We start from the raw sequence: 55560 nt of genomic DNA, 5'->3' as shown, positions 1-55560 counted from the left end.
ATGTCGGTCTGCCGCGCCGCCAGCGCGTCGCGTGACAGGGTCGCCGTCACCGCGTCGAGGTCGTAGCGCACCAGCAACGGCCGGCCGGCGCGGGATAGACCATGCAGCCGATCCGCCTCGTAGCGCTCGCCGGTCAGCGAGCATTCGAGATGCGTGACGAAGGTCGGGCGATCGGTGGTGAGATTGGGGTTCATGGCGACGATACTAGCCTTGCCAATGGCATAGCGTCCACTTGATTGAAGTGCAGATCGTAGTTACGATTAGCTATGGACATCACGTTCGATCCGGCGAAGGACGTGATCAATCGCACCAAACATGGCGTGTCGCTGGCCTTCGGTGAGCGCATTTGGGCCGATGATGCGGCGGTGATCGTTCCGACTATCCGCGTCGAAGATGGCGAGCGGCGCTTCAGGGCGATCGGTATGGTGGAAGGACGCTTGTGGACCGCGGTCCATGTTTATCGGGATCAGACGATCCGGATGATCTCGGTCAGGAGAAGCAATGATGGCGAACGCCGTATCTACGATAGCAATTAAGGCCGATCCGAACGATCCCGAGGACGGCGATATCACCGAAGAAGCGCTGCAACAGGCGCTGGCGGAACGGCGTGAGCGCCTGCGCCGACGTGGTGCCCAAGCAACGCCGACCAAGAAGCAGGTGACTTTACGCCTCGATCCCGACGTGATCGACAAGTTCCGCGCCACCGGTCCGGGCTGGCAGGCGCGGATCAACGATGTTTTGAAGGCGGCGCAGGTCTGATCCCGCGCCGCCGCGCACCTCAATCCGGCTTCTTCGCCACGCCGACCAGCGCCGGGCGCAGCAGGCGATCCTTGAGCATATAGCCCGCCTGCATCTCCTGCACGATCGTGCCGGGCTCGGCATCGCTCGGCACTTCCATCATCGCCTGATGCTTGTTGGGATCGAGCATCGCGCCCATCGCCTCGACCTTGGTGATGCCGTTGCGCGTGAACACGCTGTCCAGCTCGCGCCCGGTCGCTTCCAGACCGGTGACCAGCCCCTTCAGCCGCTCGTCGCCGCGCAGGTCGGCGGGGATCGCCGACAGGCCGCGCGCCAGATTGTCGGCGACCGACAGAATGTCGCGCGCGAACGAGGTGGTCGCATAGTTGCGCGCGTCGGCCACTTCCTTCTCGGTACGGCGGCGGACGTTCTGGATCTCCGCCTGCGCATAGAGCGTCTGCTGCTTGGCGTCGGCGAGCTGGTTCTCGAGGTCGGCGATCCGCGCCGCCGCATCGTCATGCTCCGCCACTTCGGGAGCGGCCTCCGCCGTCTCCTGGCGCAGTGCTTCTACGTCGATCTTGGTCTCTTCGGTCATGTAGGTCCCTGTAGTGTCAGCCCATCAAACGGGCGAGCGTTGCCGCCGTGAAATCCACCATGGGCACGACGCGCGCATAGTTCAACCGCGTCGGCCCGATCACCCCGACCACGCCGACCACCCTGCCGCCGGGTCCGCGGAACGGCCGCGCGATCACCGAAGACCCTGACAAGGCGAACAATTTGTTCTCCGCGCCGATGAAGATGCGGGTCGCGTCGCCGGCGCTCGCGCTGTCGAGCAATTGCGCGATTTCCTGTTTGCCCTCGAGATCGTCGAGCAGGTCGCGCACCCGGTCGAGGTCGGCAGCGGCGGCGGCGTCGATCAGCCGCCCCTGGCCGCGCACGATCAGCACCGGCCGCCGTGCGCCATCCTCGCTCCACACCGCAAGGCCGGCTTCGACCAGCGCCCGCGCCGCGCCGTCGAGTGCCGCCTCGCCCTCCGCCATCTGCCGCCCGACGCGGGCCCGCGCCTCGGCGAGCGTCAGGCCAGACAGCGTCGCGGTCATGTAATTGCCCGCCTCGACCAAGGCCGAGGGCGTCATCCCGGCGGGCAATTGGATCACCCGGTTCTCGACCGACCCGTCCTCGCTGACCAGTACCGCCATCGCCTGATCGGGCGACAGCGCGACGAAGCCGATCGAGCGCAGCGCCAGCTCACGCTTGGGCACCATCACCAGCCCCGCACAGGCCGACAGGCCGGACAGCGCCGCGGTCGTCGCCGCCAGCGCCTCTTCGACCGGACCGCGATGCCCGGCGCGCGCCTCGATCGCCGCGCGTTCCTCGGCGGAGGGTTCGAGCGCCTGCATCATCCCGTCGACGAACAGGCGCAGGCCGCGTTCGGTCGGAATGCGGCCGGCGCTGGTATGCGGACTGGCGAGCAGCCCCAGTTCCTCCAGCTCCTGCATCACCCCGCGGATCGACGCCGGCGACAGATTGAGGCCGGAGGCGATCGCGATCGTCTTCGACCCCACCGGCATGCCGTTTTCGACATAGCCGTCGACCACCGCACGAAAGATGTCGCGGGCGCGATCGGTAAGCTCGGTGACCGGTGGTGCCATATGCCTTATCTAGGGCGCGCGCCGTCGCCGATAAAGGCGCCGATCGGCAACACCTGCGGCGCCTCCCGCAACGCGCGGAACATCGCGGCATTCTGCGCCATGTCGCAGCCGAAATAGGCGTCGAGATGCGATGCCGCGGCGCCACCGCCCGTCCACCGCACGTCGACGGACGACTGGTCGGTCGCCGCCGGGGTGCAACCGGGCTCGCCCGCCCGCAAGGATCGCTCGCCGCGGGGACGATATGGCGCCAGCCGTGCCGCGAACAGATGATAGGCCGCCGGCGACGCCTGAAAGCTGCGCGTCCCGGTCACCGCGGTGAATCGCTGCCCCTCGAACGTGCCCTTGCCGTCCGGCGCGATCGTCACCGTGTAAACCGGACAGGTGCCAAAGCACGCGCCGGTTTCGTAATGGATCGTCTCGCTTGCCACCGCCGCCGACGTCGCCCCGTCGCGCGATGCGTCGACCACCACACAGGCTGACAGGCTCATCGCCGCCAATGCCAGACCCGCGAACCGCTTACGCATGCCCTTCTCCCCTTTGCTCACCACTGGCGTGTGCCAGCGGTGCCGTCTAGGGCTGCGCCATCGAACCTTGAGGAGAGTTGAATGCGCCCCAGTGGCCGCGCCCCCGACCAGATGCGGGCGATCACCATCGAACCGAACTTCACCCGCCACGCCGAGGGATCGGTGCTGGTCGGCTTCGGCGACACCAAGGTGCTCGTCACGGCCAGCCTCGAGGAGCGCGTGCCGCCGTTCCTGCGCGGCAAGGGCGAAGGCTGGGTGACCGCCGAATATGGCATGCTGCCCCGCGCCACCCACACCCGCGGCAGCCGCGAGGCCGCCAAGGGCAAACAGTCGGGTCGCACGCAGGAGATCCAGCGGCTGATCGGCCGCTCGCTGCGCTCGGTGGTCGACATGAAGCTGCTCGGCGAGCGCCAGATCACGCTCGACTGCGACGTCCTCCAGGCCGACGGCGGCACCCGCACCGCCGCGATCTCGGGCGCCTGGGTCGCGCTGCGCCTCGCGGTCAACACTTTGCTGACCAGCGGCAAGCTGACCGTCGACCCGATCCGGCAGAAGATCGCCGCGGTGAGCTGCGGCATCTATCAGGGCACGCCGGTGCTCGACCTCGACTATCTCGAGGATTCGGCGGCGGATGCCGACGGCAATTTCGTCCTGCTCGAGAACGGCAATATCGCCGAGGCGCAGGCGACCGCCGAACACGCCACCTATGACGAGGAGGCGCTGCTCCGCCTGCTCCGCCTCGCGCGGATCGGCTGCACCGAGATCTTCGCCGCGCAGGATCGCGCTGTCCGATGAGCGGCGAAGGCGACACGCCGCAGGCGATCCGCAAGCTCGCCCCCGGCCGGCTGGTCATCGCCAGCCACAATGCGGGCAAGGTGCGTGAGATCGCCGAGCTGCTCGGCCCCTATGGCATCGAGCCCGTCTCGGCGGGCGAGCTCGACCTGCCCGAGCCCGAGGAAACCGGCACCACCTTCGTCGCCAACGCCGAGTTGAAGGCCTTGCAGGCGGCGGACCTGTCCGGCCTGCCCGCGCTCGCCGACGACAGCGGCCTGTGCGTCGATGCGCTGGGCGGCGACCCCGGCATCTTCTCCGCGCGCTGGGCCGGCGAAGCCAAGGACTTCGACCTCGCGATGCGGCTGGTCGAGGACCGCCTCAACGAAGAGCCCGACCTGCCGCGCAGCGCGCATTTCGTCTGCGCACTGGCGCTCGCCTGGCCCGACGGTCATGTCGAATGGTTCGAGGGTCGCGTCGACGGCACGCTGGTGTGGCCACCGCGCGGCGGCAACGGCTTCGGCTATGACGCGATGTTCCTGCCCGAGGGCGGGACTGAGACGTTCGGCGAGATGGACGCCGCCGCCAAGCATGCGATCAGCCACCGCGCCGACGCGTTCCGCCAGTTGGTCGCCGCGGTCCTCTGAGGCGATGACGGGCGTCGATCCGGTCCTCGTAGGGGGCTGGCTCGCCGCCCGCTCGCTGTCGCGCGGCCTGCCCGCGCCGGTCGCCGACCATGGCGGCTGGCGCGTCGACACCGGCGGACCGGTCGAACGCCGCCGCCATCTCTTCGCCGAGGCCGGTCCGGGCCTGACCGCCCTACTCGCGACGATCGACACGCCGGGCGTTTTCGTGAAGCTCTGCGCCGGCGCCGACACGTTCCGTGCGCTGCTGCCGCCGCATTGGACGATCACCGACGCCAATTGCATGATGGTGCCGGAGCGGGCTGCCCTGACGCCGCCGGTCGTGCCGCCGGGCTATCGGCTGGCGACGGTCCGCGACGGCGCCGTCACGCACGTGACGATCGCCGCACCCGATCGCGGCCTTGCGGCGAGCGGCCATGCGGCGGAGCTTGACGGCATCTTCGTCTACGACCGCATCGTGGTCGAGGACGCGCACCGCCGCCGCGGATTGGGGAGAGCGCTGATGATGGCGCTCGGCGCACATTGCACGTCGACGTCACGTCAAGTGCTGACCGCCACCGCGATGGGCGCCGCGCTCTATACGATGCTCGGCTGGCGGGTTTATGCGCCGTATACGACGGCGACGATCCCCTGATTCCTTCCCCGCAAGGGCAAGGCAATCGCATATGACCGTTTGGGGTGGTGCGCGGCATTCATATCCCCGTCATGCCGGACTCGATCCGGCATCCCGCTTCTTCGTCTTGCTGGAGGAAGCGGGACCCCGGCGCAGGGCCGGGGTGACGAATCCGATGAGGAAGCCGAATGCACCTCATCACCATAGCCATATGCTATAGCACCGCGCTCAAGGGGGAAGAGCTGGCGTTCCGCCCTCAATACGCCACCGTCCCCCAGACATTGCCCGGCGGCGCATAGCGGCACACCACGAAATCGTCCTTTGCGTTGCTCGCCAGCGCGCAGCCGACCTGCGTCGTCCCGCGCCAGACGATCTGCGTGTAATGGCCGACGTCCTCCCAGCGTCCGGTCTTGCTCGATTGCGGCACCGGCAGGTTCACGAAGTCCTTCTTCTCCGCCACCCAATGGCCGACCATCTCGTCGAACCGATAGGCGCCGCGCGTGCCGGTCCAGAGATTCTCGCCCTCGCGGTCCATCCCCAGCGACTGCGGCGCATGTTCGAACCGCCCGGTGCGCGCCATCACCTGCGCATAGGCGAGGGCCGAGGCGGCGAGCGGCTCGCTCCACGTCAGCGGCGCGACGCCGACATCGGCGCGGGCGCGATTCTGCCCGGTCAGCATCGCCTCGCGCAGCAGCACCGACCCGCGTGGGGCCGGCGCGGCGCTCGCGCGCGGCTCGACGACGCGCTCGGGGCCCTGCGTGCATCCGGTGGCGAAGAGCAGGCCCGCTGCGAGCCATGAGTGGCGTTTCCATGTCATTGCCGCCATATCGGCAGCATCATGGATTCCGACAAGACGCCGCTCGCGCTGTACGTCCACTGGCCGTTTTGCGTCTCGAAATGCCCCTATTGCGACTTCAACAGCCACGTCCGCGACACGGTCGATCAGGAGGCGTGGCGCGACGCGCTGCTCGCCGACCTCGCGCACGAGGCGCGCGCGCTGCCCGGCCGCCGGCTCGGCTCGATCTTCTTCGGCGGCGGCACGCCGTCGCTGATGCCGCCCGCCACCGTCGCCGCGATCCTTGCCGCCGCGCAGACGCACTGGCAGCCGACCGCCGATATCGAGATCACGCTCGAGGCCAATCCCTCCTCGGTCGAGGCGGCGCGCTTCGCCGATATCGCCGCGGCGGGGGTCAACCGCGTCTCGCTGGGGTTGCAATCGCTGGATGATCGCGCCTTGCGTTTCCTCGACCGCGCGCATGGCGTCGACGAGGGGCTGGCGGCGCTCGCCACCGCGCAGCGGCATTTCGCGCGGGTCAGCTTCGACCTGATCTACGCGCTCCCCGATCAGCGCCTGCCCGCCTGGGAAGCCGAGCTGACGCGGGCGCTGTCGTTCGGCACCGAGCATCTCTCGCTCTATCAATTGACGATCGAGCCCGGCACGCGCTTCGCGACCGAGGCCGCCAAGGGCCGCCTAACCATCCCCGACGGCGATGCCGCCGCCGACCTGTTCGAGGCGACGCGTGCGCTGACCGATGCGGCGGGGCTGCCGGCCTACGAGACCTCGAACCACGCGCAGCACGGGGCGGAGAGCCGCCATAACCTCACCTATTGGCGCTACCGCGATTATGCCGGGATCGGCCCGGGCGCACATGGCCGCCGGGGCGGACTGGCGACGCAGCGCCACAAGAAGCCGGAGAATTGGCTATCCGCCGTCGCCCGCAACGGCCACGGCCTCCAGATCGAGGAGCCGCTGGTCGCACACGACCGCGCCAGCGAAGCGCTGGTGATGGGCCTACGCCTGCGCGAGGGCATCGACCTGACGCACGTCGCGACGCTCGCCGGCGGTACCGCGCCGATCGACTGGGCTGCGGTGGAGCGGCTCGAGGCGCAGGGCCTCGTCGCGCGTGATCCCGGGCGGCTGCGGGTGACGGAGGCGGGCACGCTCCTGCTCGACGCGATCCTGCCGCTGGTGGTGAAGGACGCCTGAATCCTCCCCCGTTAGGGGGTTGGACCGGGCGGGAGTGCGATAAGGTAGCTCCGCCCTGTCCTCCCCCTCCGTCACGGCTTCGCCGTGCCACCTCCCCCTTACGGGGGAGGATTTTCCGATTCTATCGGCCGAAACCGCTCGGGGCCGGCGATACGGTCACGGTCGTGCCGTTCTGGATCTCCTGCACTTCCAGCGCCCGCTCGGCGACGCCGTCGCGGCCGAAGCGGAACGCCCCGTCGATCCCCGCGAAGCCGTCCGCGTCGCGCAGCCGTGCCTCGGGGAACGGCCGCCCCACCGGCCAGTCGCGCGAGATGCGTACCGTCAGCAGCACCGCGTCATAGCCGAGGCTCGACAGCCGGTACGGCGCCGCATTGTAGCGCGCGCGATATTTGGTCGCATATTGCCGGTAGAGCGTGTTCCCAACGCTCGCGAACCACGCGCCGTTGAGCGCCGGCCTGGTGGCGAGGCTCGTTTCCGAATTCCACAATTCGGTGCCGAGCAGCCGCGTCGAGGCGCCGCTGCCGCGCTTGACCAATGGCGCGGCGACGCCCGCGCTCGCCGCGCCGTCGGCGATCAGCACCGCGCCGTAGGGCGCCTTGGCGTTGAGCCGCGTCACCGCGCCGGCGATGCCGCCCGCCACCCGGCCATAGGTCTGCAGCGACACGACCGAGCCGCCCGCCCCCTCGACCGAGCGCAGGAAGGCGGTCGAGGCGCGCTCGCCATACAGGCCGTTGGGGATCAGCCCGGCGAAGCTCGTCACGCCGCGGCTGGTGGCATATTGCACGACGCGGTCGATCGACTGCGCCGGCGCATAGCCCATCAGATAGGTGCCGTTGCCCGCCACCGACGCGTCGTTGGAGAAGCTCAGCACCGGCACGCCCGCCGCCTTGGCGATCGGCGCCACCGCGCGCACGTCGTCGGATAGCAGCGGCCCGAGGATCAGTTGCGCGCCCTCGGCGATCGCGCGCTGCGCCGCCGCCGCCGCACCCGTCGCGGTGTCGTAATTGGTGATCCGCACCTTGTCGGTGCCGGTGTCGAGCACCGCCAGCATCGTCGCATTGGCGATCGAGCGGCCGACGCCCGCGTTGCTGCCCGACAGCGGCACCAGCAGCGCGACGCGATTGCGCGCGGTGTCGCGCGGCAGCCCCGCCTCGACCGGCTCGGGCCGGTTCGCGGCAGGGCGCGGCGCCCGCTCGGGTGCGGTCACCGGCGCACGCGGCACCACGGTCGAACAGGCGGCGAGCATCGCCGCGGCGACCAGCGCGATGCCGCGCCGCAGCCACGGCTGTCGCGCTCCCGGCTGTCCAAGTGTAGCTGCCTCTGCCATGACGTCCCCTGTGGCCATATCCGAACCTTTAGAACCCGGGCTCTACATCGTCGCGACGCCGATCGGCAATCTTGCTGACCTGTCGCCGCGCGCCGCCGACATATTGACCCGCGCCGACGTGATAGCGGTGGAGGACAGCCGCGTCACCGCCGGCCTGCTCCGCCATATCGGCGCGAAACGCCCGATGCTCCCCTATCACGATCACAATGCCGAAGGGATGCGCCCCGGCTTGATCGCGCGCATGGCGACCGAGGCGGTCGCGCTCGTCTCCGACGCCGGCACGCCGCTGATCTCCGACCCCGGCTACAAGCTGGTCCGCGACGCGCGCGCCGCCGGCCGGCATGTCGTCACCATCCCCGGCCCCTGCGCCGCGGTCGCCGCGCTGACGCTCGCCGGCCTGCCGACCGACCGCTTCCTGTTCGCCGGCTTCCTGCCGAGCAAGGCGCAGGCGCGGAGCTCGGCGATCGCCGAAATCGCCACGATCCGCGCCACGCTCGTCCTCTACGAATCCGGTCCGCGCCTGTCGGCCTGCCTCGCCGCGCTGGCCGAGGGACTCGGCGACCGCGACGCGGCGGTGACGCGCGAGATCACCAAACGCTATGAGGAAGCGGTCACCGGCACCCTCACCCACCTTGCCGCGCGCTATGCCGATGCGCCGCCGAAGGGCGAGATCGTCATCGTCGTCGCGCCGCCCGGCGAGGCGCCGCCGCCCGATCCGCAGGATGCCGATGCCGCGCTGGTCGAGGCGCTGACCCGCCTGCCCGTCGCCAAGGCCGCCGGCGAGGTGGCGAAGGCGTTCGGGCTCGACCGCAAGACGCTCTACGCCCGGGCGCTGGCGATGAAGGGCGAATAGCGGCGCGCCGACCTGTGCCGTGAAGGCGGTAAATAGCGTCGTACTTCAACGACTTGTCAATGAGTCCACGGCTATGGTCGACGCATGCAGATGTGGAAGACCGGCGTCACCTCGACGCTCCTGATGGCCCTGGCGGGATGCGGCGGCAGCGACGGTAGCGGCGGTTCGGCGGCGGTGCCCGTCGTCTCTGCGCCTGCGCCGACGCCGGCGCCGACCGCCACGCCCAGCCCCACACCCACGCCGGCACCGACGCCGACCCCCACGCCCGCCCCGACGACCTGGGCGGGCGCCGCCGCCGCGCTCTACGACGTCCAGCCCGATGCCGCGACCTGCCGCGCCGGCACGCTGAAGGCGAGCGTCAAGGCCGACTTCCTCGCCAAGCTCAACGCGATCCGCGCCTTGCACCAGCTTCCCGCAGTGACCTATTCGGAGGCGGAGGATGCGGCGGAGGCGGATTCGTCGCTGATGATGGCGGTCAACAAGCAGCTCAGCCACACGCCGCCGACGAGCTGGACCTGCTACACCGCCAGCGGCGCCGCCGCGGCCGGTGCGAGCAACTTGATCGGCGGCTGGGGGACCGGGCTCGGTTTCGACAGCGAGGACAGCTATCTCGGCCTGTGGCTGACCGAGGGCGGCAGCGCGTCGATCGGCCACCGCCGCTGGATCCTCAATCCGTTCCTCGGCAAGACCTCCTATGGCCGCGTCGCGCTCGTCCTCCCCGACGGCAGCCGCGCCAGCGCCGCCTCGATGCGCGTCTTCAACTTCGCCGGCGGCGTCACCGCGCCGACCGGCCTGCCCGCTTATGTCGCTTACCCGCAGGGCGACTATCCGGCGCGCTACTTCACGCTGTCGAGCTACCTGTCCTTCAGCGTGGTCGCGGGGACGACGGGTACGTTCGGCGCCAACGCCAACGTCCGCTACGATCGCGCGACGATCACCGTCACCGGCCCCGGTGGCGCGCTCGCCGTGTCGGACGTGACCAGCGACAACGAAGGCTATGGCCTCGCCAACAACCTGCAATGGCGCGTCGCCGGATTGCAGGCGGGCGTCACTTATACGGTGACGATCGCCGGCATCACCGGTGCGCCGCGTACGGACTACAGCTATTCCTTCCGCGTCGTGAATTAGGCTGGATCGACAATCCGGCAACTCTTCCCCTGCCCCCGCCAGTGCCGTCGCATATGGCTACGGTGATGAGGCTCGATCGGTCTTTTCATTGGATTCGTCACCCCGGACTTGTTCCGGGGTCCACCGGGCCGCGGGAGAACGGTTTCGAATCAAGCCTTTCTCCTCGCCGCAGGGTGGACCCCGGAACACGTCCGGGGTGACGGGGTGAGTTTGGAACACGAGGGACTTACGCTTACGTCCATAGGCGATAGCCCTGGCCGCCGGGGTGTGGACTGTTGTTCAACATCCTGAATGTCGATCGGTCCTTTGCACCGCGGTCATTCTGCCGCCAAGACGGTGCGTTCCGGCGCGTCGGTGCGGACGCCGAGCAGATCCTCGAGGGGACGATCCACCACATGGACGCCGAGCGCATGCAGCACGTCGCCGACCGCTTTGTCCTCGTAGAGCTCACCGGCGAGGCAGCCGGGAAAGCGCAGATACTGCGCCGCGAGCTTCTCGATCGTCGTTTTCGACAGGAAGTACAGCGCCCCTCGCGCCCAGGGTGCGATGAACGGCTTGCCGTAGACGGGCGCGACCGCCGACGCGCATTTCCCCTGATGCCAGGCGCGATCGTGATGCAGCGACGACAGCGCGAGCCCCATATAGTCGACGCCTGCGAAAGCGGATCGCACCGCGTCGATATCCAGCGCCGCATGCGGGACAACGTCCAGATCGTCGTCGATCTTTATGACCCCGTAAGACGCGCCCAATGCGTCCAGAAACACCAAGGTCTCGAAGATCTTGAACGGCAGCGCTTCATAGACGTCGCTGACCGGCAGGCGCAGGATCCGTCCGTCCTGCGCGAAGTCCAACGTATCGCCGCCGGTGACGATGATCGGGGTGATGCCGAAATAGCGGTCGGTCAGCGCGCGCGCCACGTGCCGCGCCTTGTCGAGATATTTATCGCATGAAATGACCACCGGCAGCGGCAGGGCATGGCGGTCGCAGGTCGACAGCCAGTCGATCAACGCCGGCATGTCGCGCGCCGCACGCAGCCGGGTGATTTCGCGATAGGCATTTCGGACCTCCGCGACGTTCGTCGCATAGGGCGACGCCTTGAGGGCGATACGCAACAGGATCTGCGCCACCGGGCCGGGGTCGTCATGCAATCGCTGCTCAAAGAAGACCATCAAGCTGAGCCGGCAAAGCTCGTCGGAGTTCAACCGCCTGCCGACCTGGCGGCCAAGTTCGGCGATGATCTCTCGTTCCAGCTGGTCGGTTGCGAGCATCGCTTCACTCTCGATTGGACGGGCCATACCCGCACCGGCGCTCCGGTACGGTTGCAGTCGTTCATTATAGATCGATCGGACGCGACCGCGGCTTGCACGACGCCGACGGGTACGGCAGCGTGTGCCGATGCGTCCCCCTCGCCGCGCCTCCACCACCGAGCGTCGCACTGCGGAGGCGGCGGGTCGTCGCGGCGAGCGGCTCGCCGGCTGGTGGTTGCGGCTCAAGGGCTGGACGGTGCTCGATCGCCGCGTCCGCACGCCGGCAGGCGAGGTCGACCTCGTCGCGCGCAAGGACAACCTGATCGCCTTCGTCGAGGTCAAGACGCGCCGCACCGTCGCGGAACTCGACTTCGCCATCGACGAACGGCGCCTCGCCCGCGTCGCGGCGGCCGCCGAGCTGCTGATGCCGCGCTACGCCGGTCCCGGCGACGACATCCGCATCGACGTGATCCTGCTCGCGCCCGGGACGCGGCCACGGCATATCGAGAATGCGTGGATCGGCGGATGAAGCCGCGCGGGACCTGCGCAGACGGTGACATTCCGGCCCCGCCACCCTAAGTCCCGCCCGAGATCAACAGCCCGCGAGTGTCCCGATGCCCCTCACCGTCGCCGTCCAGATGGACCCGCTCGACAGCATCGCCATCGCGGGGGATTCGACCTTCGCGCTGATGCTCGCCGGCCAGGCGCGCGGCCACCGCCTGTTCCATTACGACGCCGAAGACCTCAACTATCGCGACGGCCGCGTCTGGGCGAAGGCGCATCCCGTCACCGTGCAGCGGGTCGACGGCGATCATTTCCGGTTCGATCCCCCGGTCAGCCTCGACCTCGGCGAGCAGGCCGATGTCGTGCTGATGCGGCAGGACCCGCCGTTCGACCTCGGCTATATCACCGCGACGCACCTGCTCGAGCGGATCGCCGACCGGACGCTGGTGGTCAACGACCCGGTCAGCGTCCGCAACGCGCCCGAAAAGGTGTTCGTGCTCGATTATGCGCGCTTCATGCCGCCGACGCTGATCACCCGCAGCCTCGACGAGGCGCGCGCCTTCCTCGCCGAACATGGCGAGATCGTCGTCAAGCCGCTCCACGGCAACGGCGGCAAGGCGATCTTCAAGGTCGGCAGCGACGGCGCCAACCTGTCCGCGCTGATCGAGGTGTTCAACCAGACGTGGCGCGAGCCGCATATGATCCAGGCGTTCCTGCCGGCGGTGGCGAAGGGCGACAAGCGTATCGTGCTGGTCGACGGCGTCGTCGCCGGTGCGATCAACCGGCTGCCCGGCGAGGGCGAGATCCGCTCCAACCTCGCGGTCGGCGGTTCGGCGGTGAAGACCGAGCTGACCGACCGCGAGCGCGAGATCTGCGACGCGCTCGGCCCCGAGCTGAAGCGCCGCGGCCTGATCTTCGTCGGCATCGACGTGATCGGCGGCGAATGGCTGACCGAGATCAACGTCACCTCGCCGACGGGGATCGTCGCGATCGAGCGGTTCGACGGCACCGACGTCGCCGGCCTGATCTGGGACGCGATCGAGCGCAGGGTGTCGGAACGCGGCTGACGGCTCCGCCGTTACCCCCCGGCATGACCGAGTTCATCCTCAACGGCATCGCCTGGGGCGGCTATATCGGCATCTTCCTGCTCATGGCGCTGGAGAATATCATCCCGCCGATCCCGTCGGAGGTGATCATGGGCCTAGGCGGGATGGCGGTCGCGCGCGGCGACATGGCGATGGTGCCGCTCGTCCTGTGGGGCACCGCGGGGACGACGGCGGGCAATTACGTCTGGTATCATATCGGCAGTCACGTCGGCTACGTCCGCTTCCGCCCCTTCGTCGAACGGCACGGCCGCTGGCTGACGATGGAATGGGAGGATGTCGAGGCGCTGCACCGCTTCTTCGTCCGGCGCGGCGGCTGGGTGGTGTTCGTGTTCCGCTTCATGCCGACCTTCCGGACGATCATCTCGCTGCCGGCCGGCATCACCTGCATGCCGGTGTGGCGGTTCCTCGTCTGGACCTTTGCGGGCAGCCTAATCTGGAACAGCATCCTCGCCGGCGCCGGCCTGTACCTCGGTGCGCGCTTCGCCGAGCTGGACCATTATGTCGGACCGCTGGCGGTGGCGATCATGGTGCTGATCGTGATCGCGTACATCTGGCGCGTCGCGACATGGAAGCCGCGGGGGCGGTGACGTTCGTGCGAACTCCTCCCCCGCCAGGGGGAGGTGGCAGCGCAGCGCGCTGACGGAGGGGGAGGAAAAGGTGGAAGCCCCGCGATGCTCCCGCCCTTTCCTCCCCCGCCAGGGGGAGGAATTATCCTCAGCCATGCGGGTGGGCGTTGCGGTAGACGTCGAGCAGGTGCGCCGCGTCCACCGCGGTATAGACCTGGGTCGAGCTCAGGCTGGCATGACCCAGCAACTCCTGCAACGCGCGCAGGTCCGCGCCCCGACCGAGCAGATGCGTCGCGAAACTGTGTCGCAGCGCATGGGGGGTCGTCCGCTCGCCGAGCCCGAGCTGGCCCCGCGCCCGCTGCACCGCCTTGCGGACCATGCCGGGCGACAGCGGCCCGCCCTTGGCGCCGCGGAACAGGGGCGCCTGCGGATCGAGCACCCAGGGCTGCTGCGCCACATAAGTCCCGATCGCTTCGCGGACCTGCGGCAGCAACGGGACGATCCGCGTCTTGTCGCGCTTGCCGGTCACCACCAGCGTCTCGCCGAGCGGCAGCACCGCCGCCGGCAGCGCGATCGCCTCGCCGATCCGCAGCCCGGCACCGTAGAGCAGCAGCAGCACCGCCCAGTCGCGCGCGCCGATCCATGGCTCGACCGCCGCATCCGCCACCGCACCGGCGAGCGCCAGCGCCTCGTCGGGCGACACCGGCCGCGGCACCCCGACCTTCACCCGCGGTCCACGCAACCGCGGCACCACGCCGTCCGGCACCGCAAAGGCGAGGAAGCCGCGCACCGCCGACAGCTCGCGCGCGGCGGAGGCATTGCCCAGCCCTTCCGCGCGGCGCGCGGCGAGGAAGGCGCGCAGGTCCGCCGCCGTCACCTGCGCCAGCGCCGCCGCATCGGCACGTGCGCCCCAATGCGCCTGGAGAAAGGCGGTAAGCCGCTCGGCGGTCGCCTGATAGGCGCGGACGGTATGCGCCGACCGCCGCCGGTCGCGGGCGAGATGCGCCGCCCAGCTGACCGACAAGGGAGGCCCGGATGCGCTCATCGCGACCCCGCCACGGCACCCGCAGGGCAGCTCAAGAAGAACATTTTAACCCTTTTGGGACAACATCATAGTGGCCATGAATGATCATCAGTCGTCGTCCCATCCATCCTATGACGAAGCCGGCCGACTCGCCGCGCTGCATGCGCTGGCGCTGCTCGACAGCGAACCCGAGAAGGAGTTCGATGCGCTCGTCGCGCTGGCGGCGGAGCTGCTCGGCTGTCCGATCGCGCTGCTGACGCTGATCGACCAAAAACGGCTGTGGATCAAGGCGAGCACGGTGCCCGGCGAACGGGAACTCGATCGCGACGTCGCCTTCTGCGATCGCACGATCCGCCAGGATCGGCCGCTGATCGTCGACGATCTCACGCAGGATGTGCGGTTCAACAGCTTCCCGCTGGTCACCGATGCCGGCATTCGCTTCTATGCCGGGACCGCGATCCATGTCGCCGACGGCGCCGGCGTCCGTCAGCCGATCGGCACGCTCTGCGTCCTCGACACCAGTCCGCGCTCGCTCAACGCCGCCGGCCATGCCGCCTTGGAGCACCTCGCCAGCCTCGCCGAGGCGCTCATCGCGGCGCGGCGGACCGCGATCGAGGCGATCCGCATCGCCACCACCGGCGAGGAGCTGGTCCGCCGGCTCGAGCGCAAGGAGCGCATCTTCCGGCAGGCCGAGCGGATCGCGATGATCGGGTCGTGGCGCATGTCGGTGGCCGATTCGGCGCTCGAATGGTCGGAGAACGTGTTCCGCATCCACGGCCTGCCGGTCGGCGCGGTGCCGCCGCTCGACGGCGCGCTCGATTTCTATCCGCCGCACGCCCGCATGATGGTCGCTGATACGATCCGCCAGGCGCTGGAGACCGGCGAGCCGTTCGAATTCGACACCGATCTGATCACCGCCGACGGCCGCCGCCGCCGGGTGCGTGCCGCCGCCGAGGTCGAGGCGTCCGACGGCATCGTCCAGGCGCTGGTCGGCGTGTTTCAGGACATCACCGGACAGCATGAGCTGGAAACGCGGCTGCGCCATTCCGCGGATACCGACGCGCTGACCGGTATTCCCAATCGCGCGGCGTTCGACCGCGAGCTGGATCACGCGATGCGGCGGGCGCGGATCGACGGATCGCCGCGGATGCTGGCGCTGATCGACCTCGACGGCTTCAAGGACATCAACGATGCGCTGGGCCACGGCGTCGGCGACGACGTGCTGCGGTTGACCGGCGCGGCGCTGACCGAACCGTGGCTGCGCAATTGCTTCACCGCGCGGATCGGCGGCGACGAATTCGCGGTGGTGATCACCGATCCGGTGATGATCGCCGACCCCGACCGGCTACGTGATCGGCTCGAGGCGGCATTGCACATCCCGGTCGAGAGCGGTGGCATCACGATGACGAGCGCCGGTTCGGTCGGGCTCGCGACGTTCGACGCCGATTGCCATTCGCTGCGCGATTTCGCCCGCCGCGCGGACGTCGTCCTCTATGCCGCGAAACGCGCCCGCGTCGGCCAGACGCAGCGCGCGAACGTCCGCAAGGCCGCTTAACGCTTTCCGACGAGTCGCCGAGCCCCCATATGGGGCGCGTCATGTCCTCGCGTGCCCGCGTCCTCGTCCTCAACTCCGCGCTCGGTCCGCTCGATTATCGCGTGCCGGCGGGCATGGCGGTCGAGCCGGGCTCGGTCGTCATCGCGCCCTTGGGGCCGCGTCAGCTGCTCGGCGTCGTCTGGGAACCCGAGCGGCTGCCCTCGGATGCAGAGGTCGGCGACAACCGGCTGCGGCCGCTGCTCGGTACGGTCGACGTCCCGCCGCTCGCCGCGCCGCTGCGCCGGCTGGTAGAGTGGACCGCAGATTATTATCTCGCGCCGCCCGCCGCGGTGGTGCGGATGACGCTCGCCTCCACCTCCGCGCTGGAGGGATCGCGCACCGCCACCGAATATCGCGCCACCGGCATCGTCCCGCCGCGCCTCACGCCGCAGCGCGAACAGGCGCTGGAGCGGATCGGCGACCGGCAGGGCCTGATCCGCGAACTCGCCACCGCCGCCGACGTCTCCGACGCGGTGATCCGCGGCCTCGTCAAGGCGGGCGCGATCGAGGCGGTCGAAGTGGCGATCGACAGCCCCTATCCGCATCCCGATCCCGCCTTCGGCCCGCCGCAACTCGCCGGCGAACAGCAGGCGGCGGCGGCGACTCTGGTCGAGGGGGTCGCCGCGCACGCATTCCGCCCCACCCTGCTCGACGGCGTCACCGGCTCGGGCAAGACCGAGGTCTATTTCGAAGCGGTCGCCGAGGCGATCCGGCAGGCGCGGCAATGTCTCGTCCTGCTGCCCGAGATCGCGCTGACCGAGCCGTTCCTCAAGCGCTTCCACGACCGTTTCGGCTGCGAGCCGGTGGCGTGGCATTCCGGACTGCGCTCGACCCAGCGCCGCCGGGCGTGGCGGGCGATCGCGACCGGCGAGGCGCTGGTGACGGTCGGCGCGCGCTCGGCGCTGTTCCTGCCCTATCGCAACCTCGGGCTGATCGTCGTCGACGAGGCGCATGAGACGAGCTTCAAGCAGGAAGAGGGCGTCCATTACCACGCCCGCGACGTCGCGGTGATGCGTGGCAAGTTCGAGGGCTGTCCGGTGATCCTCGCCAGCGCCACGCCGGCGATCGAGACGCGGCAGCAGGTCGCGCTCGGCCGCTATGCCGAACTCAAGCTGCCCGGCCGCTACGGCGCCGCGGAGATGCCGACGATCGAAGCGATCGACCTGATCCAGCAGCCGCCCGAACGCGGCCGCTGGCTCGCGCCCAAGCTCGTCACCGCGCTGGAGGAGACGCTGGCCAAGGGCGAACAGTCGCTCCTCTTCCTCAACCGCCGCGGCTATGCACCGCTTACGCTGTGCCGGACCTGCGGGCATCGGTTCCAATGTCCCAATTGCACCGCGTGGATGGTCGAGCATCGGCTGACGCGGCGGCTCGCCTGCCATCATTGCGGCCATGTCCTGCCGACGCCGCGCGCCTGCCCCGAATGCAAGGAGGAGGACAGCCTCGTCGCCTGCGGGCCCGGCGTCGAGCGGATCGCCGACGAGGTCACCGCGCTGTTCCCCGAGGCGAAGACCGCGGTCGTCACCTCCGACACGATCTGGTCGCCGGCCAAGGCGGCGGAATTCGTCGGGCGGATGGAGGCGGGCGACATCGACATCGTCGTCGGCACGCAGTTGGTGACCAAGGGCTATCACTTTCCCAACCTCACGCTGGTCGGGGTTGTCGACGCCGACCTCGGACTGGAGGGCGGCGACCTTCGCGCTGCCGAGCGCACCTTCCAGCAGATCCGCCAGGTGTCGGGACGCGCCGGGCGCGGCGCCAAGCCGGGCCATGTGTTCATCCAGACGCACAGCCCCAAGGCGCAGGTGATGCAGGCGCTGGTCACCGGCGACGCCGACGCCTTTTATGAGGCGGAGACCGAGGCGCGACGCGACGCCGGTGCGCCGCCGTTCGGTCGCTATGCGGCGATCGTCGTCTCGTCGGAGGAACAGGCCTGCGCCAACGAGATCGCGCGGCTGGTGGCGCGCTCGGCGCCGCAGGTCGACGGCATGGCGGTCTATGGCCCTGCCCCCGCGCCGCTGGCGATGCTGCGCGGCCGCCACCGCTATCGGCTGCTCGTCCATGCCCGCCGCGCGCTCGACGTGCAGGACGTGATCCGCGACTGGCTGGGCGCACTCGACTGGCCGGCAAAAGCACGCGTGACGGTGGACGTCGATCCGTATAACTTCCTTTAGCGGACCAATTCAGGTCCAACAGGGGGTGTGGCGAATGACGACACGGCGCGGATTTCTCGGCGGGGCAGCGGCGACTGCGGGCGTGGCATCACTGGCCGGAGCGGCGCAGCCCGGCGGCGGCGCGATGATCGTCTCGACCTGGGATTTCGGTGCGGCGGCCAATGACGCCGCCTTCGCGCGGATCAAGGCGGGCGGCACGCTGATCGACGCGGTCGAGGCAGGCGGCATGGTGCCCGAGGCGGACCCGAATAACCATTCGGTCGGCTATAGCGGCTATCCCGATCGCGACGGCCATGTCACGCTCGACGCGGTCATCATGGACGACCGCGGCGGCGTCGGTGCGGTGGCGGCGCTGGAGGATACGGTCCACGCCATCTCGGTCGCGCGGCGGGTGATGGAGAAGACGCCGCACACGTTCATCGTCGGCGAAGGCGCGACGCGCTTCGCCCGCGACCAGGGCTTCCCCAAGGTCAATCTGCTCACCCCCGAAGCGGAAAAGGCATGGCGCGACTGGCTCAAGACCTCGCAATACAGACCGGAAGCGAACATCGAGAACCGCCGGCCCCGCGGCGGCGCGCTCGACCATGACACGATCGGCCTGCTCGCGCGGACCGCGGACGGGCGGATGGCAGGGGCGTGCACGACCTCCGGCATGGCGTTCAAGATGCGTGGGCGGGTCGGCGATTCGCCGCAGGTCGGCGCGGGCCTTTACGTCGAGGCGGGCGTCGGCGCGGCGACCTCGACCGGGCTCGGCGAGGAAGTGACGCGGGTGTCTGGCAGTGCGCGCGTGGTCGCGTCGATGCGCGCCGGCCTGTCGCCGCAGGCGGCGTGCGAGGAGGTAGTCCGCCATATCGCCAAGCTGCGCGGCGATGCGATCAAGGGGACGCAGGTCGGCTTTCTCGCGCTGTCGCCGAAGGGCGAGGTCGGCGCCTTCTGCCTGCTGCCGGGGTTCACCTATGCGGTGACCGATGCGGCAGGCGTGACGGTGGTGAAGAAGGGGCCGTCGCTGTTCGCGGCATGAGGCCCGGCTCGCGCGAATATGCCGTCGATCCAGGCGGTTGCTGCACGAACATGGACAACATGGACACCTTAATGGAAACGATCGCCTCCCGATCGTTTCCGTTTCTGCACAGATGGGAAAGAGCCGGGTGTACGGCCCTCCCCTAGCAGCGGCGCGCCGTGTAGGACAGCGCGGCCCGTCGGGCCTCAGGCGGCGCGTTCGGCCAGCACGGTCAGGCCCTTGGCGTTGACCTCGGCGAAACCGCCCTGAATCGCGATCGTCTCGGGCTGGCCGCCCTCGGTGCGATAGACCGACAGCGCGCCGTCGCGCACCGTCGACATCAGCGGTGCATGGCCTTCGAGGACGCCGAAGTCACCCTCGGTGCCGGGGACGACGACCATATAGACGTCCTCGGAACGGACGAGCTTCTCAGGCGTGACGAGTTCGAAATGGAGCATGTTATCGCAAGGTCCTGAGCGCGATGCCCGTGATGCAGGCAATGATGTACATGGCGGCGACAAACTGGGCGATCACCCAATTTCCGCGCGCGCGGAATGGATCGATCACAGCTTCAACACTGCGATCAGAATGCCAGCCGTGGCGACGATGACGCCCATCAGCCAAGTCAGCAACTGCGTCTTCGCGCTTTCCAGTCGCGCGCTGAGCCGTTCTTCCATGAGCTGGATATCGGACTTGGTCGCAACCCCGTCCGTTACCGCCCGACCGATGGCAGCAGCGATCGCCTCCGCCTGCGCGGCGGGAAGTTCGGTGGCCTTCAGGTCCCGGGCGATCGAGAGCGTATCGACGTTCACGGACCCAGCCTAACCGAACCTCCTGCCGAAGTCGATTACGCTTCCTGCGCGAGCTTCTCGGCCTTGGCGACGACCTCGTCGATGCCGCCGACCATGTAGAAGGCCGCCTCGGGCAGATGGTCGTATTCGCCGTCGACCACCGCCTTGAACGAGCGGACCGTATCCTCGATCTGCACGAACTTGCCGCTGATGCCGGTGAAGACCTCGGCGACGTGGAAGGGCTGGCTGAGGAACTTCTGGATCTTGCGCGCGCGCGTCACCGTCAGCTTATCCTCTTCGGACAATTCGTCCATGCCGAGGATGGCGATGATGTCCTGCAACGACTTGTAGCGCTGGAGCAGCGACTGGACCGCGCGGGCGGTGTCGTAATGCTCCTGGCCGACGACGCGCGGTTCGAGCACGCGGCTGGTCGAATCGAGCGGATCGACCGCCGGATAGATGCCGAGTTCCGAGATCGCGCGGTTGAGCACGGTCGTCGCGTCCAGATGGGCGAACGAGGTCGCCGGCGCCGGGTCGGTAAGATCGTCCGCGGGGACGTACACGGCCTGCACCGAGGTGATCGAACCCTTGTTGGTCGAGGTGATGCGCTCCTGCAGCGCGCCCATGTCGGTCGACAGCGTCGGTTGATAGCCCACCGCCGACGGGATGCGGCCGAGCAATGCCGACACTTCCGCGCCCGCCTGGGTGAAGCGAAAGATGTTGTCGACGAAGAACAGCACGTCCTGCCCTTCCTGGTCGCGGAAATATTCCGCGATGGTCAGGCCCGACAGCGCGACGCGGGCGCGGGCGCCCGGCGGCTCGTTCATCTGGCCGAACACCAAAGCGACCTTCGAGCCCTCGCTGGTCGGATTGCCCTCGGCATCCTTGGCGATGACGCCCGCGTCGAGGAATTCGTGATAGAGGTCGTTGCCCTCGCGGGTCCGCTCGCCGACGCCGGCGAACACCGAGGTGCCGCCGTGGCCCTTGGCGATGTTGTTGATCAGTTCCTGGATCAGCACGGTCTTGCCGACGCCGGCGCCGCCGAACAGGCCGATCTTGCCACCCTTGGCATAAGGCGCGAGCAGGTCAATGACCTTGATGCCGGTGACGAGGATCGCGTTCTCGGTCGACTGGTCGACGAACAGCGGCGCCTCGGCATGGATCGGCGCGCGCAGGTCGGTCTGCACCGGGCCGCGCTCGTCGATCGGCTCGCCGATGACGTTCATGATGCGGCCGAGCGTCGCCGGGCCGACGGGGACGCTGATCTGCGCGCCGGTGTCGCGGACGGTCTGGCCGCGGGTCAGGCCCTCGGTCGCGTCCATCGCGATCGTGCGGACGGTGTTCTCGCCGAGATGCTGCGCGACTTCGAGCACCAGCTTGTTGCCGTTGTTGTCGGTCTCGAGCGCCGAGAGGATCGCCGGCAGATTGTCCGGGAAGTGGACGTCGACGACGGCGCCGATGACCTGGGCGATCGTGCCGGTGGTGTTGCTGCTGCCCGTCGACTGGGTCGGGCGGATGTCGTCTGCGGCGGTTGCCATGGCGGTTCTTCCTGCTTCGGATTCGTTAGAGCGCTTCGGCGCCGGAGATGATCTCGACCAGCTCGGTCGTGATCGCGGCCTGACGCGTGCGGTTATACTGGATCGACAGGCGATTGATCATGTCGCCCGCGTTGCGGGTGGCATTGTCCATCGCGTTCATGCGGCTGCCCTGCTCGGATGCGGCGTTTTCGAGCATCGCGCGGAACACCTGGATCGCGACGTTGCGCGGCAGCAGGTCGGCGAGGATCTGCTCCTCGTCGGGCTCATATTCCACCACGGCGCCCGCCGAGGTGACCGGCACGTCCGCCTTGGTCTCGTCGACCGCGACCGGGATGATCTGGCGACCGACGGGGAGCTGCACCAGCGCCGAGACGAATTTGGCGTAGAACAGATGCGCGACGTCGAACTCGCCCGCGGCATAGCGTGCGAGCAGGTCGTCGGCGACTTCGCGGGCCTGCTGGAAGCCGAGCGTCTTGTGGCCGCCCAGCTCGTGATCGGCGAGGATCGCGTTCGGGTAGAAGCGCCTGAGCACCCGCCCCTTCTTGCCGGCGAGATAGAAGCGCACGGTCTTGCCCTGCGCCTCCAGCTCCTCCGCCTTGCGGCGCGCGGCGCGGACGATGTTGGTGTTGAACGCACCCGCCAGACCGCGCTCCGAGGTGGCGACGACGATCAGATGCACCTGGTCCTTGCCGGTGCCCGACAGCAGCGGCGACACGGTCGCCCCGCCGGCGAGCTGGCGCGACAGGCTGGAGACGACCGCCTCCAGCCGCTCCGCATAGGGACGGCCGGCCTGCGCTGCCTCCTGCGCGCGGCGCAGCTTGGCGGCGGCGACCATCTTCATCGCCTTGGTGATCTTCTGGGTCGATTTGACCGAGTTGATCCGGATCTTGAGGGCCTTCAACGACGCCATTGTTGTCCTTCATGTGCTCCTGCGCAGGCAGGAGCCCAGGGTTACCAAGCGAGCCGCTCTGGGCTCTGGGCTCCTGCTTGCGCAGGAGCACCGGATGTTACGCGAAGGTCTTCGCGAACTGGTCGAGCGCGGCCTTCAGCCCCGACTTGGCCTCGTCGCCGAGATCCCGCGTCTCGCGGATCTTGGTGAGGACGCCGGCGTGGTTGGCGCGCAGATCCTGCAACATCGCCTGCTCGTAGCGGACGACGTCGGTTACCGCGACCTTGTCGAGATAGCCGTTGGTGCCGGCGAAGATCGACGCGGTCTGCTCCTCGAAGGGCATCGGCGAGAATTGCGCCTGCTTGAGCAATTCGGTGAGGCGCGCGCCGCGGTTGAGCAGGCGCTGCGTCGAGGCGTCGAGGTCCGAACCGAACTGCGCGAACGCCGCCATCTCGCGATACTGGGCGAGCTCGAGCTTGATCGAGCCCGACACCTTCTTCATCGCCTTGGTCTGCGCGGCCGAGCCGACGCGGCTGACCGACAGGCCGACGTTGATCGCCGGGCGGATGCCGGCGAAGAACAAATCGGTTTCGAGGAAGATCTGGCCGTCGGTGATCGAGATCACGTTGGTCGGGATATAGGCCGACACGTCGCCCGCCTGCGTCTCGATGATCGGCAGCGCGGTGAGCGAGCCGCCGCCATTGGCGTCCGACATCTTGGCGGCGCGCTCGAGCAGGCGGCTGTGCAGATAGAAGACGTCGCCCGGATAGGCTTCGCGGCCCGGCGGACGGCGCAGCAGCAACGACATCTGGCGATAGGCGACCGCCTGCTTCGACAGATCGTCGAACACGATCAGCGCGTGCATGCCGTTGTCACGGAAATATTCGCCCATCGCGGTGCCGGTATAGGGCGCGAGGAACTGGAGCGGTGCGGGCTCCGACGCGGTCGCGGCAACGACGATGGAATAGTCCATCGCGCCATTCTCTTCGAGCGTCTTGACGAGCTGCGCGACGGTCGAGCGCTTCTGGCCGACCGCGACATAGACGCAATACAGCTTCTTCGACTCGTCCGACGACTGGTTGATCGTCTTCTGGTTGATGAAGGTGTCGATCGCGACCGCCGACTTGCCGGTCTGGCGATCGCCGATGATCAGCTCGCGCTGGCCGCGGCCGACGGGAACGAGCGCGTCGATCGCCTTGAGGCCCGACTGCATCGGCTCGCTGACCGACTGGCGCGGGATGATGCCCGGTGCCTTGACCTCGACGCGGCTGCGCTTCTCGGCGACGATCGGGCCCTTGCCGTCGATCGGGTTGCCGAGGCCATCGACGACGCGGCCGAGCAGGCCCTTGCCGACGGGCACGTCGACGATCGTGCCGGTGCGCTTGACGATATCGCCCTCGCGGATCTCCGAGTCCGAGCCGAAGATCACGACGCCGACGTTATCGGCCTCGAGGTTGAGCGCCATGCCCTGCACGCCGTTGGCGAATTCGACCATCTCGCCCGCCTGGACGTTGTCGAGACCGTAGATGCGCGCGATGCCGTCGCCGACCGACAACACCTGACCGGTTTCGGTGACCTGCGCTTCGGTGCCGAAGTTGCTGATCTGGTCCTTGATGACCTTGGAGATTTCTGCGGCGCGGATATCCATCGTGAGTTAGCCCTTCATCGCGTGCGCGAGAGTATTGAGACGGGTGCGGATCGACGAATCGATCATCTGTGAACCGATGCGGACGACCAGGCCGCCGAGCAAATCGGGGTCGACCGACAGGTCGACGGAGACGTCGCGGCCGACGCGCTGGCGGAGCTGCTGCTTGAGCTCGACGACCTGCTCGTCGTTCAGCGGATGCGCGCTGGTCACCTCGGCGGCGATCTCGCCGCGGTGACGCGCGGCGAGCTGGCGGAAGGCGCGGATGATCGCGGGAAGCTGGCCGAGGCGGCGGTTCTCGGCGAGGACGCCGAGGAAATTCTTGGTGGTGGCGTCGATGCCGAGCGCATCGGCCGTGGCGAGCACCGCCTTGACCGCGGCGCCGCGGGCGACCAGCGGGCTGACGGTGAGTGCGCGGAAATCGTCGCTTTCGTTCAGCGCGTCGCGCACCGTGGCGAGGCTGGATTCGACGGTGTCGATCGTCCTGGCGTCGCGCGCGAGATCGAACAGGGCGATCGCGTAACGCCCACCCAGGCTCGCCTGAATACCGCCGCCAGAAGTACCGATGGATGTCTCCACGGAGCTGAAGTCCTCGTGCCGAATGTTGGCCCATGGGGAAGAGGGCGCGCGATGCACGCCTGCTATGGGTGGCGGGCGGCTAGCATGAGGGGGCGGTCAGTGCAAGTATCGAGCGCGCAAAGTGGTGTGCCGGCGGGGGTTTGAGCGCGGCAATTCCTCCCCCGCAAGGGGGAGGTGGCGGCGCGCAGCGCTGACGGAGGGGGAGGTTAGGATGGAGGCTCCCGCCCTTACCTCCCCCTCCACCATCCGGCTTGCGCCGGACGGTCCCCCTCCCCCTTGCGGGGGAGGAGTTAGGGCTTTCGTTCAGGATCGGGCGGGTAAGCCCGATCCCGGCAGATGGAGACACGACGATGCAATGGTGGGCGGCGGTGGCGATCGGAGCGATGCTCGCCCTGCCCGCGGCCGCCGAGACGCTGCGCGTCGAGGGCGTCTTCGCAGCGCAGGCACGCGAGGCGAGCCTGTTGCCGACGATCGGCGTCGGGCCGTTCACCGGGCCGGACGGTGCGGAGCTCGCCGATGCGATCGAGCGGCGGCTGGCGAAGCTCGGCGCGGACGGTCTGCCGCACGTCCGGCTGATCCCGCCGGCCTTGCGCCCCGACGGGCTGCTCACCGGCCGCACCGGCGTGCAGGTCGCGAGCAGCGACTATCGCGAGGGGCGCGAGCGCTGCGTCGAGAAGAAGGACGGCAAATGCACGCGCAGGGAGCGCTATAGCGTCGCCTGCGTCCGCCGCACCGTGGCGTTGCGCGCCGATCTGGAGGTGCGGCGGCGCACCGGCGCGCTACCCTATGCGGTCGCCAAGACGCGCGACGACCGCAGCGACTGGTGCGAGGACCGCGGCGTCGCGACCAATGTCGACGGCGTGGTGAGCGGCATGGTCGAATCGGTCGCCGCCGAGGTGCAGCACGATCTCGCCCCGCATGCGGAGGATTATACCGTCCGCGTGATCGAGACGCGCGACGGCCTGCCCGCCGATGCCGCGGCGCGGTTCAAACAGGCGGTGAAGCTAACCAAGCACGATCCCGCCGCCGCCTGCGCGGTCTTCGCCGAGGTCGACCGGATGGCGCCGGACAATGGCGCGACGGCGTTCAATCTGGCTTTGTGCGCGGAATCGGCCGGGCGGTATCGCGAGGCGGCGGATCGCTATGCCCGCGCGCGGCTGTTCGCGCCTTATGCCGGCGGCGAGGTGAGCAAGGGGCTGGCGCGCGTGACCGCGCTGGCGGCGGGGGCGCAGGACGTCGCGCTGATGCGCAGCCGGCCGCCGGTGACGGGCAGCGGCTTTTGAAAGCAAGCCGCGGGATGGGGCGCGGCGCGCGATCGGCTATTGGAGCGGCATGAGCACCATCGATCAGGACGCGGCCTGGGCCGCCTTCGAGCGCCGCGACCGGACGCAGGACGGCGCGTTCGTCGTCGCGGTGCGCACCACGGGCATCTATTGCAAGCCGAGCTGCCCCGCGCGGCATCCGCGGCGCGACAACGTCAGCTTCCTCGCCGACGGCGCGGCGGCGCGCGCGGCGGGCTATCGCGCCTGCCTGCGCTGCAAACCCGACGATGTCGCCCGCGACAGCCGGGCGGTGGCCGAGGCGATCGCGCTGATCGCGGCGGCGGAGGAACCGGTCGGGCTGGCGGCGCTCGCCGCACGGGTCGGCTATGCGCCGCATCATTTCCAGCGCTTGTTCACCCGCGCGACCGGGGTCAGCCCCGCCGCTTATGCGCGCGCGCTGCGCTCCGGACGCGCGGCGGACGCGTTGCAGCAGGCGGACCGCGTCACCGATGCGATCTACGACGCGGGCTATGGCGCGGCGAGCCGCTTCTACGCCGATGGCGCCAGGCGGCTCGGCATGGCGCCGTCGGTCTGGGCGCGCGGCGGTGCGGGCGCGACGATCCGCTGGACGCAGGTCGCGACCTCGCTGGGGCCGTTGCTCATCGCGGCGACCGACAAGGGGCTGTGCCGGGTGGCGTTCGACGAGGATGCGGCGGCGCTGGCGGCACGCTTCCCGCGGGCGGAGATCGCGCCGGGCGATGCGGCGCTGGCCGGCCTTGCCGCGGCGGTGGTGGCGCTGGTCGAGACGCCGGGCCGCGACGCCGCGCTGCCGCTCGACGTGCGCGGCACCGCCTTTCAGGAGGCGGTGTGGCAGGCGCTGAAGACGATCCCGGCGGGCGAGACGCGCAGCTATGCCGAGCTGGCCGCGCTCGCCGGCCAGCCGGGCGCGATGCGCGCGGCGGGGACGGCGTGCGGCAGCAATCCGCTGGCGGTGGTCGTCCCCTGCCACCGCGTCACGCGCAGCGACGGCGGGCTCGGCGGCTATGCCTATGGCGTCGAGCGCAAGCGCGCCCTGCTGGCGCGCGAGGGCGGGTGAGCCGGGCCGCTGCGGATCGCCGAAGACGTATCAGGTTCGCGCAGAGGCGCAGAGGCGCAGAGCGTGTTGCGCTAGTCGCATCTGCGGCTCCGTTGCGATGACAGGGCCGCGTTACCTCTGCGCCTAGGCGCGACACTTTCACCCTTTCGTCACCCCCGGGCCCCCGCTTCTCCCCGATGGCAAGCGTGAAGGACGTAGCGGGACGCCGGATCAAGTCCGGGGTTACGGACCGGTGGTATCGCGGGCGCCGATGAATGTCGGCCGGCCTAATTCTCGATCGTCACCTTGGCGGCGTCCCCGCCGAGCGAGGCGAGCGCCTGCGGGCCGGTCTTGCCGGTCGCGAGCGCGGTGATGAGCCTGGCGGCGGCATTGTCGGGATTGCTGTGCGCCGAATAGGCGAGCGGACGCAGCGCCGTGCGGGCCTCGTCGCGCTTGTCGTCGACCAGCAGCTGCGTCGCATAGGCATAAGCGAGACCCTCGTCCTGCGGTACCAGCTCGTGGGCGCGACGCAGCGCGGCCTTGGCATTGTCGGTGGCCGGCGCCCCCGCCATGCCGAAGCTCGAATAGAAGAGCGTCAGCGCATAGGCGTCGTTGGTGTCGAGCTTGTTCGCGCGGAGCAGCCAACTGCGCGCTTCGCGCCACACCTGCGGATCGGTCACCTTTGCCTCGCGCGCGCGGCGCAGATGCACCTGCGCCTTGTAGACCAGGGCCTGCGACGATTTGGGATCGATCGCCAGCGCACGGTCGGCGGCGGCATCGGCGAGGTCGTTGCGGCCGGCGTCGAGTGCCATCTCGGCGAACCAGCCCTGCACCATCGCATCCTTGGGATAGCGGTCGGCGATCGGCAGCGCGGCGGCGAGGATCGGCTGCGCGGTCTCGCGATCGACGCCGCGGTCCGAGCGCATGCGCAGCGTGATCATCTCGCGCTCGCCCGCCGACAGCGGCCGGACGGTGACGACCGGCGTGGTCAGCCGGGTAAGCGGGATCTTGTAGGCCGACATCGTCGATTTGTGCAGGTAGGACGACAGCACGCGGTTGAGCACGTCGAGATCGCCGAACGCCGCGCGTGCCGCCTCGACCCCCGGCTTGCCGTCGTTGATCGCCGCCAGATAGGCGTCGAGTTGCACGGCCCGCTTCTGGTCGATCAGCAAATAATGGGTGAGCAGCCAGCCGCGCGCGTAGAGCGAGGCGACCTGCCCGTCGCGCATCTTCTTCGACGGGTCGAGCGCGAAGAGCTGTTCCGCGGTGAGCTCGTTGCCGAGCAGCAGGTCGTAGGCGCGATGCTGCGCGGGTGCGCCGAGCCAGACGAAATCCTTTTCGAACCGCGCGGTGGACAGGAATTCGGGATAGCCTTCCGCATACCAGGCGGGCAACGCGATCGTGAGATTGCCGAGCATGAGGTGATGGGCATATTCGTGGAACAGCACGATCTGCGGCTGAAGCGCGTTGACGTCATCGCGATCGCCACCCTGCGCCGGAGTGAAAGCGACCGATCCGCTGGCGCGCCCCTGATAGAAGCCGGCGACGTTCTTGCCGCCCTGGCCAAACAGCCTGCGGACCGCCGCGTCGTTGGCGACGACGTAGACGGTCAGCTTGTTCGAACCGTCGCCCTCGTCCGCGGGGATCGACCTATAGTAACGGACCAGGCTGTCGAACTGTTCGAGCCGCTCGGCGCGTTTCTGCACCGAATCGGCAGTCCCATTGGCGTAGACGATGAAATGCTTCGAGGTCGCCTCGAACCATTCCGCCGCCGCGGGCTGCGCGCAGCACATCGCGACCAGCCACGCCGCCAACTTCAACCGATTCATGTCCTGCCCCCCAACATGCCCGGACCCAACCTAGACCGGGCTCGATACGTTTGTCAGCCCGTACGACAACTATAGACCAGCTTCTCGTTGGGCAGCGGCGGCAGCGTCGTGCGGATCGCCGATTGCTGCTGGGCGAGGCGCTCGATCGCGGCGGGGTCGACGGTGCAGCGGGATGCCGTGCCCTGCCCCTGCTGCAACTTGCGCGCCTGCGCCATCGCCTGCGCGCCGAGCATGTAGCGGATGTCGGTATAGCGGCGGGTGAGCGGGTCGAAGGCGACGACCGACACCGTCTGTTCGCCGTCGGGCACCACCACGCGCTCCCAGCGGTCGCCGGTCGGCAGATATTGCACGCCGCCGCCGCACCCGCTGCGCCCCCAGTGCAGCGCGACGTCGCTGGTCGGCGAGACGGTGACGCGGCTGCGTTCGGGCTGGAAGACGCAGGTGAGCTTGCCGAGCGGCGCATTGGGTACGACCTGACTGATCGCCGCGGGTGGCGGCGGGACGGCGGGCTCGCCCTTCGGTCGCAGCACGAAGACGAGCATCGCGACGACCATAACGAGGCCGCCAAGGCTCGCCGCCCAGATCGTCCGCCGCCGCTGCCCCTGCCCCTGCCCCTGCACTGCGAACAGCCCGGCCGCGCCGATCCCCATCGCGCCCAGCACCAGCAGCAGGCCGGCGAACCCCATGACGTTCTCGCGCCGGGTCTGCGCGGTCTCGCGGGCGCGGGCGAGCGCCTCTTCGCGGCCCATCGCCGCGCGGGTGGCGGCGTCGCGCTGGCTGGTCAGGGCATCGCTGCGCGCGCGCACATCCGCCGCGCTGTCGTCGCGCAGCCGTTCCTCGATCGAGGTGCAGGCGGTGCCGACGCTGGCATAAGGCTGTTTCGCCTCGCGCAGGAAGGCGGACAGCTCGGTATCGGCGATCGCGAAGCCGAACGAGCCATCGCCCTCCTCGCCGCGAGTGATCGCCGAATTGATGCCGATCACCCGGCCGCAGCGGTCGAGCAACGGCCCGCCCGAATTGCCGCGCGCGATGCTGGCGGTGTGGAGCAGCACCTCGATCCCGGTCAGGCTGCGCCGGCCGGAGAAGACGCCTTCCGAACGGACCGGCGAGGTTGGGCGGATGTAATCCGCGGCCGATTGCGCGGTCGCGAGATCGACGTTGCCGGGATAGCCGAGCGCGACCACCGGATCGCCCTCGCTCACCGGCCCGGTATAGAGCGCGGCCGCGGGAAGCCGAGCGCCGGCGAATTCGATCAGCGCGAGGTCGCGCTTCGCGTCATAGGCGACGACGCGGCCCTGGTAGCTCTTGTCGCCTTCCGACGGCACCACGCCGATCACGACATTGTCGGGATAGCGTTCCGCCAGTTCCATGACGTGCGCGTTGGTGACGATGCGATTGGGTGCGATCGCGACGCCGCTGCCGTGGCCGAAGCCGACCACCTGCCCGTCGACGACGGCGATGGTGACGACGCGGACGACGCCGCGCGCGGTCGCACCGATGTCGTCGGCGGCGGCGGGCGTCGCCCAGAACGGGGCGCCGAGCAGGGCGAGAAGCAGGAGCAGGAGGCGGCGCATGTCGCGCCTTCCGAACGGCCTCGGCGCGCCGCTGTCAAGCACGGCGATCGGCCCCTGCCGCACCGTTTTGGTTTGGTTAGGAAAATCTCAAACTCTGATGCCTACCGCCGTCACTGAAGGTCGAGGATTGGTGTATGAGCGCGTTCGGGCGTCGCAACGGAATGGGTAACGGACAGCCGGCACGGCCGGCGTTCGGCGTGGCGCGCCCGATGCAGGGCAGCCCGGCGCCGCGCGCCGACGAAGCCGCACCCGGCAGCCAGTTCCCGCCGATCGAGACGATGCCGCTGCCCGGCGGGCTGCCCGCCGACGACCCGCTCGCCGGCAGCCTGCCCGCGGGCACGCTCGACGCGATGCAGCGGCTCACCGACCGGCAGAATGCCAGCGGCGATGCCGGCAGCAGCCGCGGCGAGGGCTTCGAGGCGTCGATCCACAAGATCAAGGAACAGGTGCTGCCGCGCCTGCTCGAACGCGTCGATCCCGAGGCCGCCGCGACGCTCGGCAAGGACGAGCTCGCCGAGGAATTCCGCCCAATCATCGGCGAGGTGCTCGCCGAGCTCAAGCTGACGCTCAACCGCCGCGAACAGTTCGCGCTGGAAAAGGTGCTGGTCGACGAGCTGCTCGGCCTGGGGCCGCTCGAGGAATTGCTCGCCGATCCGGCGATCACCGACATCATGGTCAACGGCCCCGACCAGACCTATGTCGAGCGCAAGGGCAAGCTGGAGCTGGCGCAGATCCAGTTCCGCGACGAGGAGCATCTGTTCCAGATCGCGCAGCGGATCGTCAATTCGGTCGGCCGCCGCGTCGACCAGACCACGCCGCTCGCCGATGCGCGCCTCAAGGACGGCAGCCGCGTCAACGTCATCGTGCCGCCGCTGTCGCTGCGCGGCACCGCGATCTCGATCCGCAAATTCTCCGCCAAGCCGATCACGCTCGACATGATGGCGGGATTCGGCAGCATGAGCCCCAAGATGGCGACCGCGCTCAAGATCGCGGGCGCGAGCCGGTTCAACGTCGTCATCTCGGGCGGCACCGGTTCGGGCAAGACGACGATGCTCAATGCCTTGTCGAAGATGATCGACCCCGGCGAGCGCGTGCTGACGATCGAGGACGCCGCCGAGCTTCGCCTGCAACAGCCGCACTGGCTGCCGCTCGAGACGCGGCCGGCCAATCTGGAGGGGCAAGGCGAGATCAGCATCCGCGACCTCGTCAAGAACGCGCTGCGTATGCGCCCCGATCGCATCATCCTGGGCGAGATCCGCGGCAGCGAGTGTTTCGACATGCTCGCCGCGATGAACACCGGTCACGACGGCTCGATGTGCACGCTCCACGCCAATTCCCCGCGCGAGGCGCTCGCCCGTATGGAGAATATGGTGATGATGTCGGACATCAAGGTGCCCAAGGAGGCGATCAGCCGCCAGATCGCCGATTCGGTCGAGCTCATCATCCAGGTGAAGCGCCTGCGCGACGGCTCGCGCCGCGTCACCAACGTCACCGAGGTGATCGGCATGGAAGGGCCGGTGATCGTGACGCAGGAATTGTTCAAGTTTGAATATCTCGACGAAAGCGCCGACGGCAAGATCATCGGCGAGTACCGCTCGATGGGGCTGCGCCCCTATACGCTCGACAAGGCGAAGCAGTTCGGCTTCGATCAGGCGTTTCTGGAGGCGTGCCTGTAGGATCGGCGTTATCGACCGCACGAACGCCCCCGGACCGTCAGCCCTGAGCCTGTCGAAGGGCGGTGAGTCCCATGGTGCTTCGACAAGCTCAGCACCAACGGGGCGCATAGAGGCCCGGTGCGCCGCGCCCCAACCCCTTGTGGCAGCGCCGGCGTTCCGCCGTTAGGGTCGGCGGATGCATCTGCTCCTGCCCCTCGTCCTGCTCGCCGCCTCGCCCCAACCCGCGGGACGTGAAGGGGTCGTCACGCTCGCCGCCGACAGCGAGGCGCGCTGGGTGTCGTTCGACCTGACGCCGGGCAACCAGATCCGCTTCACGCTGACGCTCGACGAACGGCCGGTGACCGCGATCCTCGATACCGGGGTGAGCTATTCGGTGCTCGCCGCCAAATCCGCCGCCGCCGATCCGACGCGGGTCACCGCCAACGGCCAGGCGACCGCGATCGGCGGCGGCGGCAATGGCGCGGTGGCGGTGGGCTGGCTCGCGACGCGGCGGCTGGCGATCGGCGGGCTCACCCGCACCGGCGGCGGCGTCACCGTCGCCGACCTGCCCGCGCTCGCTACCGGCAGCGCGCAGGCGGTCGACATGCTGATCGGGCGCGACGTCACCGGCGGGCAGGCGCTCGACATCGATTACGCCAACCACCGCTTCCGCCTGCTGCCGTCGGGCCGGCTGCCGTTCGTCGGGGCGATCGCGCCGCTGGCCATCTCGCCCGGCCGCCGCGTCTACGAAAGCAGCGCGACGATCGCGACCAGGCGGCTGGCGCCGATGATCGTCGACACCGGCGACGGCTCGGCGCTGACCTTGTCCGCCGCATCCGCCAGAACGGCGGGGATCGCGCGGCTGCCGACCACGACGACGATCTCCTTCGGCCTCGCCGGCGAGACGGTGAGCACGCTCGCCATCCTGCCCGCGGTGTCGCTGGGGCAGCAGGTGGTGCGCAACGTCGAGGCGCGGGTCGAGCCGGCGGGCGGCTTCTCGGAGACGATCGGCGTGGCAGGGCGGATCGGGTCGGGGCTGCTCCAGAATTACCGCGTGCTGCTCGACCCCGGCGCCGGGCGGATGGTGCTCAAGCCGGGGCCGGAGGCGAACGCCCCGCCGCTGCGCTCGACCAGCGGATTGCTGGTCGGGCTGGAGCGCGACCGGCTCAAGGTGCTGCACGTCATGCGCGGCGGGCCGGCTGCCGCGGCGGGGTGGCAGCCAGGCGAGACGATCTGCCGGATCAACGACCAGCCGGTCACCACGGACTATCCGACGAGCGCACTGGCGAAATGGGCGATCGGCGCGCCGGGTACGGCGGTGCGACTCGGCCTGTGCGACGGGACGGTGCGGAGGCTGACCTTGCGGCAATTCTACTGAGGCGGGGACGTCAGCGGAAGAAGCTTGGCTCACGCGAAGACGCGAAGGCGCGAAGAGAAGAAGGTTTTTTGCGCGCAGAGGCGCGGAGACGCAGAGATGGTCCGGCCGCGCCAGCGGCCTTCAGTCTTCCTCATCGTGGATGCATGGCGCTTCGCGCCGGGCGCACCATCTCTGCGCCTCCGCGCCTCTGCGCGAACCCTTCTCTTCGCGTCTTCGCGTCTTCGCGCGAACAATCCTGCCTTCCCGCCCGCAAAGCGGCGCCAACTCGCGGAGGGCATACGCCCTATTGCGTGTGCAGGCCGATGCTCACCAGCAGGATCGTCGCGAGCAGGGCCGCCATCTGGACGGTGCGCCAGTCGACGAAGCCGACACGGTCGGGATCGACCCGCAGCCGGCGGCGGCGGTCGGCGAATGCCGCTGCAAGCGCGAGCAGCACCGACGCACCCGCCGCCCAGAACATCGCCGGCATCGTCCGCGCTCAGCCGAGCTTCTCGACCTTGTCCTGCAACCGCGTCAGCTCCGCCTTCAGTGCGGCGATCTGGTCGTCCTTGCTCGCCGTGGGCGACGGTGGCGGGGTCACCGGGGCGACGCCCGGCGTCTGGAACGCCTGCGCGGCGACCTCGAGCATCTGCAGGTTGCGCTTGGCGATCTCCGCGAAGGGGGAGTGCGCGAAGGCGCCCTCGACCGCCGACTTGAACTGTTCCTGGTTGCGGCGGAAACTGTCCATCGACGCTTCCAGATAGCCCGGCACCATCGCCTGCATCGAATCGCCGTACATGGAGATGAGCTGGCGCAGGAAACTGACCGGCAGCATCGTCTGGCCGCGGCTTTCCTCTTCCATGATGATCTGGGTCAGCACGTTGTGGGTGATATCATCGTCGGTCTTGGCGTCGACGACCTTGAAGTCGCGCCCCTCGCGGGTCATCGTCGCCAGATGCTCGAGCGTGATGTAGGACGAGGTCTCGGTATTATAGAGGCGCCGATTGGCGTATTTCTTGATGATGACGATTCCGTCGGCCCTGGCCTGTTTCTTCATATCGCTCCCCTGTCGCGCGACGGTCCTTTGCCGTGACTGATGCCGATGGTACGCCGCAATTTTTCGCACCGCAACACAGCCCGCGACCGTTGCCGCTGTTCCTCGACATGCTGCGCAGCGAAACCGCAGCAGATCCGGCGCGCACCGCGGCGGCGCTCGCCGGGCTCGCCGCCTATCAGCAGGCGCCACGCCCCGCCCCGCCGCCGCCGATGCCAGCACTCGCCACCGCCGGGCGCGCGTGCCTGCGTTATTATGGCGGGCGCGGCCGGATGGTCGTGTTCGTGCCGTCGCTGATCAATCCACCGGCGATCCTCGATCTCGGCGAGACGTCGCTGGTGCGCTGGATGGCGGCACAGGGCTGCCGCGTCGCGCTGGTCGACTGGGGCGAGCCGGGCGCGGCCGATCGCGACATGGACATGACCGGCCATATCGAATCGCTGCTGCTGCCGCTGATCGAGCAGCTCGACGAGCCGCCGGTGCTGGTCGGCTATTGCCTCGGCGGGACGATGGCGCTGGCGGCGGCGGGCGCCACCCCGGTCGCCGGCCTCGCGACGATCGCCGCGCCGTGGCGTTTCGCCGGCTATGGCGAGTCCGCGCCCGGCATGCTCGACCTGTGGCAGGCGGCGAAGCCGACCGCCGAGGCGCTCGGCGTGCTGCCGATGGAGGTGTTGCAGGCAGGCTTCTGGCGGCTCGATCCGGCGCGGACGATCGCCAAATACGAATCGTTCGTGCGGCTCGACCCCGAGGGTGCGGCGGCGCGCGCCTTCGTCCGGCTGGAGGATTGGGCCAATGCCGGAGCGCCGCTGCCGCTCGCCGCGGCGCGCGACCTGTTCGAGCGGTTCGTCGCCGCCGACCGGCCGGGCACCGGCGGATGGATCGTCCGCGGCGCCCCCGCTTCCCCGTCTCGGCTCGCCTGCCCGGCGGTCGAGTTCGTCTCGCTCACCGACCGGATCGTCCCGGCGGCCACCGCCGCGGGGCTCGCCGACCGGCGCGACCTCGGCCTCGGCCATGTCGGGATGATCGTCGGCGGGCGTGGGCGGACGATGCTGTGGGAGCCGCTCGCGCACTGGATCGCGGCGCTGCCGCCGGGTAGACACGCACCAAAGTAGGAGCAGGACCATCATGACCGAGATCGTCATCACCGCCGCCAAGCGTACCCCCGTCGGCAGCTTCCTCGGCGCCTTCGCCGCCACCCCCGCGCACGAATTGGGCCGCGTCGCGATCGAGGCGGCGCTCGCGCAGGCCGGCGTCGACGGTGCCGACGTGTCGGAGGTGATCCTCGGCCAGGTGCTCACCGCGGCGCAGGGCCAGAATCCGGCGCGGCAGGCGTCGATGGCGGCGGGCATCCCCAAGGAGGTGCCGGCCTGGGGCGTCAACCAGGTGTGCGGCTCGGGCCTGCGCGCGGTCGCGCTCGCCTGTCAGGCGATCCAGACCGGCGACGCGACGATCGTCGTCGCCGGCGGGCAGGAAAGCATGTCGATGAGCGCGCATGCGCAGACGATGCGCGGCGGCACCAAGATGGGTGCGGTCAGCCTCGTCGACACGATGGTGATCGATGGCCTCACCGACGTGTTCAACGGCTATCACATGGGGATCACCGCGGAGAATCTCGCCGAGCAATATCAGGTGACGCGCGCCGACCAGGACGCCTTCTCGGTCGCCAGCCAGAACAAGGCGGAGGCCGCGCGCGGCAGCGGCCGGTTCAAGGACGAGATCGCGCCGGTGACGATCAAGGGCCGCAAGGGCGACACCGTCGTGGCGGACGACGAATATATCCGCGCCGGCGCGACGCTCGACAGCGTCGGCGGCGTACGGCCGGCGTTCAAGAAGGACGGCACCGTCACCGCCGCCAATGCCAGCGGCCTCAACGACGGCGCCGCGGCGCTGGTGCTGATGAGCCGCGCCGAGGCCGAGGCGCGCGGCGCGCCGGTGCTCGCGACGATCCGGAGCTGGGCGAGCGCGGGCGTCGATCCGTCGGTGATGGGCATCGGCCCGGTGCCGGCATCGAGGAAGGCGCTGGAGAAGGCCGGCTGGACGCTCGCCGACCTCGACCTGATCGAGGCGAACGAGGCGTTCGCGGCGCAGGCGCTGTCGGTCGGCAAGGAGCTCGGCTGGGATGCGGGCAAGGTCAACGTCAACGGCGGCGCGATCGCGATCGGCCACCCGATCGGCGCCAGCGGCGCGCGCGTGCTGACCACGCTGCTCTACGAGATGGAAAAGCGCGACGCGAAGAAGGGGCTGGCGACCTTGTGCATCGGCGGGGGCATGGGGATCGCGATGTGCGTCGAGCGGTGACGCACTCGCTGACGAATGCGCAACATGCGGACATAAAAGCTGTAATTTTTGTGTCATTTTAGCGACACTTTTGACTAAACCGCTCGATTACGACTGTTTCTGTCGCAAACCGGCTTGTCCGCTTCCATCCGGTTGCGCCAACATGGTCTCCTGACAAAGGCGAACAACGCCTGACACAGGGGACTTTTATGAAGAACTGGTTGCTCTCCGCGAGTGCGCTCGCGGGCGGGATGTTGCTCGCCACCAACGCCTTTGCGCAGACGGCGCCCGAAGCCCAGACGACGCCGGACGCGACCGCCCCGGCACGCACGGACATTCCGACCGCCTCGACCGAGCCGGAAGACGACGCGCGTTCGGGCCAGGAAATCGTCGTTACCGGCTCGCGCATCCGCACGCCGAACGAGGTTTCGGCGGTTCCCATCACCACGATCTCGGTCCAGCAGCTGACGCAGACCGCCCGTACGTCGATCGGTGACGCACTGAACGATCTGCCGCAGCTGCAGAGCACGTACAGCCAGTCCAACTCGACGCGCTTCCTCGGCACCGGTGCGCTGAACCTGCTCGATCTGCGTGGTCTCGGCACGTCGCGTACGCTGGTGCTGGTCAACGGCCGCCGCCATGTCGGCGCCGACATCCTCAACAACGCCGTCTCGGTCGATGTCAACACGATCCCAACCGACCTCGTCGAGCGCGTCGACATCGTGACCGGTGGCAACTCGGCCGTCTACGGCTCGGACGCGATCGCCGGTGTCGTGAACTTCGTCATGAAGGACAAGTTCGAGGGTCTGCAGCTGCGCGCGCAGGGCGGCGTCAGCGACAAGGGCGACGCGGGCAGCTATTTCATCAGCGGCACCGCCGGCAAGAACTTCGCCGATGGCCGTGGCAACATCGCCGTCAACGCCGAATATACCCATTCGGAGGATCTGTTCGGCTCTGACCGCAAGTCCTATCGCCGCCGCGACGGCTTCGTCACCACCAACGTCGACGCCGCTGGTGCGGGCGTCAACGGCAACCTGAACTTCGACGGCCGTCCGGACGCGACGTTCTTCAATGACCTTCGGTTGGGCACCATCTCGGACGGCGGCCTCGTCGCTTTCCCGGGCGCCGCGCCGGGGGCCAATACCACCGCGCGTTGCGGTCGTGACGGCCTGGGCCGCGCATTCACCTGCAACTATCTGTTCCAGCCCGGTGGTACCATCGCGGCGCAGACCGGCACCGCGATCGGCGTCGCTCAGGGTACGGCAACTGCACCTACGGCAAGCCCGGCTGGCATCAGCTACGTCGGTGGCAACGGCAACACCGGCCGTGAAGGCGTGCTGCTCCAGCTGCTGCCGCGGCTCGACCGCTACGCCGCCAACATCCTCGGCCATTTCGAGGTTTCGCCGGCCTTCGTGCCCTTCATCGAAGCAAAGTACGTGCGGACGCGTTCGGTTTCGCTCGGCGGCTCGGGCCCGGCCTTCTACACCGGCAGCACGATCGACGGCACCTACGAGCGCCCGCGCCTGGACAATCCGTTCCTGAGCCCGACGGCGAGTGCGACGCTCGCGGCGCAGGCGCAGGCGGCAGTCAACAACGGTATCAGCCCGACCAACGGTGCGGCACTGACCGCGGCGCAGCAGGCGACGTTGACGTCGCAGATCGCAGCCGGTTCGTATCGCTTCATCCTGCGTAAGAACCTGACCGACCTCGGCTCGCGCACCGAAGACGCGACTCGCGAGACCTATCGCATCGTCGGCGGCGTTCGCGGCGACTTCGCCCAGAACTTCAACTATGAGGTTTCGGCCAACTACGGCGAATTCCGTGAGAAGACCCGGGTGCTCGGCAACGTCGACACCCAGCGTCTGGCGCTGGCGCTCGATGCGGTGCGCGATCCGGCCAGCGGTCAGATCGTCTGCGGGGCCAAACTCGATCGCAATCGTGCCAATGCCGGTGCGCTGATCGGGCTGCCCGGGCAGGACCTGACCGGCAATGCGGCCAACCTGACCAACGACATCGCAGCCTGCCAGCCGCTCAATCCGTTCGGCGTCGGCGGCATCTCGCAGGCGGCGCGCGACTTCGTACTCCGCAACACGACCTCCAACGGCAAGATCACGCAGTTCGACGTGCTCGGCACCGTGTCGGGCGACACGTCGGCGTTCTTCAGCCTGCCCGGCGGTGGCATCGGTGTATCGGTCGGCGGTGAATATCGCCGTGAGACCAACTATTTCCGCGCCGATCCCTATGTCGAGCAGGGCTACACCTTCTACAACGCGCTGGCACCGTTCACGCCGCCCGCGTTCGAAGTGAAGGAAGCGTTCGGCGAATTGCGCGTCCCGCTGCTGAAGGACACGTTCCTGACCAAGGAAGTCACCCTGAGCGCGTCGGGCCGCGTATCCGACTACAAGGGCTCTGCCGGCACGGTCTACAGCTACAACCTGAAGGGCGAATGGGCACCGATCGAGGACATCCGCCTGCGTGCCAATTACGGCCGGGCGGTGCGTGCCCCGAACCTGAGCGAGCAGTTCTCGGCGCCTGGCCAGAACTTCGCACCGGGCTTCCTCGACCCCTGCGCGGCCGACAATCTGGCACGCGGTACGCAGTATCGCGCGGCGAATTGCGCGGCGGCCGGCATTCCGGCGGGCTATAACTTCCAATACGCCCAGTCGCTGGAAACGCAGAGTGGTGGTAACGCCAATCTGGCCGCGGAAAAGTCCGACTCCTACACGTACGGCGCCGTCATCCAGCCGCGCGTCGTGCCGGGCCTGACGCTCTCGGTCGATTACTACAACATCAAGGTGAACAACGTCATCACGGCGCCGACGGCGCAGAACATCGTCAACGCCTGCTATGACTCGCCGTCGATCCAAGACAACCAGTTCTGCAACCAGTTCCAGCGCGTTGCCGCTGGTGGCACCGGCCCTGCCGGCGAGCAGGCCTATCGTATTGTGGAAGGCAGCCTGCTGCAGATCCCGCTGAACTACGCCAAGCTGCAGGTTCGCGGTATCGACAGCCAGATCAGCTACAACCGCAAGGTCGGCAATGTCCGCCTGGGTGCGCAGGTCATCTACACGCATTTCCTGCAGAACGACCAGTTCCTGAACCCGGCGCAGCCCGGGTTCGCTGACCGCCTCAACGGCGAACTCGGCAATCCCAAGGATCAGGTTTCGATGTTCATCAATGCCGACTTCGGCCCGATGTATGTCAACACCTCGTTCCGCTATTTGTCCAAGCAGTCGGTCGGGGCGATCGAGAATCACGAGACGGTCCAAGGCCGGCCGCCGCAGAACCTCGACGATTACGACATCGCTTTTTATCCGGACGTGCTCTACATCGGCACCAAGTTCGGCATCAACATCACGGAGCGTTCGGACTTCTACTTCGGCATCGACAACATCACCGACCGCCTGCCGCCGCTCGGCGCGACCGGCATCGGTGCGGGCAGCGGGATCTTCGACAACGTCGGCCGCCGCTTCTATGCCGGCGTGACCGCTCGCTTCTAAGTCGCTCAGATAGCAACGACAAAACTAGGGCCGGTGGTTTCCACCGGCCCTTTTTTCGTCCAGTCTCCACGGATGCAGAACGACCCGATGGCCGCCGTCGATGCGATGTTGCGCGCCGGCCGCACCGCCGAAGCGATCGCGACGGTCGCCAGGCTCGCGGCGACCGATCACGGCGACGCCTTGTTCCAGCAAGCCTTGTGGCTGCTCCAGGGCCGCCCCCTGCCCCGCGACCTGCCAGCCGCGCGCGCGACGTTGCGGCGCGCGGCGCACAGCGGACATGCCGAGGCACGGCTGATCGAGGTCGCGCTTGCGTCCAACGGCACCGGCGCGCCGGCCGACTGGCGCGGCGCGATGCGGCTGCTCGCGGTGGCGGCAGCGGCAGGCGACCCGCACGCCCGGCATCTCCAAACGCTGCTGTCGGCAATGGCGATCACCGAGGATGGCCTGCCCGCCATGCCGTTCGAGAGCGAGGCGTTGACCAAGGATCGCAGCGTTCGCCGCGTGGCGGGGGCGCTGACCGCAGCCGAATGCGCGCATATCGCCAATGCCGCCAACGATCTGCTCGCGCCGGCTGCGGTGGTCGACCCGCAGACCGGGCGGCCGATCCCGCACCCGATCCGCACCTCGGATGCGGGCGTGCTGAGCCCGCTGCGCGAAGACCCGGTCATCCGTGCGATCAACGTCCGGATCGCCGCGCTCAGCGACACCCAGGTGGCGCAGGGTGAGGCGTTGACCGTCCTGCGCTATCGCCCCGGCCAGCAATTCCGCCTTCACGCCGACGTCCTGCCCCAGGTGCGCAACCAGCGCGTCGCGACGGTGCTCGTCTATCTCAACGACGGCTTCGGCGGCGGCGAGACGACGTTCCCCGACCACGGCCTGACCATCCGCCCGAAGGCGGGCGATGCGATCATCTTCGACAATGTCGACGCGCAGGGCCGGCCGCTGGCCACCGCCCGCCACGCCGGCGAGCCGGTCCGCAGCGGCGTCAAATGGCTCGCGACGCGATGGATCCGGGCGCGGCCATTCGACGTATGGACCGGCCCCGAAGCGGCCTGATTACCCCCACCCCCGCGCATACCGCTGCCCCAGCAGCGTCAGCAGCTCATATTGCGACATCCCGCTTGCCGCCGCCGCCGTCGGCAGCGCGAAGTCGAGCGCGACCCAGTCGCCCTCCGCCAGATTCGGCGCGGCGGTGACGTCGAGCGCCATCAGGTCCATCGAGACCCGCCCGATCACCGGCAGCGTCCCCCCGCCCGCACTGCCGCGGTCGGAGAAGCCGCGGACATAGCCGTCGGCATAGCCGAGATTGAGGATCGCCACCTCGGTCGCGCGCGGCGCGGTCCAGGTCGCATTGTAGCCGACCGTCTCGCCGGCGAGGACGGTGCGGCGTTGCAGCACCTGCGCCTCGGGCGTCGCCACCTGGCGGATCGTGCCCGCGAATTCCGGCCGGACGATGCCGCCGTACAGCGCGATTCCCGGGCGGGTGAGATCGAAGGCGTACCCCGCCCCGAGCGCGATACCGGCGGAATTGGCGAGGCTCATCCGGCGCGCGCCCGTCACCCCCGCCAGCGCCGCGAAGGCGGCGCGCTGGCGATCGTTCATCGCGCTGTCCTCGTCGGCGCAGGCGAGATGGCTGATCAGCGTCTCGATCGTCAGCCCGTCGAGCAGGCCGTCGCGCACCGCCGCCGGCGAGACGCCGAGCCGGTTGATCCCGGTGTCGACCATCACGTCGCAGGCACCGCCGCCCGCCGCGCGCCAGCGGGCGACCTGCGTCTCGCTGTTGAGCACCGGGCGCGCGATGCCCTGCAGCGCCAGCGGCATGTCCTCGGCGCGGACGCCGTGCAGCACCGACAAAGGCAGGCCGAGCGGCCCCAGCCGCGCCGCCTCGGCCCAGGTCGCGACGAAGAAGTCGCGGCAGCCGGCGGCGGCGAGCTGCCCTGCGACCTCGGTCGCGCCGAGGCCGTAGCCGTCCGCCTTGATCGCCGCTCCGCACGCCGCCGTGCCGCTCATCCGGTCGAGCGCGCGCCAATTGTCGGCGAGGGCATGGCGGTCGAGGCGGAGGCGGAGGGGAGCGGTCACGCCGGGGCGTGTAATCGCCCCGGCTGCCGGCGTCGAGCCACGCCGGTTCAATCGAGCCGCGCGCGTACCCCGATCCACAGCGTGCGCGGCGTCGCGCGCTCGACGATGTTGGCGCCGCTGATCCCGGCCTCGACGCGCGCGTCGAAGACGTTCTCGGCACGCGCCTCGATCGTCAGCACGCGCGTCACCGGCAGCGCGGCATAGCCGTCGAGCGTCGTCGCGGGGGCGAGGCTGCGACTGTTCTGGTCGTCGTCGAACTGGCGCGCGACGTGACGCAGCGTCGCCGACACGGCCGCGCGCCGCTGCCGCCAGCCGAGCGTCCCGGATAGCGCGTCGCGCGGCGTCTGCGCCGGACGCAGACCGTCGAGCGCCACCGCCGCGCCCGAGGCGCGGACGCGTGCGTCGACATGGCTCCACGAGGCGAGCGCGGTGAACGGCCCGGTCGCATAGCGCGCATCGACCTCGACCCCGGTCGAGCGGATCGCGTCGAGGTTGCGGCGGACACGCATGGCGCTGGTCGGCGTCGCGGCGAGCGTCACGTTGGCGATCGCATCGTCGAGCTGGTTGTGGAACAGCGTCGCGGCGAGGCTGGCGCCGGCGAAGGGCGTCAGCGTCACGCCGCCCTCGATCCCCGTCAGCCGCTCGGGCGAGAGGCCGGCATTGGCGGCGGTGACGTCGTTGCCGACGCGGAAGGGGCGATAGAGTTCGTTGAGCGTCGGCAGCCGCCAGCCGCGATAGGCCGCCGCGCGCACCGTCACCGCCGCGGCGGCGCGCCACGCGGCGCCGAGCCGGCCAGTGAATTCACTGCCGTCGCGATCGGCGAAGCGATTGTCGGTCAGCGCCGCGCCGCCGGCGAGCGGGCGCTCGCGAAGATAGCCGCCGTCTATCCGCCACCAGTCGATGCGCCCCGCCCCGGTCAGCGTCAGGTCGCCGAGCGCGACGCTGCCGTCGGCGAACAGGCCCTGGGTCCGGCTCGACCCGCCCGCCTCGCGGCGGCGGGTGGGGCTGGCGTTGACGAAAGTGAACAGCTCCTGCGTCTTGCCGGAGACGTCGCGGATGTCGGCGCCGAGCCGCAGGTCGAGCGCCGCGCCGACCGGCGGCTGCACCTCCAGCCGCGCGCCGAGCCCGGTGGCGGGCGTGTTATATTGGTTCAGCGACTGGCTGACGGTCGTCCGCGCCGCGTTGATGCTGGCGAAGCTGGAGGCGAAGGCACGCGTCTGCAGATAGGCGAGCGCCGACCAGCCCCAGGCGCCGCGGCCGACGAGGCGCAGGCTGGCGTCGGCGCCGTCCGACCGGTTCGCGGTGAACGCCGTGCCGCGGTCGCGCCGGTCGGTGAAGGCGCTGACGTTGGCCTGCACCTCGGTCGACGGCGCGACGGTCACGACGGTGCGCAGCGCCCCCGATGCCTGTTCGTAGGGCGCGGCGCGGTCGACCGGGCCGCGGCTCGATGCGACCGTCGGCACGAAGCCGTCGCCGCGTGCATAGGCCCCCGACAGCGTCGCGAAGCCGCCGTCGCGGACCAGCGCCGCGGCGCCCTGCGCCTCGATCGAATCGCGGCTGCCGTAGAACAGGCTGGCGTCGAGCGGCGCGAGCTGGTCGGGGGTGGCGCTGTCGAGCTGGACGGTGCCGGCGAGCGCACCGGGGCCGAAATAGCCGCTGCCGCCGCCGCGCGTCACCCGCACCTGCCCCAGCCGCCCCGTGGCATAGGCCGGAAACGCGACCCAGCCGCCGAACGGATCGGCCTGCGGCACGCCGTCGAGGATCAGCAGCGCACGGCTGGAGGCATTGCCGCCGATCCCGCGCAGGGTGATGCCCTGGCTGGTGGGATTAGCGGTGCGACTGTCGGACCGGCGGAACTGCTGCAAGCCGGCGACATCGGCGAGCACGCTTTCCAGCCGCGCGCTGGCATTGGCCTGAAGCCGGTCGCGGTCGATGGTGACGATGTCGAAGGCGCGCTCGCCGGGCGAATCGGGCAGGCCGCGGCCGGTGACGACGATATCGGGCGCGACGTCGGGATCGGCCTGCGCCAGCGCAGGGACGGCGATCGCCGAGGCGAACAGGGCGGCGGTGGAAAGCAGAAGACGCATCGCGCCCCCTTGGCGGTTTCCGGCGCCGAGGAGAATGACAAACCTCGCTTATTCAGAGCGGTGTACCGGCCACCTTACGCGGTATGTGACATCGACGTTGCAAGGACGACGCGGATCGGGAACGATCCCGGTCGCGCTGCGCTTGCTGCGGACTCGAAGGAGATGGTCATGGCGGTTCCTTATTCTCTCCCGCCCGCGTCAGTGTCGCAGGGGGTGTCGCGATGAGCCGGCCGGTGCTCGGCGCATCGGCGCTGCGCGACGAACTCAACCAGGCGGCGCTCCGCCTGTCGCTCGACAGCGAGGGGGCGAGGATCGAGTTCATGCTGCCGACGCTCGCCGATCCCTGGGACGGCGCGTCCGGCCACAATTGGGACGTCCAGGCCTTCTGCCCCGAGGAACTCGATGCGATCGCGCGCCGCGCGGTCGAAGAGGTTGCCGCGGACTGGGACCTCGACCCGCACAACACCGAGGATGACGTGACGTTCGTCGCCGATCGCTGACCGCGCCTTTATCGTCTCTTGCATCGCAGGTGCGCGACCGGCGCGACGTCTACCATTGTCGCGGAGTGATCGGGTCCCTAGAATAACTCTGACAATTTCCGAGAGAGGTATTTCCATGATCGACGGCGCCCTGCTGATCGGTGGCGAAGCACGCCAGGCCGCGAACCGGTTCACCGCGGTAAATCCGGCAAGCGGCGAGACGCTGACCCCGGACTTTTCGTCGGCGAATGCCGATGCGGTGGCCGAGGCCTGCACGCTCGCCGAAGACGCGTTCGCGACCTATGCCGCGACCGACCTCGAATCGCGTGCCGCCTTCCTCGAGGGCATCGCGCAGAACATCCTCGATATCGGTGACGAGCTGATCGAGCGCGCGATGGCGGAGAGCGGCCTGCCGCGCGCCCGCCTCGAGGGCGAGCGTGGCCGCACCGTCGGCCAGCTCAAGCTGTTCGCCGGCGTCGTGCGTCAGGGCGACTTCCTCGACGCGACGATCGACCCCGCCTTGCCCGACCGCGCGCCGCTGCCGCGCCCCGACCTGCGCCGCGTCAATCTCGCGATCGGCCCGGTCGCGGTGTTCGGCGCGTCCAACTTCCCGCTCGCCTTTTCGGTCGCGGGCGGCGACACCGCCTCGGCGCTCGCTGCCGGCTGTCCGGTGGTGGTGAAGGGTCATCCCTCGCATCCCGGCACCGGCGAGCTGGTCGCGCGCGCGATCCAGAAGGCCGTCGCGGACGCCGGCCTGCCCGCGGGCGTCTTCTCCTATCTGCCCGGCGAGACCAACGAACTGGGCGGCGCGCTGGTCGCCGATCCGCGCATCCAGGCGGTCGGCTTCACCGGTTCGCGCGGCGGTGGCCTCGCCCTCGTCCGCATCGCCGCCGAGCGTGACGAGCCGATCCCGGTCTATGCCGAAATGTCGAGCATCAATCCGGTGGTCCTCTTCCCCGCCGCGCTCGCCGCGCGCGGGGCGGCGCTGGCCAAGGAGTTCGTCGGGTCGCTGACGATGGGTGCCGGCCAGTTCTGCACCAACCCCGGCCTCGTGCTGGCGGTCGACGGCCCCGATCTCGACGCGTTCGTTGAGGCGGCGGGCGCGGCGCTGACCGACAGCGCGCCGGCGACGATGCTGTCGCCCGGTATCCACGCCAGCTTCGAGCAGGGCGTCGCGGCGCTTGCCGGCCATGAGGCGGTGCGCACCGTCGCGCGCGGCAAGACCGGCGAGGGCGTCAACCAGGCCGTCGGCGCCTTCTTCGAGACGACCGCCGACCAGTTCCTCGCAGACGTCAAGCTCTCGCACGAGGTGTTCGGTTCGTCGTCGATGCTGGTGCGCTGCCGCGACCTCGGCGAGATCGCCGCGGTGATCGCCAAGCTGGAAGGCCAGCTCACCGCGACGCTGCAGGTCGATCCGGCCGACGAGGCGGAGGCGGCGAAGCTGGTGCCGGTGATCGCGCGCCGCGTCGGCCGTATTCTGGCGAACGGCTGGCCGACGGGTGTCGAGGTGGCGCCGGCGATGGTCCACAGCGGTCCCTTCCCGGCGACGAGTGACGGGCGGACGACGTCGGTCGGCACGCTGGCGATCGCGCGCTTCCTGCGTCCGGTCTGCTTCCAGAACCTCGCGCCGGCGCTGCTGCCCGAGGCGCTGCACGACGACAATGGCTGGGGTATCGCCCGTCGCCTCGACGGCAAGCGCGAGGCGAGCCCGCGGTAAAGGCGGACCGACTCCTCCCTCGCTTCGGCGGGGGAGGATCGGCGGTGGCGTAGGGCTGCACCCGTTCCCCACCCACCCGTCACCCCGGACTGGTTGCGGGGTCCACCGGGCGGCTGGGGTACGGCTGGAGGCCCATGCCGTTCCCCTCGCCCCGACGTACTGCCAAAAAGAGCCGCGGCATCTGCAACCCTCACCCGTGCTCCTGCGAAAGCAGGAGCCCAGGATTCCGCACACCGTCAGCCGTTGCTCTGCTTGGCCCTGGGTTCCTGCGTTCGCAGGAACACTCCGATAGGAACCCGGCGGACGCTTGGATGCGCCCGGAACGGGTAGCCCTACAGCGCGACCGGCGTCACTGGCACGCCCGCGACGCCGGGATCGAAGGCGAACAGATTGCCCGCTTCGGGCTGATCCGCCAGCGCCGCTTCGTCGAGCCCCTTGCGCGCACTCGTCGCATAAGCGGTGCGCAGATCGGGGCCGCCGAAGGCGATCTTGGTGATGTTCGATGCCGGCAATCTGACCGTGCCGATCAGCGTGCCCAACGGGTCGTAGCGCCGCACGCCCCAGCCGCCCCATAGCGCGACCCAGAGACACCCCTCGGCATCGACCACCGAGCCGTCGGGATGGCCGGCGCCGTCCTCGATCGTCACGAACGGCACCGCCTCGCCGAGCGTGCCGTCGGCACTGATCGTCGCGCGCCAGATCGTCTTGCCGATCGTGTCGGTGTGGTAGAGCGTCACGCCGTCGCCGGCGATCGCGGGGCCGTTGGTGATGCACACGGGCGCGAGGCCGCTGTCGGTGACGACGCCGGTGGCGTGGCGATAGACGCGGCCGCTCATGTCGGTCTCGGCATCGTCCATCGTGCCGAACCAGATCCGGCCCGCGCCGTCGGTCGCGGCGTCGTTGAGCCGGTTGCCGGCGGGATCGCCCTCCGGCCGGGCGAGGAAGGTGAAGCTGCCGTCCGCCGGATCGAAGCGGTGCAGCCCGGTGCGCAGGCCGGCGATCATCCCGCCGTCGGCGCTCGGCAGCATCCAACCGACCTGATCGGGGGCATCCCAGCGTTGCGCCTCACCCGACGCCGGGTCGAAACGGTGGATGTGGCGGCTCTTGATGTCGACGAACCACAAAGCCTGTTCGCGCCCCACCCAGACCGGGCCCTCGCCGAGGATCGCCTGCACCGGCAGAACGGTACGAACATTGTGATCGGTCATCGCGCAATTCCTCTCCACTTGGGGTCGCGCGCTCCATCCACCGAAGCGCGGCTTTCGTCTAGTCTGACAAAAGCCGCGCGCGGGCTCAATCCATGTCGAACAGATCGCGATACTGGCGCGGCTGCGAGCGCAGATACTGGTCGGGCGCCTTGACGTGCGCGCCGAGATGCGCGGCGGCATGCCACGGCCAGCGCGGATCGTAGAGGATGGTGCGGGCGAGCGCGATCATATCGGCGTCGCCGGTGCCGACGATCGCCTCCGCCTGTTCGTAATCGGTGATGAGTCCGACCGCGACCACCGGCAGGCCGCACCCCTGTTTCACCGCGCGGGCGAGCGGCACCTGATAGCTCGGGCCGGTCGGAATCTCCTGCCGCGGGTCGAGCCCGCCGCTCGACACGTGGATCGCCGCGCAGCCGCGCGCCTCGAGCGCCCGAGCGAAGGCGACGGTCTGATCGGCATCCCAGCCGCCCGCGACCCAGTCGCTGCCCGAGACGCGCATCGTCACCGGCTTGTCGGCGGGGAAAGCGGCGCGCACCGCGTCATGCACTTCGAGCGGGAAGCGCATCCGGTTTTCGAGGCTGCCGCCATAATCATCGGTGCGCCGGTTGGAGAGCGGCGAGAGGAATTGATGCAGCAGATAGCCGTGCGCGCCATGGAGCTGCACCGCGTCGATGCCGAGCCGCGCGGCGCGGCGGGCCGATTCGGCGAAGGCGTCGACGAGCCGCTTAAGATCGTCCTCGGTCAGTTCGGTCGGCAGATTCTCGCCCTCGGCGAAGGGCAGCGGCGACGGTGCGACCGTCTGCCAGCCGTCGGCGTGGTCGCGCGCGATCTGCTTGCCGCCCTTCCATGGCAGGTCGGTCGATGCCTTGCGGCCGGCATGGGCGAGCTGGATCGCGATCGGCATGTCCGAATGGCGGCGGATCGATTCGAGCACGCGGGCCATCGCCGCCTCGGTCGCATCGTCCCACAGGCCGACGTCGCCATAGGTGATCCGCCCCTCCGGCACGATCGCGGTCGCCTCGATCGTCAGCAGGCCCGCGCCGGACAAGGCGAGATGGCCGAGGTGGATCAGATGCCAGTCGGTCATCCGGCCGTTCTCGGCGGAATATTGGCACATCGGCGCGATGACGATGCGATTGGACAGGGTTGTGCTGCCGATGGTGATCGGCTGGAACAAGGCAGAAGACATGGAGACCTCGCGTGGGGGACGGAGGCGTTACGCTTCGGCGCCGGTTTGGTGCCGTGCGGGCAGGCTGACGCATGCCTCCAGCCCGCCGCCGTCGCGCTCGGCGAGCGTCAGCCGGCCGCCGTGCAGCTCGGCGAGTTCGCGGACGATGGCGAGGCCGAAGCCATGGCCCTCGCCACGCTCGTCGAGCCGCACGCCCGGCTCGGTGACGCGGGCGCGGTCGGCGGCAGGAATGCCGGGGCCGTCGTCGGTGACGATCAGGTCGAGGCGACGCGCATCGCCGGGCTGCACGCGCACTTCGACCCTCACCTCCGCGCGGGCGTGGCGCGCGGCATTATCGAGGAGGTTGCCAAGCAGTTCGTCGAAATCCTGCGCATCCATCGCCGCGACCGGATCGCCCGCGACCGCATGCGTCACCGCGATGCCGCGCGCGGCGTGGAGCCGGCCGATCGCCACCGCGAGATCGGCGACCGCCGGCGCGACGCGGGTGCTGGCGCGCGTATCGCCGGTGCCGGCGCGCGCACGCGACAGATGGTGGCGGATCGTGGCGTCGATCCGCGCGACCTGCACCGCGGCGGCCGGATCGTCGCGCAGCGCGAGCGCGAGCGTCGCCACCGGGGTCTTGAGCGCATGCGCGAGATTGGCGGCGGACTGGCGCGCGGTGGCGAGCGCCGCGGCGCGATCGCCGGCGAGCGCGTTGAGTTCCGTCGCGAGGCCGCGCAGCTCGACCGGCTGGTCCTCGTCGACCTCGGTCCGCGTGCCGTCGCGGATCGCGGCGACCTGCGCGCGCATCCGGGCGAGCGGACGCAAGCCGAGCCGCAACTGCACGATCGTCGCGACCGCGAGCAGCCCGGCGAGGATCGCGAGCGCGGCGAGCAGCGGCACCAGCGCGTCGCGCAACGGCCGTGCGATGACGGCGCGCGGCGCGACCGCGAGCAGCGCCACGTCGCCGCGGCCGGTCTGCATCACCAGCCGGCGCGCATGGACGCTGCGCCCGGCCCGATCCTCGCCTTCGAGCACCTGCGGCGCATCGGCTTCGTCGCGCAGCATCGGCGGCCCCGGTGGTCCCGGCAGCGGACCGTCGCCCGGCCCCGGCCCGCCATGCAGCCGCGGCGTATCGGTCGAGCCGATCGCGCCGTCCGGCGCCTCGATCCGCCAGTGCCAGCCGCGCCCCGCCTCCAGCGCCCCCGCCCGCGCGGTGAGCCGGGCGCGATCGATACGACCGTCGCGATCGACCGTGCTGGCGAGCAACGCGATCTCGGCATCGAGCCGGCGGTCGATCCCCTCGGTGACGACGCGTTCGAGCACGCCGCCGATCGCCCAGCCGGCGATGCCGAGCGCGGCGAGGATCGCCACCGCCGACAACAGCAGCATACGGCCCTGAATGGATTTGGGCATCGCCTCAGCCCTCGCCGCAGGTCAGGCGATAGCCGCGGCCGCGGATCGTCTCGATCATCTCGGCGCCGATCTTGCGGCGCAACCGGCCGACGATCACCTCGAGGCTGTTCGAATCGACATCGGCATCGCCTTCGTAGACGCGTTCGAGCAGATCGAGCCGCTCGATCACCGCCTCGCGCCGCAGCATCAGCGCCGACAGCACGCGCCATTCGAACGCGGTGAGCTTGAGCGGCAGGCCGTCGAGCTCGAAATGGCCGATCTGCGTATCGAACGACAGCCGCCCGCAGGCGAGCACCGGCTGGGCATGGCCGGCGGCGCGGCGGACCAGCGCGCGCAGCCGCATCACCAGTTCCTCGACGCGGAACGGCTTGACCAGATAATCGTCGGCGCCCGCCTTGAAGCCCGCCACCTTGTCCGACCAGCCGTCGCGCGCGGTGAGGATCAGCACCGGCAGCGCGCGCCCCGCCGCGCGCCAGTCGCGCAGCACGGCGATGCCGTCCTTGCCGGTCAGCCCGAGGTCGAGCACCGCGGCGTCGTAGCTTTCCGTCTCGCCGAGATGGCCGGCGTCGATGCCGTCGGCGACGAGGTCGACCGCGAAATGTTCGGCGCGCAGCGCGCGCGCGATCGCCGGGCCCAGGTCGGAATCGTCTTCGACAAGCAAGATGCGCATGATGTGGCCCTATCCTCCCCCACTAAACCGAAACTGAACCGCCCGGTTCAGCGGGGGTCGGACGAATCACCCTAGAAGCCGGTCATCGACACACGAAGGAGACGATCGATGGCAAGACTACATATCGGCACCCGCCAGCGCCTGGCACTCGGTGCAGCCGCACTGGTCGCGGTCGGCGCCGCCGGCGGCGCGGGCGCGGTCGCCCTCACCCGCCCGAGCATCGAGATGGCCCCGACGATCGCAACGCCGATCGCCAAGCTCGCCAGCAGCGGCGGCATCGTCACGGTCAAGGGCCGCGTCGCGGAGGTGTTCGGCGACCGGTTCGTGGTGCAGGACGGCAGCGGCCGCGCGATGATCGACGCGGGCCGCGACGGCACCGCCAACGTCACCCGCGGCAATGCGGTGCTGGTGCAGGGCCGCTATGACGAGGGGCAGTTGCGCGCGCACTTCCTCGTCGGCCCCTCGGGTCAGGTGAGCGAAGTCGGTCCGCGGCCCGGTCCGCATGGACCGGGTGGCCCCGGCGGCCCGGGTGGGCCGGGCGCAGGTCGCCCCGACGGCCCGCCGCCGCCCCCGCCGGGTGCCGGTCCGGCCGGAACCCCGCCGCCCCCGCCGCCCCCGGGTGCCGGTCGCGACGCACCGCCGCCCCCGCCGCCGCCCGCCAACGGTAGCGCCGTGCCGCCGCCGCCGCCCGCGGCCAATGCTCCGGCCGCGGCACCGGCCCCGGCACCCACGCCGGCGCGCTGAAGCAGGAAGGACCGGTCGCCCCGTGCGGCCGGTCCTTTTGCTTGGCGGATGGGTCGGGGTTCACGCGAAGACGCGAAGCCGTCACGTCCGCAAAGCCACCGTCGATCATCACGCGCGATTCCACCAACGATGCAGCGAGCGATTGCGTTGCGCGCCGCCCTCCCCCACATAGGTCCGTAATACACCAATGGGGAACCAATGGCCGATCCATATCAAACCTTGGGCGTCGCCCGCGGCGCGTCCGAGGCGGACATCAAGAAAGCGTATCGCAAGCTTGCCAAGGAACTGCATCCCGATCGCAACAAGGACAATCCCAAGGCGTCGGAGCGGTTCAGCCAGGTCACCAATGCCTACGACCTGCTGAGCGACAAGGACAAGCGCGCCCGCTTCGACCGCGGCGAGATCGATGGCGACGGCAATCCCGCCGCACCGTTCGGCTATGGCGGTGCCCGGCCCGGCGCGGCGCGCAGCGGCCCCGGCGGGTTCAGCAGCGCCGGCTATGAATTCGGCACCGGCGGCGACGCCGATATGAGCGACATCTTCGAAGGCCTGTTCGGCGGCGGCCAGACGCGCGGCGGCGGCGGCTTCGCCAGCGGCTTCGGCCGGCGTCCGCAACCCAAGGGCGCCAACATCACCTATCGGCTGCAGGTGCCCTTCGTCGATGCCGCGACGCTGGCGCCGCAGCGCGTGACGCTCGGTGACGGCAAGACGATCGACCTCAAGCTGCCCGCGGGCGTCGAAAGCGGCACGCAGATGAAGCTCGCCGGCAAGGGCGAGCCGGGTCCCGGCGGCGCGGGCGATGCGATCGTCTCGATCGAGGTGCAGCCGCACCGCTTCTTCACCCGCGATGGCGACGACGTCCGGCTCGACCTGCCGCTCACGCTCAAGGAAGCAGTGGCGGGCGGCTCGGTGCGCGCGCCGACGGTCGACAAGCCGGTGATGCTGACCATCCCGAAGGGGACGAGTTCGGGCAAGACGCTGCGCCTGAAGGGCAAGGGCTTCCACAAGAAGGATGGTACGCGCGGCGACCAGCTCGTCACGCTGATGATCGACGTGCCCGCGGATGATGCAGCCTTGCAACAGTTCGTCGCCGGTTGGAACGACGTACGGAACCCGCGCGGGGCAATGGGCGTCTGACGCCGACGTGACCGAGACCGCAGCCCTTACGCCCGAAGACCGTGCGCATCAGCGCCACGGCGCCCGCCACCAGCTCGCCAAGCTGAAGCCCGGCCCGGCCGCCTGGGAGATCACCAAGCGCGCCGTGCTCGGGGTGTTCAACGACGGCTTCATCCACGCCGGCAATCTCGCCTATCTCGCGCTGATGACGGTGTTCCCGTTCTTCATCACTGCCGCGGCGGTGCTGTCGCTGCTCGGCCAGAGCGCCGAGACGCAGCGCGCGGTCGCCTCGTTCCTGCACGTGCTGCCGCCCAACGTCGCCGACATCCTGCGCAAGCCGATCGCCGACGTGCTCGTCGCGCGGACCGGCTCGCTGCTGTGGCTGGGCGGGCTGGTCGGGCTGTGGACGGTCGGCAGCTTCGTCGAGACGATCCGCGACATCTTTCATCGCGCCTATGGCGTGAAGGCGAGCGTGCCGTTCTGGCGCTCGCGTCTGTCCTCGTCCGGGGTCATCATCCTGTCGGTCATCATCGCGCTGATGAGCTTCCTCGTTCAGGGTATCCTGACCGCGGCGGAACAGTTCATCTATCGCCTGCTGCCCTTCGCCGAGGGCGTCGCGGGCTGGGTCGGCCTGTCGCGGGTGATTCCCGGGCTGGTGATGTTCGGCGCGCTCTATCTGCTCTTCTATTCGGTGACGCCGTCGAAATACCGTTACTCCAATTGCCGCAAATGGCCCGGCGCGGCCTTCACCACCGTTTGGTGGGTCGGCATGACGACGCTGCTGCCCTGGGTGCTCGGGCAATTGGGCGGCTACGACCTGACCTATGGCAGCCTTGCCGGCGTCGTCGTCATGCTGCTGTTCTTCTATTTGATCGGGCTGGGGTTGGTGTTCGGCGCGCATCTCAACGCGGCACTGGCGGAACCCCCCGAACCGGCGCTACAGGGGGCGTCAACGACAGCGGAGGCGAAGACGGCGTGACGGGTTTGATGGCGGGCAAGCGCGGGCTGATCATGGGCCTGGCGAACGACAAGTCGCTGGCCTGGGGTATCGCGAAGCACTTGTCCGAACATGGCGCCGAGCTCGCCTTTTCGTATCAGGGCGCGGCGATGGAGAAGCGGGTACGCCCGCTCGCCGAGCAACTGGGCGTCGCGCGGCTGTTCGACTGCGACGTGTCCGACATGGCGGCGCTTGACGCGACCTTCGCGGCGCTGGAAGCGGAATGGCCGACGATCGACTTCGTCGTTCATGCGATCGGCTTCTCCGACAAGTCGCAGCTGCGCGGACGCTATTACGACACGACGCTCGACAATTTCCTGATGACGATGAACATCTCGGCCTATTCGCTGGTCGCGGTGGCGCAGCGCGCGCGCAAGCTAATGCCCGAGGGCGGCTCGATCCTGACGCTGACCTATTATGGCGCCGAAAAGGTCATCCCGCATTACAACGTGATGGGCGTCGCCAAGGCGGCGCTGGAAACCAGCGTCAAATATCTCGCGGTCGACCTCGGCCCCGACAATATCCGCATCAACGCGATCTCCGCCGGCCCGATCCAGACGCTGGCGGCGCGCGGCATCGGCGACTTCAACTATATCCTCAAGTGGAACGAGCTGAACGCGCCGCTGCGCCGCACCGTGACGATCGAGGATGTCGGCGGCGCCGGCCTCTATATGCTGAGCGACCTGGCGAGCGGCGTCACCGGCGAGATCCACCATGTCGACGCGGGCTATAACGTGATCGGCATGAAGGCCGAGGATGCGCCGGATATCGCGTTGGCGTGATGCCCCTCGTCTTTCGGGAGCGTGGATTTCGGTTCCATTTCTTCTCGAACGAAGGCGATCCGCGCGAGCCGTTGCATATCCACGTCAGCAAGGATGGCCGCGACGCCAAGCTGTGGCTTTATCCCGACGTGCATTATGCCGACAACAACGGTTTCGACGCACGGACGCAGCGGTGGATTACCGAGATCGTCGAGGCACGGCGGGACGATATTGAGGGAGCGTGGCATGACCACTTCGGCACGGGCGCTTAGCGTCGATTTCGATGACGACCAGATGTGGGTCCGGCTAGAGGACGGCCGGACGGTCGGCGTGCCGCTCGCCTGGTTCCCGCGGCTGCTCCATGGCTCGGCGGAAGCACGACGCCAGGTCGAAATCAGCCCAAGCGGCCTGCACTGGGATGCGCTCGACGAGGACATTTCGATCGCCGGCATCCTCGCCGGGCGCGGCGACATGACCGGCAGCCGGTCGCACGCCGCATGAGCATCAACAGTTTCGGCCATCTGTTCCGCTTCACCACCTGGGGCGAGAGCCACGGGCCTGCGATCGGCGCGGTCGTCGACGGCTGCCCGCCGGGCATCGCGCTTGCCGAGGCGGATATCCAGCCGTGGCTCGACAAGCGC

At 69.4% G+C, this 55560-nt stretch carries 55 protein-coding genes (2 of these 55 running past the window's edge); 31 read left to right on the top strand and 24 right to left on the bottom strand.

Annotated elements, in window-relative coordinates:
• Positions 1-194 carry the 5' portion of a threonine synthase gene (locus AC07U4_RS13845; RefSeq protein WP_495195751.1) on the bottom strand. It extends 1033 nt beyond the left edge of the window, so 194 of the gene's 1227 nt are visible here — the first part of the coding sequence; the start codon lies at positions 192-194; the stop codon falls past the left edge of the window.
• A gap of 72 nt (positions 195-266) precedes the next feature.
• Between AC07U4_RS13845 and AC07U4_RS13840 the strand changes: the two genes are divergently transcribed.
• Together AC07U4_RS13840 and AC07U4_RS13835 are read left to right on the top strand one after the other, a co-directional pair.
• On the top strand, positions 267-536 hold the full coding sequence (locus tag AC07U4_RS13840) for a BrnT family toxin (RefSeq protein ID WP_495179081.1): 270 nt from the start codon (positions 267-269) through the stop codon (positions 534-536).
• The gene (locus AC07U4_RS13835) at positions 502-759 is read left to right on the top strand and encodes a BrnA antitoxin family protein (RefSeq protein WP_495195750.1); all 258 of its coding nucleotides are present in this window, start codon (positions 502-504) and stop codon (positions 757-759) included. The genes AC07U4_RS13840 and AC07U4_RS13835 overlap by 35 nt, the downstream gene beginning before the upstream one ends.
• A 19-nt stretch (positions 760-778) precedes the next feature.
• Here AC07U4_RS13835 and grpE read toward each other — a convergent pair whose 3' ends face one another.
• From grpE to AC07U4_RS13820, 3 genes are read right to left on the bottom strand one after another with little or no spacing between them, the layout of a single operon-like run.
• Complete coding sequence (gene grpE, locus AC07U4_RS13830; protein WP_038662601.1) at positions 779-1333, bottom strand: nucleotide exchange factor GrpE; 555 nt, start codon at positions 1331-1333, stop codon at positions 779-781.
• A gap of 16 nt (positions 1334-1349) precedes the next feature.
• Positions 1350-2390: a heat-inducible transcriptional repressor HrcA gene (gene hrcA, locus AC07U4_RS13825; RefSeq protein ID WP_038662604.1), complete on the bottom strand. Its 1041-nt coding sequence runs from the start codon at positions 2388-2390 to the stop codon at positions 1350-1352.
• A 5-nt stretch (positions 2391-2395) separates the two neighbouring features.
• Positions 2396-2914 (bottom strand): DUF6438 domain-containing protein, encoded by a 519-nt coding sequence (locus AC07U4_RS13820; protein ID WP_495195749.1) that lies wholly within the window; start codon positions 2912-2914, stop codon positions 2396-2398.
• Positions 2915-2995: 81 nt separating this feature from the next.
• Between AC07U4_RS13820 and rph the strand changes: the two genes are divergently transcribed.
• Genes rph through AC07U4_RS13805 form a run of 3 tightly spaced genes read left to right on the top strand, consistent with a single transcriptional unit; the run spans position 2996 to position 4963 of the window.
• On the top strand, positions 2996-3709 hold the full coding sequence (gene rph, locus AC07U4_RS13815; RefSeq protein ID WP_495195748.1) for a ribonuclease PH: 714 nt from the start codon (positions 2996-2998) through the stop codon (positions 3707-3709).
• Positions 3706-4332 (top strand): RdgB/HAM1 family non-canonical purine NTP pyrophosphatase, encoded by a 627-nt coding sequence (gene rdgB, locus AC07U4_RS13810; protein WP_495195747.1) that lies wholly within the window; start codon positions 3706-3708, stop codon positions 4330-4332. Before rph ends, rdgB begins: the two co-directional genes overlap by 4 nt.
• 4 nt (positions 4333-4336) lie before the next feature.
• Positions 4337-4963, top strand: a complete 627-nt coding sequence (locus AC07U4_RS13805) for a GNAT family N-acetyltransferase (RefSeq protein WP_495195746.1) — start codon at positions 4337-4339, stop codon at positions 4961-4963.
• 235 nt (positions 4964-5198) lie between these two features.
• Here AC07U4_RS13805 and AC07U4_RS13800 read toward each other — a convergent pair whose 3' ends face one another.
• Positions 5199-5768 (bottom strand): CAP domain-containing protein, encoded by a 570-nt coding sequence (locus AC07U4_RS13800; protein WP_495195745.1) that lies wholly within the window; start codon positions 5766-5768, stop codon positions 5199-5201.
• A 12-nt stretch (positions 5769-5780) separates the two neighbouring features.
• Between AC07U4_RS13800 and hemW the strand changes: the two genes are divergently transcribed.
• Positions 5781-6929, top strand: a complete 1149-nt coding sequence (gene hemW, locus AC07U4_RS13795; protein ID WP_495195744.1) for a radical SAM family heme chaperone HemW — start codon at positions 5781-5783, stop codon at positions 6927-6929.
• Positions 6930-7050: 121 nt separating this feature from the next.
• Here the strand turns inward: hemW and AC07U4_RS13790 are convergent, their stop codons facing one another.
• Positions 7051-8256 (bottom strand): penicillin-binding protein activator, encoded by a 1206-nt coding sequence (locus tag AC07U4_RS13790; protein WP_495195743.1) that lies wholly within the window; start codon positions 8254-8256, stop codon positions 7051-7053.
• Here AC07U4_RS13790 and rsmI point away from each other — a divergent pair.
• A complete protein-coding gene (rsmI, locus tag AC07U4_RS13785; RefSeq protein ID WP_495195742.1) occupies positions 8255-9109 on the top strand; it encodes a 16S rRNA (cytidine(1402)-2'-O)-methyltransferase in 855 nt (284 codons plus the stop codon). The two genes, AC07U4_RS13790 and rsmI, sit on opposite strands and share 2 nt — an antisense overlap.
• Positions 9110-9193: 84 nt before the next feature.
• Complete coding sequence (locus AC07U4_RS13780) at positions 9194-10237, top strand: CAP domain-containing protein (RefSeq protein ID WP_495195741.1); 1044 nt, start codon at positions 9194-9196, stop codon at positions 10235-10237.
• Between the two features lie 317 nt (positions 10238-10554).
• Here AC07U4_RS13780 and AC07U4_RS13775 read toward each other — a convergent pair whose 3' ends face one another.
• Complete coding sequence (locus tag AC07U4_RS13775) at positions 10555-11661, bottom strand: hypothetical protein (RefSeq protein ID WP_495195740.1); 1107 nt, start codon at positions 11659-11661, stop codon at positions 10555-10557.
• Between AC07U4_RS13775 and AC07U4_RS13770 the strand changes: the two genes are divergently transcribed.
• The 3 genes from AC07U4_RS13770 (at position 11633) to AC07U4_RS13760 (ending at position 13681) form a co-directional block, all read left to right on the top strand.
• Positions 11633-12013 carry a YraN family protein gene (locus AC07U4_RS13770; protein WP_495195739.1) on the top strand — a complete coding sequence of 127 codons (381 nt, stop codon included), beginning with the start codon at positions 11633-11635 and terminating at the stop codon, positions 12011-12013. The genes AC07U4_RS13775 and AC07U4_RS13770 overlap by 29 nt on opposite strands.
• 85 nt (positions 12014-12098) lie before the next feature.
• Entirely contained in the window at positions 12099-13055 is a 957-nt protein-coding gene (gene gshB / locus AC07U4_RS13765) for a glutathione synthase (protein WP_038662629.1), read from the top strand.
• A gap of 23 nt (positions 13056-13078) precedes the next feature.
• Positions 13079-13681 carry a DedA family protein gene (locus tag AC07U4_RS13760; protein ID WP_495195738.1) on the top strand — a complete coding sequence of 201 codons (603 nt, stop codon included), beginning with the start codon at positions 13079-13081 and terminating at the stop codon, positions 13679-13681.
• Positions 13682-13808: 127 nt separating this feature from the next.
• Here the strand turns inward: AC07U4_RS13760 and AC07U4_RS13755 are convergent, their stop codons facing one another.
• Complete coding sequence (locus AC07U4_RS13755; RefSeq protein ID WP_495195737.1) at positions 13809-14705, bottom strand: tyrosine recombinase XerC; 897 nt, start codon at positions 14703-14705, stop codon at positions 13809-13811.
• A gap of 76 nt (positions 14706-14781) precedes the next feature.
• Between AC07U4_RS13755 and AC07U4_RS13750 the strand changes: the two genes are divergently transcribed.
• Genes AC07U4_RS13750 through AC07U4_RS13740 form a run of 3 tightly spaced genes read left to right on the top strand, consistent with a single transcriptional unit; the run spans position 14782 to position 19473 of the window.
• Complete coding sequence (locus AC07U4_RS13750) at positions 14782-16239, top strand: diguanylate cyclase domain-containing protein (protein WP_495195736.1); 1458 nt, start codon at positions 14782-14784, stop codon at positions 16237-16239.
• Positions 16240-16280: 41 nt separating this feature from the next.
• Positions 16281-18452 carry a primosomal protein N' gene (locus tag AC07U4_RS13745; protein ID WP_495195735.1) on the top strand — a complete coding sequence of 724 codons (2172 nt, stop codon included), beginning with the start codon at positions 16281-16283 and terminating at the stop codon, positions 18450-18452.
• A gap of 34 nt (positions 18453-18486) precedes the next feature.
• Positions 18487-19473 carry a glycosylasparaginase gene (locus tag AC07U4_RS13740; RefSeq protein WP_495195734.1) on the top strand — a complete coding sequence of 329 codons (987 nt, stop codon included), beginning with the start codon at positions 18487-18489 and terminating at the stop codon, positions 19471-19473.
• 185 nt (positions 19474-19658) lie between these two features.
• Here the strand turns inward: AC07U4_RS13740 and AC07U4_RS13735 are convergent, their stop codons facing one another.
• The 6 genes from AC07U4_RS13735 to AC07U4_RS13710 all read right to left on the bottom strand — a co-directional run bounded on the left by AC07U4_RS13735 (position 19659) and on the right by AC07U4_RS13710 (position 24894).
• Complete coding sequence (locus AC07U4_RS13735) at positions 19659-19910, bottom strand: ATP synthase F1 subunit epsilon (RefSeq protein ID WP_037535488.1); 252 nt, start codon at positions 19908-19910, stop codon at positions 19659-19661.
• 105 nt (positions 19911-20015) lie between these two features.
• Positions 20016-20264, bottom strand: coding sequence for a hypothetical protein (locus tag AC07U4_RS13730; protein ID WP_495195733.1), 249 nt, complete (start codon positions 20262-20264; stop codon positions 20016-20018).
• 35 nt (positions 20265-20299) lie between these two features.
• On the bottom strand, positions 20300-21781 hold the full coding sequence (atpD, locus tag AC07U4_RS13725) for a F0F1 ATP synthase subunit beta (RefSeq protein WP_038662646.1): 1482 nt from the start codon (positions 21779-21781) through the stop codon (positions 20300-20302).
• Between the two features lie 25 nt (positions 21782-21806).
• The gene (locus AC07U4_RS13720; protein ID WP_137899833.1) at positions 21807-22691 is read right to left on the bottom strand and encodes a F0F1 ATP synthase subunit gamma; all 885 of its coding nucleotides are present in this window, start codon (positions 22689-22691) and stop codon (positions 21807-21809) included.
• Positions 22692-22788: 97 nt separating this feature from the next.
• Positions 22789-24318, bottom strand: a complete 1530-nt coding sequence (gene atpA / locus AC07U4_RS13715) for a F0F1 ATP synthase subunit alpha (RefSeq protein ID WP_038662651.1) — start codon at positions 24316-24318, stop codon at positions 22789-22791.
• 6 nt (positions 24319-24324) lie between these two features.
• Entirely contained in the window at positions 24325-24894 is a 570-nt protein-coding gene (locus tag AC07U4_RS13710) for a F0F1 ATP synthase subunit delta (protein ID WP_495195732.1), read from the bottom strand.
• A gap of 350 nt (positions 24895-25244) precedes the next feature.
• Here AC07U4_RS13710 and AC07U4_RS13705 point away from each other — a divergent pair, with 350 nt between their 5' ends.
• Positions 25245-26177, top strand: a complete 933-nt coding sequence (locus tag AC07U4_RS13705; protein WP_495195731.1) for a hypothetical protein — start codon at positions 25245-25247, stop codon at positions 26175-26177.
• Between the two features lie 49 nt (positions 26178-26226).
• The gene (locus tag AC07U4_RS13700; RefSeq protein ID WP_495195730.1) at positions 26227-27252 is read left to right on the top strand and encodes a bifunctional transcriptional activator/DNA repair enzyme AdaA; all 1026 of its coding nucleotides are present in this window, start codon (positions 26227-26229) and stop codon (positions 27250-27252) included.
• A gap of 266 nt (positions 27253-27518) precedes the next feature.
• Here the strand turns inward: AC07U4_RS13700 and AC07U4_RS13695 are convergent, their stop codons facing one another.
• Positions 27519-29060, bottom strand: a complete 1542-nt coding sequence (locus tag AC07U4_RS13695) for a tetratricopeptide repeat protein (RefSeq protein WP_495195729.1) — start codon at positions 29058-29060, stop codon at positions 27519-27521.
• A 53-nt stretch (positions 29061-29113) separates the two neighbouring features.
• Entirely contained in the window at positions 29114-30634 is a 1521-nt protein-coding gene (locus AC07U4_RS13690; RefSeq protein WP_495195728.1) for a S1C family serine protease, read from the bottom strand.
• A gap of 134 nt (positions 30635-30768) precedes the next feature.
• Here AC07U4_RS13690 and AC07U4_RS13685 point away from each other — a divergent pair, with 134 nt between their 5' ends.
• Together AC07U4_RS13685 and AC07U4_RS13680 are read left to right on the top strand one after the other, a co-directional pair.
• Complete coding sequence (locus AC07U4_RS13685; RefSeq protein WP_495195727.1) at positions 30769-32310, top strand: TadA family conjugal transfer-associated ATPase; 1542 nt, start codon at positions 30769-30771, stop codon at positions 32308-32310.
• A 175-nt stretch (positions 32311-32485) separates the two neighbouring features.
• On the top strand, positions 32486-33667 hold the full coding sequence (locus tag AC07U4_RS13680; protein WP_495195726.1) for an aspartyl protease family protein: 1182 nt from the start codon (positions 32486-32488) through the stop codon (positions 33665-33667).
• A 283-nt stretch (positions 33668-33950) separates the two neighbouring features.
• Here the strand turns inward: AC07U4_RS13680 and AC07U4_RS13675 are convergent, their stop codons facing one another.
• Together AC07U4_RS13675 and phaR are read right to left on the bottom strand one after the other, a co-directional pair.
• Positions 33951-34136, bottom strand: coding sequence for a hypothetical protein (locus AC07U4_RS13675; RefSeq protein ID WP_038662672.1), 186 nt, complete (start codon positions 34134-34136; stop codon positions 33951-33953).
• A 9-nt stretch (positions 34137-34145) separates the two neighbouring features.
• Complete coding sequence (phaR, locus tag AC07U4_RS13670; RefSeq protein ID WP_137899549.1) at positions 34146-34703, bottom strand: polyhydroxyalkanoate synthesis repressor PhaR; 558 nt, start codon at positions 34701-34703, stop codon at positions 34146-34148.
• Positions 34704-34810: 107 nt separating this feature from the next.
• Between phaR and AC07U4_RS13665 the strand changes: the two genes are divergently transcribed.
• From AC07U4_RS13665 to AC07U4_RS13650, 4 genes are all read left to right on the top strand, one after another.
• Positions 34811-35812 carry an alpha/beta hydrolase gene (locus tag AC07U4_RS13665; RefSeq protein ID WP_495195872.1) on the top strand — a complete coding sequence of 334 codons (1002 nt, stop codon included), beginning with the start codon at positions 34811-34813 and terminating at the stop codon, positions 35810-35812.
• Between the two features lie 13 nt (positions 35813-35825).
• Positions 35826-36998 (top strand): acetyl-CoA C-acetyltransferase, encoded by a 1173-nt coding sequence (locus AC07U4_RS13660; RefSeq protein WP_495195725.1) that lies wholly within the window; start codon positions 35826-35828, stop codon positions 36996-36998.
• Between the two features lie 188 nt (positions 36999-37186).
• Positions 37187-40477 carry a TonB-dependent receptor domain-containing protein gene (locus tag AC07U4_RS13655; protein ID WP_495195724.1) on the top strand — a complete coding sequence of 1097 codons (3291 nt, stop codon included), beginning with the start codon at positions 37187-37189 and terminating at the stop codon, positions 40475-40477.
• 87 nt (positions 40478-40564) lie between these two features.
• A complete protein-coding gene (locus AC07U4_RS13650) occupies positions 40565-41533 on the top strand; it encodes a prolyl hydroxylase family protein (RefSeq protein WP_495195723.1) in 969 nt (322 codons plus the stop codon).
• On the opposite strand, the gene AC07U4_RS13645 is transcribed toward AC07U4_RS13650, so the two are convergent.
• A complete protein-coding gene (locus AC07U4_RS13645) occupies positions 41534-42556 on the bottom strand; it encodes an alanine racemase (protein WP_495195722.1) in 1023 nt (340 codons plus the stop codon).
• 47 nt (positions 42557-42603) lie between these two features.
• Complete coding sequence (locus AC07U4_RS13640) at positions 42604-44643, bottom strand: TonB-dependent receptor (RefSeq protein WP_495195721.1); 2040 nt, start codon at positions 44641-44643, stop codon at positions 42604-42606.
• 221 nt (positions 44644-44864) lie between these two features.
• On the opposite strand from AC07U4_RS13640, the gene AC07U4_RS13635 reads away from it, so the two are divergent.
• Positions 44865-45143 carry a hypothetical protein gene (locus AC07U4_RS13635; RefSeq protein WP_038662692.1) on the top strand — a complete coding sequence of 93 codons (279 nt, stop codon included), beginning with the start codon at positions 44865-44867 and terminating at the stop codon, positions 45141-45143.
• A 115-nt stretch (positions 45144-45258) separates the two neighbouring features.
• Positions 45259-46839 carry an aldehyde dehydrogenase (NADP(+)) gene (locus AC07U4_RS13630; RefSeq protein ID WP_495195720.1) on the top strand — a complete coding sequence of 527 codons (1581 nt, stop codon included), beginning with the start codon at positions 45259-45261 and terminating at the stop codon, positions 46837-46839.
• A 332-nt stretch (positions 46840-47171) separates the two neighbouring features.
• Here AC07U4_RS13630 and AC07U4_RS13625 read toward each other — a convergent pair whose 3' ends face one another.
• The 4 genes from AC07U4_RS13625 to AC07U4_RS13610 form a co-directional block, all read right to left on the bottom strand.
• Positions 47172-48047 (bottom strand): SMP-30/gluconolactonase/LRE family protein, encoded by an 876-nt coding sequence (locus tag AC07U4_RS13625; RefSeq protein WP_495195719.1) that lies wholly within the window; start codon positions 48045-48047, stop codon positions 47172-47174.
• An 85-nt stretch (positions 48048-48132) separates the two neighbouring features.
• The gene (locus tag AC07U4_RS13620) at positions 48133-49236 is read right to left on the bottom strand and encodes an NADH:flavin oxidoreductase/NADH oxidase (RefSeq protein ID WP_495195718.1); all 1104 of its coding nucleotides are present in this window, start codon (positions 49234-49236) and stop codon (positions 48133-48135) included.
• A 27-nt stretch (positions 49237-49263) separates the two neighbouring features.
• Positions 49264-50631, bottom strand: coding sequence for a sensor histidine kinase (locus AC07U4_RS13615; RefSeq protein WP_495195717.1), 1368 nt, complete (start codon positions 50629-50631; stop codon positions 49264-49266).
• Positions 50632-50635: 4 nt separating this feature from the next.
• On the bottom strand, positions 50636-51301 hold the full coding sequence (locus AC07U4_RS13610) for a response regulator (RefSeq protein WP_495195716.1): 666 nt from the start codon (positions 51299-51301) through the stop codon (positions 50636-50638).
• Positions 51302-51409: 108 nt separating this feature from the next.
• Here AC07U4_RS13610 and AC07U4_RS13605 point away from each other — a divergent pair, with 108 nt between their 5' ends.
• The 7 genes from AC07U4_RS13605 to aroC form a co-directional block, all read left to right on the top strand.
• Positions 51410-52045 (top strand): hypothetical protein, encoded by a 636-nt coding sequence (locus AC07U4_RS13605; protein ID WP_495195715.1) that lies wholly within the window; start codon positions 51410-51412, stop codon positions 52043-52045.
• Positions 52046-52243: 198 nt separating this feature from the next.
• On the top strand, positions 52244-53182 hold the full coding sequence (locus tag AC07U4_RS13600; protein WP_495195714.1) for a DnaJ C-terminal domain-containing protein: 939 nt from the start codon (positions 52244-52246) through the stop codon (positions 53180-53182).
• Between the two features lie 7 nt (positions 53183-53189).
• The gene (locus AC07U4_RS13595) at positions 53190-54140 is read left to right on the top strand and encodes a YihY/virulence factor BrkB family protein (protein ID WP_038667115.1); all 951 of its coding nucleotides are present in this window, start codon (positions 53190-53192) and stop codon (positions 54138-54140) included.
• Positions 54137-54940 (top strand): enoyl-ACP reductase FabI, encoded by an 804-nt coding sequence (gene fabI, locus AC07U4_RS13590; protein WP_081974412.1) that lies wholly within the window; start codon positions 54137-54139, stop codon positions 54938-54940. Before AC07U4_RS13595 ends, fabI begins: the two co-directional genes overlap by 4 nt.
• Entirely contained in the window at positions 54940-55191 is a 252-nt protein-coding gene (locus AC07U4_RS13585) for a DUF4160 domain-containing protein (protein WP_495195713.1), read from the top strand. Before fabI ends, AC07U4_RS13585 begins: the two co-directional genes overlap by 1 nt.
• Entirely contained in the window at positions 55166-55420 is a 255-nt protein-coding gene (locus AC07U4_RS13580; protein ID WP_137899775.1) for a DUF2442 domain-containing protein, read from the top strand. Before AC07U4_RS13585 ends, AC07U4_RS13580 begins: the two co-directional genes overlap by 26 nt.
• Positions 55417-55560 carry the start of a chorismate synthase gene (gene aroC, locus AC07U4_RS13575; RefSeq protein ID WP_495195712.1) on the top strand. The gene runs 927 nt beyond the window's last position, so only the first 144 of its 1071 coding nucleotides appear in the window; its start codon is at positions 55417-55419; the stop codon falls past the right edge of the window. The genes AC07U4_RS13580 and aroC overlap by 4 nt, the downstream gene beginning before the upstream one ends.

The organism is Sphingomonas sp. GW821-FHT02B09 (assembly GCF_059421875.1).
This window is presented reverse-complemented; position numbering and strand designations above follow the sequence as displayed.

Bases quoted from the DNA above. Each gene is read 5' to 3' on its own strand.
- AC07U4_RS13610 (WP_495195716.1), bottom strand. From the start codon at position 51,301: ATGCGCATCTTGCTTGTCGAAGACGATTCCGACCTGGGCCCGGCGATC.
- AC07U4_RS13620 (WP_495195718.1), bottom strand. From the start codon at position 49,236: ATGTCTTCTGCCTTGTTCCAGCCGATCACCATCGGCAGCACAACCCTG.
- AC07U4_RS13680 (WP_495195726.1), top strand. From the start codon at position 32,486: ATGCATCTGCTCCTGCCCCTCGTCCTGCTCGCCGCCTCGCCCCAACCC.
- AC07U4_RS13805 (WP_495195746.1), top strand. From the start codon at position 4,337: ATGACGGGCGTCGATCCGGTCCTCGTAGGGGGCTGGCTCGCCGCCCGC.
- atpA (WP_038662651.1), bottom strand. From the start codon at position 24,318: ATGGATATCCGCGCCGCAGAAATCTCCAAGGTCATCAAGGACCAGATC.
- AC07U4_RS13655 (WP_495195724.1), top strand. From the start codon at position 37,187: ATGAAGAACTGGTTGCTCTCCGCGAGTGCGCTCGCGGGCGGGATGTTG.
- AC07U4_RS13675 (WP_038662672.1), bottom strand. From the start codon at position 34,136: ATGCCGGCGATGTTCTGGGCGGCGGGTGCGTCGGTGCTGCTCGCGCTT.
- AC07U4_RS13585 (WP_495195713.1), top strand. From the start codon at position 54,940: ATGCCCCTCGTCTTTCGGGAGCGTGGATTTCGGTTCCATTTCTTCTCG.
- AC07U4_RS13840 (WP_495179081.1), top strand. From the start codon at position 267: ATGGACATCACGTTCGATCCGGCGAAGGACGTGATCAATCGCACCAAA.
- AC07U4_RS13770 (WP_495195739.1), top strand. From the start codon at position 11,633: ATGCGTCCCCCTCGCCGCGCCTCCACCACCGAGCGTCGCACTGCGGAG.
- rph (WP_495195748.1), top strand. From the start codon at position 2,996: ATGCGCCCCAGTGGCCGCGCCCCCGACCAGATGCGGGCGATCACCATC.
- AC07U4_RS13605 (WP_495195715.1), top strand. From the start codon at position 51,410: ATGGCAAGACTACATATCGGCACCCGCCAGCGCCTGGCACTCGGTGCA.
- AC07U4_RS13780 (WP_495195741.1), top strand. From the start codon at position 9,194: ATGCAGATGTGGAAGACCGGCGTCACCTCGACGCTCCTGATGGCCCTG.
- AC07U4_RS13630 (WP_495195720.1), top strand. From the start codon at position 45,259: ATGATCGACGGCGCCCTGCTGATCGGTGGCGAAGCACGCCAGGCCGCG.
- AC07U4_RS13685 (WP_495195727.1), top strand. From the start codon at position 30,769: ATGAGCGCGTTCGGGCGTCGCAACGGAATGGGTAACGGACAGCCGGCA.
- AC07U4_RS13735 (WP_037535488.1), bottom strand. From the start codon at position 19,910: ATGCTCCATTTCGAACTCGTCACGCCTGAGAAGCTCGTCCGTTCCGAG.
- AC07U4_RS13635 (WP_038662692.1), top strand. From the start codon at position 44,865: ATGAGCCGGCCGGTGCTCGGCGCATCGGCGCTGCGCGACGAACTCAAC.
- AC07U4_RS13745 (WP_495195735.1), top strand. From the start codon at position 16,281: ATGTCCTCGCGTGCCCGCGTCCTCGTCCTCAACTCCGCGCTCGGTCCG.
- rsmI (WP_495195742.1), top strand. From the start codon at position 8,255: ATGACGTCCCCTGTGGCCATATCCGAACCTTTAGAACCCGGGCTCTAC.
- AC07U4_RS13650 (WP_495195723.1), top strand. From the start codon at position 40,565: ATGGCCGCCGTCGATGCGATGTTGCGCGCCGGCCGCACCGCCGAAGCG.
- AC07U4_RS13835 (WP_495195750.1), top strand. From the start codon at position 502: ATGATGGCGAACGCCGTATCTACGATAGCAATTAAGGCCGATCCGAAC.
- AC07U4_RS13625 (WP_495195719.1), bottom strand. From the start codon at position 48,047: ATGACCGATCACAATGTTCGTACCGTTCTGCCGGTGCAGGCGATCCTC.
- rdgB (WP_495195747.1), top strand. From the start codon at position 3,706: ATGAGCGGCGAAGGCGACACGCCGCAGGCGATCCGCAAGCTCGCCCCC.
- atpD (WP_038662646.1), bottom strand. From the start codon at position 21,781: ATGGCAACCGCCGCAGACGACATCCGCCCGACCCAGTCGACGGGCAGC.
- AC07U4_RS13695 (WP_495195729.1), bottom strand. From the start codon at position 29,060: ATGAATCGGTTGAAGTTGGCGGCGTGGCTGGTCGCGATGTGCTGCGCG.
- grpE (WP_038662601.1), bottom strand. From the start codon at position 1,333: ATGACCGAAGAGACCAAGATCGACGTAGAAGCACTGCGCCAGGAGACG.
- AC07U4_RS13790 (WP_495195743.1), bottom strand. From the start codon at position 8,256: ATGGCAGAGGCAGCTACACTTGGACAGCCGGGAGCGCGACAGCCGTGG.
- AC07U4_RS13700 (WP_495195730.1), top strand. From the start codon at position 26,227: ATGAGCACCATCGATCAGGACGCGGCCTGGGCCGCCTTCGAGCGCCGC.
- phaR (WP_137899549.1), bottom strand. From the start codon at position 34,703: ATGAAGAAACAGGCCAGGGCCGACGGAATCGTCATCATCAAGAAATAC.
- AC07U4_RS13640 (WP_495195721.1), bottom strand. From the start codon at position 44,643: ATGCGTCTTCTGCTTTCCACCGCCGCCCTGTTCGCCTCGGCGATCGCC.
- AC07U4_RS13580 (WP_137899775.1), top strand. From the start codon at position 55,166: ATGACCACTTCGGCACGGGCGCTTAGCGTCGATTTCGATGACGACCAG.
- AC07U4_RS13800 (WP_495195745.1), bottom strand. From the start codon at position 5,768: ATGGCGGCAATGACATGGAAACGCCACTCATGGCTCGCAGCGGGCCTG.
- AC07U4_RS13665 (WP_495195872.1), top strand. From the start codon at position 34,811: ATGCTGCGCAGCGAAACCGCAGCAGATCCGGCGCGCACCGCGGCGGCG.
- AC07U4_RS13760 (WP_495195738.1), top strand. From the start codon at position 13,079: ATGACCGAGTTCATCCTCAACGGCATCGCCTGGGGCGGCTATATCGGC.
- AC07U4_RS13690 (WP_495195728.1), bottom strand. From the start codon at position 30,634: ATGCGCCGCCTCCTGCTCCTGCTTCTCGCCCTGCTCGGCGCCCCGTTC.
- AC07U4_RS13740 (WP_495195734.1), top strand. From the start codon at position 18,487: ATGACGACACGGCGCGGATTTCTCGGCGGGGCAGCGGCGACTGCGGGC.
- AC07U4_RS13720 (WP_137899833.1), bottom strand. From the start codon at position 22,691: ATGGCGTCGTTGAAGGCCCTCAAGATCCGGATCAACTCGGTCAAATCG.
- AC07U4_RS13820 (WP_495195749.1), bottom strand. From the start codon at position 2,914: ATGCGTAAGCGGTTCGCGGGTCTGGCATTGGCGGCGATGAGCCTGTCA.
- AC07U4_RS13750 (WP_495195736.1), top strand. From the start codon at position 14,782: ATGAATGATCATCAGTCGTCGTCCCATCCATCCTATGACGAAGCCGGC.
- hrcA (WP_038662604.1), bottom strand. From the start codon at position 2,390: ATGGCACCACCGGTCACCGAGCTTACCGATCGCGCCCGCGACATCTTT.
- hemW (WP_495195744.1), top strand. From the start codon at position 5,781: ATGGATTCCGACAAGACGCCGCTCGCGCTGTACGTCCACTGGCCGTTT.
- AC07U4_RS13600 (WP_495195714.1), top strand. From the start codon at position 52,244: ATGGCCGATCCATATCAAACCTTGGGCGTCGCCCGCGGCGCGTCCGAG.
- AC07U4_RS13615 (WP_495195717.1), bottom strand. From the start codon at position 50,631: ATGCCCAAATCCATTCAGGGCCGTATGCTGCTGTTGTCGGCGGTGGCG.
- AC07U4_RS13705 (WP_495195731.1), top strand. From the start codon at position 25,245: ATGCAATGGTGGGCGGCGGTGGCGATCGGAGCGATGCTCGCCCTGCCC.
- AC07U4_RS13755 (WP_495195737.1), bottom strand. From the start codon at position 14,705: ATGAGCGCATCCGGGCCTCCCTTGTCGGTCAGCTGGGCGGCGCATCTC.
- gshB (WP_038662629.1), top strand. From the start codon at position 12,099: ATGCCCCTCACCGTCGCCGTCCAGATGGACCCGCTCGACAGCATCGCC.
- AC07U4_RS13660 (WP_495195725.1), top strand. From the start codon at position 35,826: ATGACCGAGATCGTCATCACCGCCGCCAAGCGTACCCCCGTCGGCAGC.